Source organism: Mycolicibacterium sarraceniae (assembly GCF_010731875.1).
In the GTDB taxonomy this organism is placed as follows: Bacteria; Actinomycetota; Actinomycetes; order Mycobacteriales; family Mycobacteriaceae; genus Mycobacterium; species Mycobacterium sarraceniae.
This window is the reverse complement of the sequence record NZ_AP022595.1, coordinates 167,919-225,472: the sequence shown is the minus strand read 5'-3', so window position 1 is coordinate 225,472 and position 57,554 is coordinate 167,919. Positions and strand designations below refer to the sequence as shown.

Below are 57,554 nucleotides of genomic sequence, written 5' to 3'. Positions count from 1 at the left end.
GGCGCGACGCTCCTCGGCGGTGAAGGCGTGGTCGGTCACCGGGTCATCCTAGAGAGGGGCACAGGGCGGTAACGAGGGGCGCGGTCTGCCGGTTCAGCCGGGTTGTGCCAGCTACTGTAGATGACTCCGGTGGGGCAGTGTCGCCGCGCCGAGCAAGGGGAGATCATGTCGACGTCCCGTGCGGCCGTTCTGAGCGGTCCCGCATTGCCGGAAAGTAGAACCGTCGAGGTCAAGGCCGCCGACGGCACCCGCCTGCATACCGAAGTTTTCGGGCCCGAAGACGGCTACCCCATTGTGCTGGCGCATGGCATCACCTGTGCCATCCGGGTCTGGCACGAGCAGATCAACGACCTGTCCCGCGATTACCGGGTGATTGCCTACGACCACCGCGGACACGGTCGCAGCGGGCTGGCTGCGCGGTCGGGCTATAGCCTCGGCCACCTGGCCGGCGACCTTGATGCCGTCCTGTCGGCCACCCTGCGACCGGGGGAGCGGGCCGTCATCGCCGGGCATTCGATGGGCGGGATCGCGATCAGCGCCTGGTCAGACCGCTATCGGCACCGGGTAGCGCAGCGCGCCGATGCCGTCGCCCTGATCAATACCACCACCGGTGACCTGCTAGCAGAGATCAACCTGCTGCGGGTGCCGCAGCTGCTGGCCGGCGGCAGGTCCGTGGCGGCGCGCCAGATGATCAGGAGATTCGGCGCTGCTCCGCTGGTCCGCGGCGCTCAGCCCGGCAGTCGCTGGTTCGTCGCGATGATGGCGGTCGGCGCCGGTGCTGATCCCGCCGTCGCCCGTCTCATCCACGAGCTGTTCGCCGCCACCCCGCCCGCCGGGCGTGGCGCCTGGGCTCGGGTGCTCGTCGACGAGATGGGGCCGCGCCATATCGACCTTTCCGGGCTGACCGTGCCGACGCTGGTCATCGGGAGCAGCAACGACCGGCTACTGCCGATGTGTCAGGCGCGCAAGATCGCAGAGGCCGCCCCTAACCTCGTCGAACTCGTCGAGATTCCGGGCGGGCACTGCGCCATCCTGGAACACCCCGCGGCCGTCAATGCGCGGCTGCGAGCGCTGGTCGAATCGGTCACAGCGCAGCGCCGCATCAGTTCCTAAGCGTCGTGCCCACTTCGGCCGCCGCGCGCTGCCCGGACCGCACCGCACCGTCCAGGAATCCCGTCCACTTGTCGGCGGTTTCGGTGCCGGCCCAGTGCAATGGACCAACCGGCTTACGCAGCAGCGGCCCGAATTCCGTCCACGCCCCGGGCGGGACCGCTGCGGTCGGGCCACCGGGTGCGAAAGTCTCTGCGCCCCAACAATGGTCGAGGTATTCGATGGGGTTCTCGGCGTCGGGGCCGAACAAAGCCGCGAAGCCCGTGAGCGCGGCCTGGCGGCGCTGCTGGGGAGCCATCGCGTCGAAGCCTCGGGAGTCGACGAAGCCGAGCAGAACTCCCGGGCCGCCGTCACCGGGGCTGACGTCGAAGGTGATGAAGACCGGCCCCTGGTCCGACAGCGCCTGACCGGACAGATTCTTGTCCCGCCAGAACGGTCGGGGATAGGCGGCATAGGCCTTGCTCAACGCGCCCTGCGGCCAGCTTTGGGCGAGCTGCTGATAGCCGATCGGCGGTGCCGGGGCGATGTCGATGCCCTGGCGGTGCGCCGGGGGTATCGCCAGGATCGCGCGGCGTCCCTCCACGACACCACTCGAGGACATCACTGCCACCGCGTCGTCGGACCATTCGATCCGGGAGACGATGCTGTCCAGCCGAACCCGGTCACCTAGTTCGGCGGCGATCTTGTCCGCGATCTGCTGTGTGCCGCCGGGGAAGTGGTCCTGCTGGGCTCCGCCGACCACATCGAGCATGCGGTCCAGCCCGCCGGCGGCCTTCACGTAACGCACGGCATGCAACATCGAGACGTCGTTGGGCTCGGCCCCCCAGGTCACGCGAGCCATGATGGCCAGCAGGTCCCGGGACGAGGCGCTGGCACCCACCGAGTGCAGCCAGCCAGCCAGCGTGGTGCCGTCGAGCTTGGTGGCGCTGGGCGAGGCCCACGGCTTGGTGATATCGACATCCCGTCCGAGCCTCTCGACCTGCCATTGGATTCGGGCGATATCGAGGAGCTGCAGCAGCCCCAGCCGAGGGATCGTGCCGCGATAGGACCGCACCTTGCCGCGCCACCGGATCAGGTTGGCACCCTGGTTATAGGTCGGTTCGGTGGGGCAGTCCAGTTCCTTGGCCAGTGCCACGACCTGGTCTTGGGTGGGCCCGACGAAGGTGCCGCCGAGGTCGACGTGCACGCCGGCCAGCGTCGCGGTGCTCGAGCGTCCACCCACGCGGTCGCGGCCCTCAAGCACCACAACGTCGTACCCGTCTTTTACCAGTTCACGTGCCGCAACCAGGCCTGCGAAGCCCGCGCCGACGACCACAACGTCATAACCCACCCCACCCATGGTGCCCGTCCCCTGCGATTTCGGCGCGCAAACCGCCGCTGCCGAACGAGAGCGCGTCGACATCGCGCGTTCTCAGCGAGCCAGTTCGTCGACGATCTCGGCCAGCGTGTCGATCGCGATCGGACCGGGCTGGTAAAGGCAGACGGTGTCGCCGACACCGTCGACGCGGTCTCGGATGTGGGCGGCGATCTGCGCCGGCGTACCGCACGCCGCAATGGTGTGCAGCACTTCGTCGCTGATCAGCCCGGCCATCTCCAGCCATTTGCCTTGTTTGGACATCGAATTCAACTCGGGTTGTAGATCACCCCAGCCGTGGATGTCGAGCACCGGCCGGTAGGCAGGGGTGGAACCGTAGAACGACAGCAGCCGCCGGGTCGCCTCGTGATCCTCACCGGCTGACAGAATGATCTCGGGCACCACCGCGAATGACGAGGCGTCTCGCCCCGCGGCCGCCAGGCCATCGCGCACCGCCGGCATGGTTGACTCGTGCAGGAACTTCGCGGACCCGAACGGCATCACCAGCAGTCCGTCGGCCACTTCGGCGGTGGCGCGGGTCAGTCGCGGGCCGAGTGCGCCGACGTAGATCGGCGGTGGCCCGAAGGGATTCGGGCCGGGATTGAACATCGGCGTCATCAGCGTGTGCCGGTAGTACTCGCCGCGGAAGTCCAGCCGCTCGCCGGTTTCCCAGGTGTTGTAGATCGCTCGCAGTGCGCGGACGAGCTCGCTCATGCGCTCGACCGGCTTGTCGAACGTCGCACCGTAGTGCTTCTCGATCTGCGCGCGGATTTGGGTGCCCAGGCCGAGGATGAACCGGCCCTGCGCGAGCAGCTGGTGATCGTAGGCTTGGTGCGCCAGCTGGATCGGATTGCGCGGGAACGCGATTGCCACGTTCGTCATCAGATCCAACCCGCTGACGCCGGAGGCCAGCGTCAGCGGGGCGAACACATCGTGCGGCCCTTCGAACGTGAAAACGCCGCTGGTGCCGGCCTCGCGCAAGGCGTGCGCGCGCTCGACAGCATCGGTTGGGCCGTAAAGGGCGGTCATGATTTTCACGGGTCACCTAGCGATCGAGAGCGACGTATGGCGGAGAACGTCAGGGTGCGACTGTCAGCCAGTCGGCGAAGCCGGACGGGTCGTGACGGCCCAGCGCTCCGTGCTCGAACAGCCCCCAGCCTTCGACCGACGAGTTGCCGTCGTGGCAGACCGCGCGGCCGACGTGGTCGATCACCCCGAAGGCGGCACGCCCGACGACGGCAGGATCGTTCATGTCGTAGGTGAGCCGCTCGGTGAACTTATCGCCCTTCCAGGTGCCGTGAATCCAGTCCGAGTCGCCGCCATAGCCGCCGCCGACGTGAATCGGGACGGGAAGTTTGGACTCCACGTCAAAGCGGAGCGCCGACCCCGTACTGTCGGTGGCCTCGATGGTCGCACCCGTAGGAATCCTTGTCCCCGAACGGTAATGAATCTTCACCCGCGGCCAACCCAGCTGCTCGACCCGGCCGTCGCGCCAGATCCGGGTGCAGTCGTTGAGCGAGCGGAAGCCGTCCGGTGCTTCCTGGATGATCAGCACGATCGCGAAGTCGTCGAAGGCCATCGGCACGTACAGCCACCACATGCCCTCGAACGGCGGATCGGCCGGCCGTCCGGCGGGCTCTGCTTCGCCGAGCGGCCGGATGCCCCACGACCGGTCTCGGCTGCCGATCCACACCGACGGATCGACCTTGATCTCCTCGCCGTCGATGGCGATATGCCCTGCCCAGGAACCCAATTGGGCAAAACGCTGAGCGTCCAGTGTCACCCGGTTGCCCTGGCGCATGAGGTGCCGCTGCTCCTGGACCACCGGGAAAAGTCCTTCCCAGGTGAGGTCGAGCGCCATGCCCTCGGTCTCGTCCATCACGATCCGGATCTTCTGCAGCGGCTCGACGACCTCAAGGCGGTAGCTGTTGACGTGTTGGTTGAGCCGGTCCTGGTCGATCGCGTCAGACAGGTGCACCGCGGTCTGTGTGTCGCCCCGCCTTACGAGCACATAGGCGTCCTTCACCCCGAGGTTGGGGTAGTAGCCCATGCCCGTTATCAGGAAGATGTCCCCGGTGCGGTCATGTGCGTTGAAATAGTTGCGGTCGTAGAAGTTTCGATCCGAAGAATTCGGCCAGGCGATCGGCAGTGGCGCCTGGTGTACCGGGTATTCGTCCAGCGGGCCGAGCATGAGCGGCTATGCCTCCTCGATGAGCCGGCGCAGCAGGCCGGCGTGGTAGAACGTCGACTCGACGTCCTCGGGCTTCTCGATCTCGCCGAAGTGCACGCGCCGCGCGCTGGTGCGCATGAACACACAGCACCAGATCACTCCGGAGTAGACGTAGAACCAGCGCAGATCACCGAGTTCGACGCCGGTCAACTTCTCGTAGGTGGCGCGTACGTCCTCTTCGCGCATGACATGGGGCAGCCCGGGCATCCCGGCGAGACCGGAGAGTTCCTGGAACACCATATGCGCGAAGATGATCCACGCCACGTCCAACTCGCGCGGCCCGAGGGTCGCCATCTCCCAGTCCAGCACCGCGACGGGGCGGAAGTCCTCGTAGAGCACGTTGCCGACTCGCGAATCGCCCCAGGCCAGGACCGGCTCGGTGGCCGCGACATCGGCGGGGAAATGGTCCTCGAGCCAGCCCAACGCGGTCTCGACCAGCGGCGAGCGGCCGATGTCGGGAACGGCGAACTCATACCAGCCTTTGAGCCAGTTCAGCTGGCGGCGCAACGGGGTATCGCCTGCGGGCACGGCCTCGGCGAGGAAGCCAAATGTGTCGGCTGCGTTGGGGATCGCGTGCAGCTTGGCCAGCACCTCAACCGTCGAATCCTGCAGCGCGCGCTGCTGTTCGACGGGAGCGTCGGCGAACCAGTTGTCGCCGAAGGTGTAGGGCATCACGTCGGGCGGCACGATGCCCGAGACATGGTCCATCAGGAAGAAGGGCGCACCGAGGACCTTGCCGGTCGTGTCGATCCAGCGCACCCTCGGCACCGGCACGTCGGTCAGTTCCTCGACCAGCCGGATGACCTCGAACTGATGGTCCATCCGGTAGGTGATGAAGACGGGGACGTCCTCCTCGGTGGGGGCCACCCGGGCCACCCACTTCTGCTCGACCTCCGTGCCGTCCTCTTCCCAGCGGCCGGTCAGGATGATCGTCTCCGACGACATGCCGTTCGAGTCGATGCCGCTTTCGACGGTCACCTCCGGTTTCACGCGACCGGGCATGACGGTGGACAGCCATTCCGAGAGCAGCGCGGGAACGGTGCTGACGTCACGACCAGAACGCTGCAACCGATCGAGGTCGTTTTCCACAGACGGTTGGTTGGTCACCTTTGTCCTCTCCAACCCTATTACGATACGGTGGGTAGCGTTATGAAAGCAGACGCGTCTTCGCTTGACAAGACCGCGGTCCCCGGGCGGCCTCGAGATCCGCGTATCGACGCTGCCATATTGCGTGCTACCGGGGAGCTGCTTGTCGAAATCGGTTATCCGAATCTGACTTTGGCTGCTGTCGCCGAGCGTGCGGGCACCACCAAGACCGCGCTGTACCGCCGGTGGTCCAGTAAGGCGGAGCTGGTTCACGAAGCCGCCTTCCCTACCGCGCCCACCGCGCTCGCCACCCCCGCAGGCGATTTCCCCGCCGACGTGCGTGCCATGCTCGCCGCCACCCGGGACGTCTTCACCAGCCCGGTGGTGCGCGCCGCGCTGCCCGGTCTGATCGCCGACATGAGTGCGGACGCCGAACTGAACGCGCGGGTGATGGCCCGGTTCACCGACGTGTTCGCCGCGGTGCGCGATCGGCTCGTCGAGGCCGTGCATTGCCGCGAAGTTCACGCCGACGTCGACCCGGAACGCCTCATCGAACTGATCGGTGGTGCGACGATGATGCGGTTGTTACTGCGCCCCGAGGATGATGTCGACGCCAACTGGGTCGACCAGACGGCGGCGATCCTGGTGCACGGCGTGGCGCTGTAAGAAGAGAGGCATGCGATGACCGGACGACTTGCTGGCCGAACCGCCATCGTCACCGGAGCCAGCCGTGGCCTTGGCCGCGCGACCGCGCTGGCCCTGGCAGCTGACGGCGCCGCGGTGGCAGTGGCGGCCCGCACCGAACAACAGTGGGACGAGCGCCTGCCCGGCACCATCGGCGACACCGTCGCCGCCATAGAAGCTGCCGGCGGACAGGCCGTCGCGATCCAGGCCGACCTGCTCGAGCGCGATGACCTGCCCCGCCTGGTCGCCGAAGCTCGCGCGGCACTCGGTCCCGTCACGATTCTGGTCAACAACGCCGCGTTCACCGCGCCGGGCCGTCCGCCCAAACCTGACGCCGCGCCGAAACAGGCAAGGCCCAACGCTGCGGCAGGTGCGGCCAACGCTGACTGGCCCGGCTTCTTGGCCATCCCACCGAACGCGTATCGCAGGCATTTCGAGATCGGCGTGTTCGCCTCCTACGAGCTGATCCAGCTGGTCTGCCCGGACATGTTCTCCGCGGGTGTCGGCTCGATCATCAACGTCACGTCGGTGGCCTCCCGGGTGCCCGGCGATGGGCCGTATGAGAACTTCGCCGGTGGTGTGCTGCCCGGCTACGGCGGATCAAAGGCAGCGCTGGAACACCTGACCTGGTGTGCGGCTTACGACCTGCAACGGCACAACATCGCGGTCAACGCGCTGGCGCCGTCGCGGCCGATTCCCACGCCGGGCCTGTCGTACTACCGCAATGAGTTCACCAGCGTGTCCCCGGAGGACGAGTTCGCCCGCGCGGCAGTCGAGTTGGCGGTGGTCGACGCCAATGTTGTCACGGGCCGCACGATCGGGCACCTTGAAGTGCTCGACGGAAGCTTCGCCCCGTTCACGAACACCGCGTCCGCGCTAGGCTAGCGGTCGGCGTTAGGGAATCTGGCGCTTGTTGCGCTCGGCGACCTCGCGCTGGCGGGCGGCGAGCTGCCCGGTGTCCACCATCGATGCACCGGCCACCGCGCGTTCGGCCGTCAACGCCGGCTCAGTGACCGCCGCGGTTCCGGCGCGATAGATCTGCTTAAGACCTGCCATCGTCGGTGCGGGTACCTCTGCGATCTGGTTCGCGAGTTCGAGAACGCGCACCAGAAGCTGTTCGTGGGCAACCACTTCGGTGACCAGACCGATCCGCTCGGCGCGCTGCGCGTCGACCACCTCACCGGTCATCGACAGCCGCCGGGCCATCCCGGAGCCAACCAGCCGCGGCAGCCGCGCCGTCATTCCGCCGCCGGGCAGGATCCCGACCCGGGCGTGAGTGTCTGCGAAATACGCGCGCTCCGAAGCGATCAGGAAGTCGCATGCCAGCGCGATCTCCAGTCCGCCGGTGAACGTCGCGCCGTTGATCGCGCCGACGACTGGCTTGCTCAGCGCGACAATCGCGTTCATACAGTTCATCTTGTCGAAGCGGCCGAAGTAATCCATACCCATGCTCTGGGCCTGTTTGAGGTCGACACCCGCGCAGAACGCCGGATCAGTGCCCGTAAGCACCACCGCGCGGACCGATTCGTCGGCTTCGGCGGCGCCGAGCGCGGCGTAGAGCGCCTCGAACAGCTCGGTGCTCAACGCGTTGCGCGACTCGGGCCGGTTCATCGTCAAGACCCGGACAGCGCCGTGGTCATCACTGAGGAGGATCATCAGTTCAGGAACCTAGCCGCATGGTCAACGAGGTCGAGCAGCGGCTGGGGTAGCGCGCCGAGCGCGAACGTGATGGCCGCGGTCAGCGTGATCGTCGCGACGCTCAGCGAGCTGGGTGTGATGACCTCCGGGGCGTCTTCGGGCGGATCGGTGAAGAACATCAGCACGATCACCCGCACGTAGAAGTACGCCGCGATCGCAGATGCGATCACACCGACCACCACCAGCGGGATGGCCCCACCCTGCCCGGCAGCCTTGAAGACCGCGAACTTACTGACGAAGCCGCTGGTGAGTGGGATACCGGCAAAGGCCAGCAGGAACAGTGAGAACACCACGCCGACAAGGGGGTAGCGCCGGCCCAGGCCCGCCCAACCGGCCATCTCGGTCTCCTCGACACCGTTGGCGTCGCGGACCACGCTGACCACCGCGAAGGCACCCAGTGTGGAGAAGCCGTAGGCGAACAGATAGAACAGCGTGCCCGACAGTCCCGCCGGGTTGGCGGCGATCACCCCGGTCAGGATGAAACCGGTATGCGCGACAGCCGAATACGCCAGCATCCGTTTGACGTCGGTCTGGGTTACGGCAGTGACGGTGCCGACCGCCATGGTGAGGATCGCCACCGCCCACAGCACGGGCCGCCAGTCATGGCTGAGGCCGGGCAGCGCCACATAAAAGATCCGCAGCATCGCACCGAACGCGGCGACCTTGGTAGCCGCTGCCATGAAAGCGGTGATGGGCGTTGGTGCGCCCTGGTATACGTCGGGGATCCACGAGTGGAACGGCACCGCACCGACCTTGAACAGCAGACCGACCGCGACCAGGGAGGCGCCGATGAGCCCCAGCATGGTGTTATCGGTGCTGGTGTTTATGGCGTGGGCAATAACGGGCAGGCTCAGGGTCCCGGCGTACCCGTAGAGCAGCGCGATGCCGTACAGGAAGAATGCCGACGAGAACGCGCCGAGCAGAAAGTATTTCAAGGCTGATTCTTGCGATAGCAACCGCCGATGACGGGCCAGGCCACACATCAGATACAGCGGCAGCGAGAACACTTCCAGCGCAATGAACATCGTCAACAGATCGTCGGCGGCAGGGAAGATCATCATGCCGGCGATGGCGAACATCGTCAGCGGGAACACCTCGGTGTGCACCAGCGCGGTCTTGGTGGCGATCTTCTCCGCGACACTGCCCGGCACCGCCGAGGCGTCGGGGGTGAAAGCGTCCAAACTCGCTGCGCGTGAATCGGATTCAGCGGGCGCTCGACGTTCGGCGATCAGCAGAACACCGAGCACGCCGATCAGCAGGATGGTGCCCTGTAGGAACAAGGCCGGGGCATCGACCGCGACGGCACCGCCCACGACGGCCTGGCCGACCCCTTCTAGATCGCGCGCCAGCAGCACCACGGCGAAGAACGCCGCCACCAGACCGGCCAGGCTCAGGGCGACCTGCGTGGGATAGCGGCTCTTGCGGGGCAGCAACGCCTCGACGAGCACTCCGGCGACGGCCACCCCGAGGATGATCAACAGCGGTGAGAGCTGGCCGTATTCGACACTGGGCGCGATCACGGACGTGCCCCTTCCGCGACGGTGGGTGCCGGGTCGGTTTGATGGATCGACGTCAGGGTCGCGGCCACCGCGGGGTTGATGACGTCAAGGGCGATCTTGGGATACACCCCGAGCCCGATCAACAGCGCGATCAGCGGTGCCACTACCAGCAGCTCCCGCGGCCGCAAGTCACGGACCTTCTCATTGCCGTCGGTGATCGAACCGGTCATCATCCGTTGATAGAGCCAGAGTATGTAGACCGCGGACAGCACCAGCGCCACGGACGCGATGACGGCGAAGGCAGGGTACCGAGTGAATGTGCCGATCAGAACTAGGAACTCACTGATGAATGGGGCGAGCCCGGGTAGCGACAGCGTCGCCAGGCCCGCCACCAGGAAGGTGCCCGCCAGAACGGGGGCGACCTTCTGGATCCCGCCGTAATCGGCGATGAGCCGGCTGCCGCGGCGAGTGACCAGGAACCCGGCGATCAAGAACAATGCGGCCGTGGAGATGCCGTGGTTGACCATGTACAGGGTGGAGCCCGCCTGGCCCTGGCTGGTCATCACGAAGATGCCCAGGATGATGAAGCCGAAGTGGCTGATCGAGGTGTAGGCGATGAGCCGCATGACATCGGTCTGGCCGATCGCCAGGATGGCGCCGTAGACGATCCCGATCACCGCAAGCGCGATGATCAACGGGCGGAACAGCGTTGCCGAGTCGGGGAAGAGCGGCAGGCAGTAACGCAACATCCCGAAAGTGCCGACCTTGTCCATCACCGCCATCATCAGCACGGCAGACGCCGGCGTGGCCTGTACCGCGGCATCTGGCAGCCAGCGATGGAACGGCCACAGCGGGGCTTTCACCGCGAACGCGAACAGGAACCCGAGGAAGAACGCGTTGGCGACGCCGGGCGCCATCGTGAACTTCCCGGTCGCAACGGCGTCGACGATGAGGCGGAAGTCGAATGTGCCGGCGTCGAACGCCTTGCTGGCCGAAGTGACCACGTAGAGCCCGATGACCGCGGCCAGCATGATTAACCCGCCGAACAGGTTGTACAGCAGGAACTTCACCGCTGCGGCCGGCGCCGCGGAGCCGGCGGCATTGGACTGAGCTCGATTTCCTCCGCCGAACCCACCGATCAGGAAGTACATCGGGATCAGCATGGCTTCGAAGAAGACGTAGAACAGCAGGATGTCGAGCGCAACCAGCGACATCATGACCATGCCTTCGACGGCCAGCATCAGCGCGATGTAGCTGTGTGGTGCGCGGCCGGACAGCCCTGCCCGGGCGTCGGCGTCGTTCCAGCCGGCGATCAACAACAGCGGCATCAGGACGGCGGTGAGCACTACCAGTGCCAACGCGATCCCGTCGAGGCCAAGGATGTACCCGGTGCCGAAAGACGGTATCCACGGATGGTTTTCGACGAACTGGAACTGCGCGCCGGTCGGATCGAAGCGCACGGCGAGCAGTAGCGATAGCACCAACACCGCCAGCGAGACCACGACCCCGGCGTACTTCGCGAACTGCCGCAGCGAGGCGGGCAGCACGATGATCACGGCCGCGCCGACGACGGGGATCGCCCACAGCACGGTCAGCCAGGGAACGTTCGTCATTGTGTCACCTCCACGCCGTGAACAGGACTACGGCGATCACCAGTGCCGTACCGGCCAGCATGCACAGCGCATACGAGCGGGCGAACCCGGTCTGCACCTGACGCAGCCGTTCCGAGATCCGGCCGACCGCATAGGCGAGCCCCTGCGTCACCCCGTCGACGCCCTTCTCATCCACGACCACAAGACCTTTCGTCAGCTCCTGGCCGCTGCGCATGAAGACCGCCTCGTTGAACGCGTCCCCGTAGAGGTCGTTGCGTGCCGCGACGGTCAGCGGGGACACGTCCAGCGGCGCGGCCTCGGGCACCTTGCGCGTCGCGTATTGCCGGTAGGCCGCCGCGATACCGATGGCGACGACGCCCAGCGCGGTCACGGTGATGATCCAGGCGGGGATGAGGTGTTCGGCTTCGTGGCTGCCGACCACCGGCTCCAGCCAGTGTCGCAGGGTGTTGCCGATGGCGAGGAGGGCACCGGTGCCGACGGAGCCGACGGCCAGCGCGATCATCGGCGCGGTCATGGTGGCGGGGGATTCGTGGGGGTGGGTGTTGGGTTTCCAGCGCCGATGGCCGAAGAATGTCAAGAGCATGACGCGGGTCATGTAGAAGGCGGTGATCCCCGCGCCGAGTAACGCGGCCCCGCCCAGAAGGATGCCTTTGGCGCCGCCGCTGTTGAACGCCGCTTCGATGATGGCGTCTTTGGAGAAGTAGCCGGCGAACGGCGGGACGCCGATGATCGCGAGATAGCCGAGCCCAAAGGTGACGAAGGTGATGGGCACCACGGAGCGTAGGCCGCCGTAGCGGCGCATATCGGTCTCGTCGTCCATGGCGTGCATGATCGAGCCGGCCCCGAGGAACAGGCCGGCCTTGAAGAAGCCGTGGGTGAGCAGATGCATGATCGCGACCGCGTAGCCGGCCGGACCCAGTCCGGCGGCCAGCACCATGTAGCCGATCTGGGACATCGTGGAGGCGGCGAGTGCCTTCTTGACGTCGTCCTTGGCGCAGCCGATGATCGCGCCGAACAGCAGGGTGACGGCGCCGACGATGACGACGGCGGTCTGCGCACCCGGCGCGGCGTTGAAAATCGGGCCGGATCGGACGATGAGGTAGACACCGGCGGTGACCATGGTCGCGGCGTGGATCAGTGCGGACACCGGGGTGGGGCCTTCCATCGCGTCACCGAGCCAGGACTGCAGTGGCACCTGGGCGCTCTTGCCGCAGGCGCCCAGGAGCAGCAGCAGGCCGACCGCGGTCAGTGCGCTCTGGCTCATGCCCGGCACTGAAGCGAACACGGTGCTGAAGGTGACCGAGCCGAGGCTGGCGAACAGCACCATCAACGCGATCGCCAGGCCCATGTCTCCGACGCGGTTGACCACGAAGGCTTTCTTGGCTGCGGTGGCCGCCGACGGCTTGTGCGACCAGAACCCGATCAGCAGATACGACGCCAGACCCACGCCTTCCCAGCCCAGGTAGAGGCCCAGGTAGTTGTCGGCCAGCACCAGCAGCAGCATCGCGGCGACGAACAGGTTGAGGTAGGCGAAAAACCTCCGGCGAGCGGGGTCGGTCTTCATGTAGCCGATCGAGTAGATGTGGATGAGAGAGCCCACCCCGCTGATCAGCAGCACGAAGCACATCGACAGCGCATCGAGTTGCAGGCCGAAGTCCACCCGCAGGACACCGACCGGCACCCAGGAGAACAGCACCTCGTGGACGATGCGGTTCTCGCCCGGGAGCGCGAGCAGGTGGGTGAATAACACTGCGCCGCAAACGAACGCGCCGATCATGGCGGCGCAGGCCAGGAGATGTCCCCACGCGTTTGTGGCCTTGCCCCCCAGCAGCAGGATCACCGCCCCGGCCAGGGGCAGCGCGATGGTCAACCACACGTACATCAGTGCCGCAACAGGTGGGCGTCGTCGACGTTGGCGCTACGCCGGGTGCGGAAGATCGTCATGATGATCGCCAGACCGACCACCACCTCGCAGGCGGCCACCACCATGGTGAAGAACGCCACCACCTGACCGTCCAGGTGACCGTGCATGCGGGAGAACGTCACGAATGCCAGATTCGCGGCATTGAGCATCAGCTCCACACACATGAACATGACGATCGCGTTGCGCCGCAACAACACCCCTGAGGCGCCGATGGTGAACAACAGCGCCGACAGATATAGGTAGTTGTCCGGATTCATCGTTGACCGTTCCCGTTGTCGGACCGCGCCAGGATCGTGCTCACCGACGATTCCTCCTTCGTGCCGTCGGGTAGTCGAGCCAGGGTGTTGAGGGCGTTGTGCCGGGCGTAGACCCCGGGGTTGGGCAGCGGTGTGGCGCGGGCGCCGGTCTGGAAGCGGTCGATCACCAATTCGCGCTGGGTCTTTCGCCGTTCGAACCGCTCCCGGTGCGCCAGCACCATCGCACCAAGGGCCGCAGTGATCAACAGCGCACTGGTCAGCTCGAAGGCCCAGAGGTCGCGGGTGAAGATGAGCACCGCCAGGCCCTGCACATTGCCACCCGCATTCGCCTCGGCCAAGCCCACGAACCCGGTCGTGGTCACGGTGCCGATCCCGGCGATCAGCAAGATGCCGAACCCCAGGCCGGCCGCGATAGCCGCAATACGCTGGCCTCGAATGGTTTCCACCAGTGACTCCGAGGAGTCGACGCCGATCAGCATCAGCACGAACAGAAACAGCATCATCACCGCACCGGTGTAGACGACCACCTGCACCACTCCGAGGAACAGCGCGTCCTGTGCGACGTAGACCATCGCCAGCGCGATCATCGTGGTGGCGAGGAAGATCGCCCCGTAGACGGCCTTGGGTGCCGTGACGACGCCGACCGCTCCGGCCACCGCGATGACGGCGAGAATCCAGAACACCACGGCCTCGGTTGTGGATGTGCGGACGAGGGTTTCGGCCGCCAGGAAGGTTACAGTCACCCAGCCACCCCTTTGCCGACCGAGCCAATCCCCGTGTCGCTTCGCTCCTGCCCGCCGATCTCAATCCCCGTGTCGCTTCGCTCCTGCCCGCCGATCTCAATCCCCAAGGCTTGCCCGACCGCGATCCGCCCCAAGTAGTAGTCCTCGTCGGTGGCCCCCGGCGCCATCGCGTGCGGCGGGGCTGCCATTCCCGGTTGTAGTGGGGCCAGCAGTTTGTCCTTGCCGTAGATCAGGTCGGAGCGGTTGTCGTCGGCCATCTCGTAGATGTTGGTCATGGTCAGCGCCCGGGTGGGGCATGCCTCGATGCACAGTCCGCAGCCAATGCAACGCAGATAGTTGATCTGGTACACCCGCCCGTAGCGCTCACCGGGGGAAAACCGTTCGCCCGCAGTGTTATCGGCGCCCTCGACGTAGATGGCATCAGCGGGACACGCCCACGCACACAGTTCGCAGCCGATGCACTTCTCCAGCCCGTCGGGATACCGGTTGAGCTGATGGCGGCCGTGGTAGCGCGGCGCGACCGGGCCGGGTTTCTCCGGATACTCCTCGGTAATAGGCCGTTTGAACATCGTGCCGAACGTCACGCCGAAACCCTTGACCGCATCGAGGAACTTAGGCATCTGCTGTCTCCTTGGGTGGCGTCGCCGGACCGGGCATCGGGGGGATGGGGAACGCCCGGGCATCCGCCGGGGGCGGTGGTGGCAGGGTCTTGCGGTGGATGAGCTTGCGCCGCAGAGATTTCGCCGCCAGCAGGACGAGCAACAGCACCGCGGCGACGATCATGTTGGTGATGATGCCGGCGCGGCCGATGCTGTGCAGGACGGCCACGATCATGATCCAGACCAGCGAGATCGGGATGAGCAGTTTCCAGCCCAGCGCCATGAACTGGTCGTAGCGCAGCCGCGGCAGGGTGGCCCGTAGCCACATGAAGACGAACAGGAACGTCCACACTTTGGCCACGAACCAGATCAGCGGCCACCACTCGGTGTTGGCGCCGTCGATCAGGCTGATCGGCCAGGGGGCATGCCAGCCTCCGAGGAACAAGGTGGTGGCCAGTGCGGAGACGGTGGTCATGTTCACGTACTCGGCGAGCATGAACATCGCGAACTTCAGCGAGGAGTATTCGGTGTGAAAGCCGCCCACCAGTTCGCCTTCGGCCTCGGGCAAGTCGAACGGGGCCCGGTTGGTTTCACCGACCATGGAGGTGACGTACACCGCGAAGGACGGCAGCAGCAGGAAGACGTACCAGGTGTGTTCCTGGGCGGCCACGATGCCTGATGTGGACATGGTGCCGGCGTACAGGAACACCGCGGCAAAAGACAATGCCATGGCGATCTCGTAGGAGATCACCTGCGCGCTGGAGCGCAACCCACCCAGCAGGGGATAGGTGGAACCCGAGGACCAGCCGGCCAGCACGATCCCGTACACCCCGATCGAGGTGACGGCCAGGATGTAGAGCACCGCGACCGGGAGATCGGTGAGCTGCAACGGAGTCCGGTGTCCGAAGACCGAGACCACCGGACCCAAGGGGATGACCGCGAAGGCCAGGATCGCCGGGATCACCGAAATGATCGGCGCCATCAGGTAAATGGGCTTGTCCACCCCGGCCGGTATCAGCCCCTCTTTCAGGGCGAGTTTGATGCCGTCGGCCAGGGATTGCAGGATTCCCCACGGTCCGACTCGGTTGGGTCCGTACCGCATTTGCATGCGGCTCAGGATCTTGCGTTCCAGCAGGATCGCCACCAATACGGTGAGCAAGAGGAAGGCGAAGACCGCGACCGCCTTGATCACAATCAGCCACCACGGATCAAGACCGAACACCGTCATATCCGGGTAGTTCATGCGCCGGCCTCCCGCTCGATGCATACCACGGCACCGGTGGTGACGCCGAGTTGCTCGTGCACCGCGCTACCGGGTGAGTGCAGCGGCAGCCACACCACACCATCGGGCATGTCGGTGATCGCCAGCGGCAAGGTGATCGCTCCGCGCCCGGTCGACACGGTGACCACATCTCCGTCGGCGGTGTCGATCCCGGCTGCCGTCGCCGCCGACAGGTGCACCACAGCCGGCCGTGCGGTTCCCGCCAGATATGGTTCACTGTCCTGTAACCGCCCGGAATCCAACAGCACTCGCCATCCCGCCAGCACTGCCTCACCGGTCTCCAATGGCATCGGCTCCTTCGGCGCAACGGCCGGGGGAGCGGGCCGCTCGCCGTCCCAAGACCCCAACGCCGCGATCTCCGCGCGGGCTTCGGCGGGGGTGCGGAATCCGAGGTCCACCCCGAGTTCGTCGGCCATGATCTGCAGCACCCGCAGATCAGGGAAAGAGTTGCCGGGCATTGCGGGTTCGAAGGAGCGAATCCGGCCTTCCCAGTTCAGGAATGAGCCGGCCTTCTCGACAACGGGGGCGATCGGGAACACCACGTCGGCCAGCGCCGTCACAGCGGATTCCCGTAGTTCGAGGCTTACGACGAAGCCGGTCGATTCGATGGCGGCGAGAGTGGCGTGCGGCTCGGGCAGGTCGGTCGGATCGACCCCACCGATGAGCAGCGCGTCCAGTTCGCCGCCGGCGGCAGCGGCCAGGATCGCGGTGGTATCCCGGCCCGGCATGTCGGGAAGCTCGGCGACATGCCAGGCGGCAGAGAGCTGTTGGCGGGCGCCAGCAGCAGTGACGGGACGAGCGCCGGGCAGCAGATTGGGTAGACACCCGGTGTCCAGGGCGCCGCGCTCACCGGCGCGGCGGGGAATCCAGGCCAGCCGGGCGCCGGTCTCCTTGGCGACCCGCGCTACCGCCGACAGTGCGCCACGGCTGGTCGCGAGTCGTTCTCCGGCCAGGATGATCGCGGATGCCGGCAGGTCTGCGGCCAGCCCACCGAGGGCTGAGGCCTCCTGCCCGGGTTCGGTCGGCACCACCTGGGCGGCCAGCTTGGTGGATCCCGCCGAGGCGAACGGTGCGATCGTCACCACGCGCAGGCCGTGCTTGCGGACCGCCTTGCGCAGCCGCAGGAATACGATCGGCGACTCGTCCTCGGGCTCGAATCCGACCAGCACCACCACCGGGGCGGCCTGCAGATCGGTGTAGCTGACGTGGTGGCGGCCGGCCACCTCCGCGGCCAGGAACTCCTGTTCCTCCACCGAGTGCGGTCGAGAACGGAAGTCGATGTCATTGGTGCCCAGGGCGATTCGGGCGAATTTGGCGTAGGCATAGGCATCCTCGACCCCGACCCGGCCGCCGACCAGCACACCGGTCCGACCCGAGGCCAGCCCAGCGGCAGCCACCGCGATCGCCTCCGGCCAGGACGCCGAACGCAAGGCGCCGTTCTCGTCGCGCACCAACGGCGTGGTCAGGCGATCGCCGACGCGGGTGTAGGTGAACGCCCAGCGGCCCTTGTCGCAATTCCATTCCTCGTTGACTTCCGGGTCGTCACCGGCCAGCCGGCGCAGCACGACGCCGCGGCGATGATCGGTGCGCTGGGCGCACCCCGACGCGCAGTGCTCGCACACGCTGGGGCTGGACACCAGATCGAACGGGCGGGCCCGGAAACGATATGCCGCACTGGTCAACGCCCCGACCGGGCAGATCTGCACCGTGTTGCCACTGAAGTAGGAGTCGAAGGGTTCTCCGGGTGCGATGCCGACCTGCTGCTGCGCTCCGCGTTCCAATAGCGAGATCAATGGATCCCCGGCGATCTGGTCGGAAAACCTTGTGCAGCGGGCACACAACACGCAGCGCTCCCGGTCCAGCAGCACCTCGGTGGACAGGTTGATGGGCTTGGGGAAGGTGCGTTTGATATCGGTGAAACGAGTGTCGACCCGCCCGTTGGACATCGCTTGGTTCTGTAGCGGGCATTCCCCACCCTTGTCGCATACTGGGCAGTCCAGCGGATGATTGATCAGCAGCAGTTCCATCACGCCGTGCTGGGCTTTGTCGGCAGCCTCGGAGGTGTACTGGGTATGTACAACCATGCCGTCGGACACTGTGGTGGTGCAGCTGGCCATCGGCTTGCGCTGGCCTTCGACCTCGACCAGACATTGCCGGCAGGCCCCGACCGGATCAAGCAGCGGATGATCACAGAACCGCGGTATCTGCACCCCCATCAGTTCCGCGGCCCGAATCACCAATGTGCCCTTGGGTACTGCGACGTCGACGTCATCGATGACGAGGTTGACCATCGCTACGGCAGGAGACATCGGTGCATTTGTATCTGCGGTCTGGGTCATCAGGCTCCCACCCCCTCCGGCGCGGCCAGCATTGAGGCATACGGGTCGAACGGGCAGCTGCCGTCCAGGTGGGCCTCGTATTCAGCGCGGAAATACTTGATCGACGAGATGATCGGCGAGGCAGCACCATCACCCAACGCGCAGAACGACTTTCCGAAGATGGTGTCGGAGATGTCGAGCAGTTTGCCGATGTCTTCCTCGGTGCCGCGGCCGGTCTCGAGCCGTTCGTAGATCTGGCTGAGCCAGTATGTCCCTTCGCGACAGGGTGTGCACTTGCCACACGATTCGTGGGCGTAGAACTGCGTCCAGCGCCGCACGGCGCGCACCACACAGGTGGTCTCATCGAAGATCTGCAACGCCTTCGTGCCCAGCATTGACCCGACTGCGGCCATGCCCTCGTAATCCAATGGCGCGTCGAGATGTTCGGCTGTCAACAACGGTGTCGACGATCCGCCGGGAGTCCAGAACTTCAGCTCGTGACCGGCACGGACCCCACCGGCGTATTCGAGCAACTCGCGCAGGGTGATGCCCAGCGGTGCCTCGTACTGCCCAGGGGCGCTGACATGTCCGGACAGCGAATACAGCGTGAAGCCAGGCGATTTCTCCGAACCCATCGACTTGAACCAGTCCACCCCGCCCAGCAAGATCGGCGGCACGCTGGCGATGGACTCGACATTGTTGACGACGGTGGGGCAGGCGTACAGGCCGGCGACGGCGGGAAACGGTGGCCGTAGCCGGGGCTGGCCGCGGCGGCCTTCCAGTGAGTCCAGCAGCGCGGTTTCCTCACCGCAGATGTAGGCCCCGGCTCCGGCATGCACGATCAGGTCGAGATCGAATCCCGAGCCCTGGATATCGGTGCCCAGATAGCCCGCCGCATAGGCTTCGGCGACCGCGGCCTGCAGCCGCCGCAACACCGGAACGACCTCACCGCGCACATAGATGAAGGCGTGCCGGGCCCGGATCGCGTATGCCGCGATGATGGTGCCCTCGACGAGGAAATGCGGTGTGGTCAGAATCAGCGGAATGTCTTTACAAGTACCGGGTTCGGACTCGTCGGCATTGATCACCAGATACTTCGGCTTGGCGCCGGCCCCGGTCGCGTCCTGGGGAATGAAGGACCATTTGGTGCCGGTGGGGAAGCCCGCACCGCCGCGACCGCGCAGCCCGGACTCCTTGACCGTCGCGATGACGTCATCGGGTTTCATACTCAGCGCGGTTCGCAGCGCCTGATACCCGTCATGGCGAACATACGTTTCCAGCGCCCAGGGCTCGGGCTCATCCCAGAACCGGCTCAGCACCGGCGTCAGCGATGTTGCGGGCATCGCGCCTCGCTTTCGGGGACCGGGGGTGCCGACATGCCGAGCTCGCGGGCCACCCGCAGACCGGCTAATGTGGCCGCGCCCGGTGCGCCGCCGCCGGACTCGCCGTCACTCGACAGCCCGGCCAGCGTTCGTGCGGTGTCCCGGAATGAGCAGAGTTGGCTGCCGCGGGTGGGGTGTGGGGTGTGGCCGGCGCGAATATCGTCGATGAGTTGGCGTGCGGTGGCCGGGGTTTGATTGTCGAAGAACTCCCAATTGACCATGATGACCGGGGCGTAGTCGCAGGCGGCGTTGCATTCGATGTGCTCGAGGGTGATGCGCCCGTCGGCGGTGGTGCCCCCGGCGTGCACACCCAGTTCGGTTTCCAGGGTGTCCAGGATGGCGTCACCGCCCATGACGGCGCACAGGGTGTTGGTGCACACGCCGACCAGGTACTCGCCGGTGGGGGTGCGACGGTACATCGAGTAGAAGGTGGCGACGGCGGCCACCTCGGCATCGGTCAGGTCGAGTTGGCCCGCGCAGAAGGCGATTCCGGCCCCGGTAACGTAACCGTCTTCGGACTGGACCAGATGCAGCAGGGGCAGCAGCGCCGAACGGGCCTGCGGGTAGCGGGCGATGATCAGCGCCGCGTCAGCGGCGAGGCGCTGTTGCACCTGGGCCGGATAGCTGGTGGGCCGCCCGGGTTCCTCAGGCCGCGGGCCCAACACCAGGTCGATGCTCACCTGTCGACACCTCCCATGACCGGATCGATGGACGCGACGGCGGCGATGACGTCGGCGACCATGCCGCCCTCCGACATGGCGGCCACCGCCTGCAGATTCGTGAAACTCGGGTCGCGGTAATGCACCCGATACGGACGCGTGCCACCGTCGGAGACCATGTGCACCCCGAGCTCGCCGCGGGGAGATTCCACCGCGACGTAGACCTGACCGGCGGGCACCCGGAAGCCCTCGGTGACCAGTTTGAAGTGATGGATCAGGCCTTCCATCGAGGTGCCCATGATCTTGGCGATATGGGCGGGGGAGTTACCCAGCCCGTCGGGGCCGATTTGCAGATCCGCGGGCCAGGCCAGCTTCTTGTCACTGATCATCACCGGGCCGGGCTCCAACCGCTCCAGGCACTGGGCGACAATGCGCAGAGACTGGCGCATTTCACCGACCCGGATCAGGTACCGGCCATAGCAATCAGAGCCGGTGGCGGTGACGACATCGAAGTCATAGGTCTCGTAGCCGCAATAGGGTTGAGTCTTGCGTAGATCATGAGGCAGCCCGGTGGACCGCAGCACCGGACCGGTGATGCCCAGCGCCATACACCCGGTTAGATCCAGGTAACCGATCCCCTGAGTGCGGGCCTTCCAGATATAGCTCTCGGTCAAGAGGTCTTCGAGTTCACGCAGCCGTCCAGGCAGGATCGTGAGAAGGTCACGAACCCGCTCGGGTCCGTCGTCCGGCAGGTCGGTGGCCAGGCCGCCGGGGCGGATGTAGGCGTTGTTCATCCGCAAGCCGGTGATCGCCTCGAACACGTTCAAGATGAGCTCGCGTTCGCGGAAGCCGAAGAACATCGGGGTCATCGCCCCCAACTCCATGCCGCCGGTGGCCAACGCCACCAGATGGCTGGAGATGCGGTTGAGTTCCATCACCATCACCCGAACCACGCTCGCCCGCACCGGGATGTCGTCGGTGATGTCGAGAAGTCGTTCCACGCCAAGGCAGTAGGCGGTCTCATTGAAAAACGGCGACAGGTAGTCCATCCGGGTTACGAACGTCACGCCTTGAGTCCAGGTGCGGTACTCGAGGTTCTTTTCGATACCGGTGTGCAGATACCCGATGCCGCATCGGGCTTCGGTGACCGTCTCGCCCTCGATCTCCAGGATCAACCGCAACACCCCGTGTGTCGAGGGATGCTGGGGACCCATGTTCACCACGATCCGCTCGCCGGCTTCGCCCTTGCGGGCGGCGGCCACGATGTCCTGCCAGTCCTGGCCGCCCAGGACGATCACGTTTTCTTCGATACTCATCAGTGATACGACCTGCGCTCATCGGGCGGGGGGATCTGGGCACCGTGGTACTCGACCGCAATACCGCCGAGTGGATAGTCCTTGCGCTGCGGGTGGCCCACCCAGTCGTCGGGCATCTCGATGCGGGTCAATCCGGGGTGGCCGTCGAAGATGATGCCGAAGAAGTCGTAGGTCTCCCGCTCATGCCAGTCGACCGTTGGATACACTGAAAACAGCGATGGCACATGCGGATCGGCGTCCGGGCATGTCACTTCAACCTGGACTCGCCGGTTGTGGGTGATCGACATCAACGGGTAGAACGCATGCAATTCCCGGCCCGTGTCGTCCGGGTAATGAACACCCGACACACCACAACATAATTCGAACCGCAGGCGTTCGTCGTCGCGCAGCGCCTGGGCCACGGCAGGCAGATGGCCGCGGCGGACTTCCAGGTTCAGCTGTCCGCGGAAGACGACGACACGTTCGACGGCGGTACCGAAAGCGTCGGTGCCCAACACCTCGGCCAACCGGTCGACGAGCTCGTCGAAATAGGAGCCGTAGGGCCGCGGTGTGCTGCCGGGCAAAGCGACTCCACGGACCAGCCGGCCGTAGCCGGACGTGTCGCCGCTGCCGTTGATGCCGAACATTCCGTGGCGAACACCGATAACCTCATCCTCGCTCACCGCAGCAGCCCCTTGAGTTCCAGTGTGGTGGGGGAAGCCAGGGCGGCCTGTTCGGCCGCCGCGATGGCCTCGGCACGATGCACCCCCAACGGCATCTCGGCAATCTTGGCGTGCAGGGCCAGGATCGCATTCAGCAACATTTCCGGACGCGGGGGACACCCGGGGAGATAGATATCCACCGGCACCACATGATCCACACCCTGCACCACCGCGTAGTTGTTGAACATCCCTCCACTGGAGGCGCACACCCCCATGGCCAGCACCCATTTCGGCTCGGCCATCTGGTCATAGACCTGCCGCAGCACTGGGGCCATCTTCTGGCTCACCCGGCCGGCCACGATCATCAGATCCGCCTGCCGGGGGGTGGCCGAAAACCGTTCCATGCCAAAGCGGGCGATATCGAACCGGGGTGAGGCCGTCGCCATCATCTCGATCGCACAACACGCCAAACCGAACGTCGCCGGCCACAGCGACCCCTTACGCACAAACCCGGCGACCTTCTCCACCGTCGACAACAGGATGCCGCCCGGCAACTGCTCCTCTAATCCCATTCCAGGCCACCCCGGCGCCACACATACCCATACACCACGAACACGGTGCCCATGAAAATCAGCATCTCTACCAGCGCGAACGTCCCCAGCGAGTCAAACGAGACCGCCCAGGGATACAGAAACACGATCTCGATGTCGAACACGATGAACAACATCGCGGTCAGGTAGTACTTGATCGGGAACCGCTGGCCCGCTGGCTCCCCGGCTACCGGCTCGATCCCACACTCGTAGGCCTCCAACTTGGCCCGGTTGAACCGCCGGGGCCCGATGACCAACGCGATCACCACCGACACAATCGCGAACCCGGCCGCGATCACCCCCAACACCAAGATGGGCAGGTACAGATTCATAGGGCTGTGTCACTCCTCGCTTGGGCTGGAGATGTGAGCTACGACACAGCCTAGCGATCTTGAGTGCTGCTGTCGCGGTTTCGTTAGGATGGTTCGAAGAGCTGAACGCGGTCCATCTCGCCACGAGAGGGCAAGGGCGACAGCGTATTTGGCGTCTAAATCACTGAACTGGTGTGCGCAGCAAACCAACGACCGCGTCGCCCAGCCGGATCGGGTCGATCGGATGAGGCACTGCGGCCTCCGCCCGCGACCAGTTGGCCAGCCATGCATCGTCGGGCCGGCCGGTCAAGACCAGCACTGGCGGGCAGTCGTCGATCTCGTCCTTGAGTTGTTTGGCAATGCCCATGCCGCCGACCGGGGCTGCCTCACCGTCGAGGATCACCAGATCGAATCCGCCGGCGTCCATCAGCTGAATGACCATGGGGCCGGTGGCGACATCGGTATAGGCCAACTCCGGCAGTTCGGGATGGACCCGCGTCCCCAGCGCCAAGCGCACCTGCTCCCTGGTGCGGGCATTGCTGCTGTACACCAGAACGTTAAGAGGTTGTGCGCCGGGCCGAGACACCCCGCCGATGCTACTTCTACATCGCGGAATTCATCGTGGATGCGCTGAAATCGACACCAGCGCGGGAAAGTTCGAGTGTTGCACACGGCCGCCTACCCGCAGGATCACCTGTTCACCGCGCAGCGTCGCGGAATCCAGGATGTGCCGCTGGACGAAGCCGCCGTCGAACACCTGCCGGTCGAGCACCTCGACGTCACCGTCCGTGATGGCGGCGAACAGCCGGTCGGCAGCGTCGATGATCTGATCGGGGGTGGGCATCAGCTCCTCCCTCCCTGGGATTGGTCATATCCGGGGTGGGCGATGGCCAGCCGGTGGCGGACCAGGGCCCGCAGGCCGCCGACGATGTCGTCGTGATCGTCGAGGTCGCCGGCGCGGATCGCGGCGGCGAGGGTGTTCTCATCGGAGAAACCGAGCTGCTCCAGGGCAGCCAGCGGCTCGCCCGAGGTCTTCTCGAGCAACTCCCGCTCGACGGTGCGCAACACGTTCGCGGCGACGAGGGCGTGGAAGTTGACCGACCCGGTGGTGTTGGCCCGGACGTCACCCTCGAGGAATTCGGCAACGGCAGCGACCAGCTCGGCGGCGGTGGGCCGCCCGTTCAGCCCGGTCATGACGCTCCCTCCAGCAGGTCCAGGAGATCCCATTCGGTTTCGCAGACCCGCCGCCCGACCGCGGCGAGTTCTACCGAACGGCTTTGGCCGCTGAGATGTCGTTCGGCCTGGAACCGGCAGATCACCCCCCAACGCAGGGTGGCCACCACCAGCCACCAGCGCAGTGCCGCCCGGTCGACTCCTGTGCCCCCAGCATGCTCGTAGGCGGCGACGAAGTCGTCGATGCTGCCAAGCCCGCCTGCGGCCATGCTGGGTGGGGCACCGAACCGCCAGGCTCTGATGCAGAACCACGCGAGGTCTTCATAGATCTCACCGATGTGGACCAGTTCCCAATCCAGCACCGCCGCCAGGCCGGACCCGTCGACGATCAGGTTGCCCATCCGGAAGTCGCCATGCACCAGCCGCAGGGGTGACGGTGGCGGGCGATGTTTGGCCAGCCAGCGGAACGCCCACTCGAATGTCGCTGTGGTTTCGCCCATTTCGTCCAGGCGGTGGCGCCATTCCGCCACAGCGTCCTGTTCGGTGAGGCCTGGTGCGTCAGTAGCGGCGCGATGAATCGCGGCCAGCGCCCGCGCGCACTGGCGCAGTAGCCTCGCCCGACTGTCGTCGTCGAGTTGCCGCTGGATGCGCCGGACGATGGTTTCGCCGGCGATCTCGCCGCAGATCAAAAACGGATTACCCAGTAGCTCAACGGAATCCGACGCAATCAGCACATCAGGCACCGGGGCGCCGACTGCGCCGGCGGCCTTCTGCACGGCAGCCTCCAACTCCATGCCGGCGTGCACATCGTCGGGCGGACCGGTGCGCAGGATCAGCGCACGCCGATCTGAACCCGTAACCGCGTCGAACGCCCAGGTGGTGCGACTCGCGCCACCGGTCAGCGCGCGCAGGTTATCGATCTCGGTGGTCGGTCCGAGGATGGGGCGCAGCACCCCGGCCACATCCGCGGACAGCGTCTCGGCGGCCACGTCAGCGGGCCGGCTTGCCGAACTTGAACATCCGCTGGGCCACCCGACGCATCTGAATCTCCTCGGCGCCCTCGGTGATCCGGTAGCGGCGATGGTGGCGGTAGATGTGCTCGAAGGGCTCGTGGCGGCTGTAGCCGATACCGCCGTGCACCTGCATGGCTCGATCGGCCGCCTCGCATACCAGTCGATTGGCGCGGTAGTTCGCCATCGAGACCTTGTCGGACACTTCGAGGTGATGGTTGCGGTCGAGCTCCCATGCCGCGTAGCGGACCAGCAGCCGAACCATCTGCGCCTCGGTCTGCAACTCCACCAGCGGCCACTGCACCGCCTGATTGGCCGATAGTGGCTTGCCCCATGTCACCCGCTTGCCGGCGTACTCCACGGCCCGGTCGATACAGTGCTGGGCGGCGCCCAGGCTGCTGGCCGCCTGTCGAATCCTGTTCTCGTGCAGAAATGTTTGGGCAACTTCCAGCCCGTGATCGAGCTCACCGAGCACCGCGTCGGCGGGCACCCGAACATCGTGCAGTTCGACCTCGCCGTGGTCGGTGGGCATGTTGAACGTCCACCAGTAGAACGGAACCTCGAAACCGTTGGCATCGCAGGGAACCAGGAAGGCGGTGATGCCGGCGGCCTGGCCGGGCTCACCGGAGGTGCGGGCGAACACCAGATCGTGGGTGGCCCGGTGCACGCCGGTGTTCCAGCGCTTGGCGCCGTTGATCACCCAGTCGTCGCCGTCACGCTCAGCGCGGGTCTCCAGCCAGGTGGCATCCGAGCCGTGATCGGGTTCGGTGAGACCGAACGCCATCGACCGCCTGCCGGTCAGCATGGCCTCGATCCACTCGCTCTTCTGCGCCTCGGTGCCGAACCGGTCCATCATGATGACCTGCGGGAAGTTACCGACGATCGACGACTCGTCCTGAAGGTCGTTGTGCAGGCCAAGACCCTTGTGGGCCAGATGCTCTCGGATGACGGCCATGTCCACGTTGCTGCCGTCGCGGCCGCCGAACTTCGAGGGTAGCCCGTAGCGCAGCCAGCCGGCTTTATCGGCGCGACGGCGCATCTCATCGAGCAGGTCTTCCCATTCCCGCCGCGGGATACCGCCATTCTCGACGTCGGTCCGGGCGAACTCGCGACGCTGGTCGAAATACTGCATGTGCTCGCGCTCAAGCGGTTTGATCTCGGCCTCGATGAACGCGTCCATCTCGGCCAGCAGTGCCAGAAGGTGTTCGGGAAGAGTGAAATCCACGTTGATCTCCTTGTTTGACTAGAAGCCGTAGAGCGTTTTCTTCCAAATGGTGGACAGGGTCGTGATGGCCTCGGTATCCGACAAGCGCAGGCCCAGGCCGGCACTGTCGGGGCGTAGGCAGACGGTAGTGAATTGTTCGAACAGCAGCGCGATGGCCAGTGCGGTGTGTTCAGGTTGCAGCCCCACCGCGTATCCGTGTTCCTGGGCGCGCAGCACTGAGGCCGCGACGATATCAATACCGAACTGGCGGAACTGATTCTGCAGGCCGGCGAAGCGGGGCTCGGTGGCGGCCAGCTGATCCACCGCCACCATGACCCCGATGCTCTGTTTGAACATGTCCCAGTAGGCGGTGACGACGGTGACGAAAAATCGCGTGTCGTCGGGGGATTCGGCCAGGTGCAGCCGAAGCCCCGACGGCAGCACGACGTCGTGCAGAAATGAGTCGGCCAGCGCGGCCAGCAAGTCTTCTTTGTCGTTGTAGTAGCGGTAGAACACCGCAGGCGACCTCCCGGCCGCCGAAGTGATGTCGACCAGGGTGGTGCCGTGAAAGCCGCGCTCGGCGAACAGCTTCCTCGCCGCATCTTCGATGGCCTGCCGAGTCTGGAGACCCTTGGAACTCAGTGCGCGCGAGCCGTCGCCGGCTCCGTCCGCTTTGTGCGGACGGCTGGACGGTTCCATGATTGCCCCCGTGCTCGCCGGTGAGAAAACTAAACCTGACGTTACTTTTTGTTCGGAGCGTTGGCAAGAGCATCACTGCCTCAGGATGCTGCCGTTGACCTGCTTCAACGTGGGTCGTGGGCTTTCCTGGCAACGACTCTCAACGTTGTGCGGTAGGCGTAATGACACTGTTCGAAGTAAGGCTCACCGCTGGCTCGCCCGCCACTTGTCCAAGGCGCGACGGTCCCTTTTGGTCGGCCGTCCCGCGCCGCGATCGCGAGCCGCTACCGGTACCGCCGATGTCGGCGGCGGCGCGGGTGTCCGGTCCAGGTAGCATGTGACGGCATCGGCTGCCCCAACCCGTTTCTGGATGACTCGGACGACCTCAACGATCCGCGTTGTGTCGCCGACCAGGGCGCGCACTTCGTCACCGGGTGACACGGTCGTTGCGGGCTTGGCCACTCGATCGTTGATTCGCACGTGCCCACCCCGGCATGCCGCGGCGGCGTCCGGTCGGGTCTTGGTCAGCCGGACCGCCCACAGCCACCGATCAACGCGGGTCGAGTCCATGAAACCCCTCGGCACAGTTCAGGATCCGGTCGCCGGCCCGCAGCAGCGCGCTGGGTAGATCATGGCCGACCAGCGATCGCGCGACAGCCGCCGCGCGGATCGCGGCCTCCAGGTCGATGTCGACCCCAATCTCACTGTCCCGCAACAGGTACACCAGATCTTCGGTAGCGATATTGCCGCTGGCGCCCGGCGCGAACGGGCAACCCCCCAGTCCGCCCACCGACGAGTCGAGCCGTGTGACCCCGGCCGCCACCGCCGCATACGCGCTCGCCAGCCCCGAGCCGCGGGTGTTGTGGAAGTGCGCGCCCAGTGCAAGATCGCCGATGCGGGGTTTCACCTGGTTCATCAGCGAGGTGACCCGGCCGGGCGTGGTGGTGCCGATGGTGTCGGCGATCGCCAGCCGATCGGCACCGGATTCACATGCGGCGTCGACGATGTCGAGCACTCGCTGCGCCGGGGTGGGGCCGTCGAACGGGCAGTCCCAGGCGGTGGCGATGATCACCTCGACGCTGACGCCGGAGTCGTGGGCGATCGTCACGATGTCGGCGATCTGCGCGCTGGCGTCGGCGCTACTGCGCCCGACATTGGCATGGCTGTGCGCGTCGGCCGCCGACACCACGTATTCGACCGAACGCAGACCGGCCGCGATGGCCCGCTTGGTGCCGTTCGGGCTGGCCACCAGAGCGGAGAATTCGATATCGGGGTAGTCGGCCACATGGGCGGCGAATTCCGGCGCGTCGGCCAGCGCGGGAACCTTGGACGGGGAGACGAACGCCGTCGCCTCCACTTCGCGGACTCCGGTGGCGGCGATGGCGGCCAGCAGCTGCAGCTTGGCTGACAACGGAATTGGATCTTCGATCTGCAGACCGTCGCGCAGGGCAACCTCGCGGATCGTGACATGTCCGGGTAGCTTGCTCACAGCACCCCCTGAGATTCGAGGTCGGCGATCTCGTCGGCAGCCAGGCCCAGCAGATCGGCGTAGATCTCGGTGTTGTGCTGCCCGGGGCGCGACGATCCCGCAGATCGGATGGTTCCCGGCGACTCGGACAGCACCGGGACCACGCCTGGGCCCTTGACGTTGCGGCCGATGCGCTCATCCCAGTGATCGGCGATCATGCCCCGCGACACCAATTGTGGATCGGTGACGACCTCGGCCACGGTGTTGATCGGGCCGCTGATGACACCGGCCTCGCTCAGCGTGCCGATGATGTCGGCGGGTGTACGGACGGCGGCCCAGTCGCCGATGATCTTGTCGATCTCGTCCTGATTGCGGCCGCGGGCAACGTGATTGACGAATCGGTCGTCCTCGGCGAGTTCGGGCCGGCCCATGGCCGCGCACAACCGGCGGAACACCGTGTCCTGGTTGGCGGCGATGACGACCCAACTGCCGTCGGCACTGCGATAGATGTTGGACGGGGCGATACCTTCCAGCCGGGTGCCCGACGGTCCGCGGACCACACCACCGATGTCGTAATCGGGGATCGTCGACTCCTGCACTGCCAGACATGATTCGGTGAGTGCCGCGTCGACGATCTGACCTTCACCGGTGACCGTGCGACGGTACAGTGCCGCCAGTGCGCCCTGTGCGGCGAACATACCGGCCAGGCTGTCACCGAGGGAGAGGGCCAGTCGCGGCGGGGGACCGCCGGGGAAACCGTTCATGTGGCGCAGCCCGCTGGCGGCCTCGGCGACCGAGGCGTATCCGGCTTTCTTGGCTTCCGGTCCGGTCTGCCCGTAGCCGGACACTCGCACCAGGATGATGCCCCGATTACGTTCGCGTAGAGCGTCGTAACCCAAACCCCACTTCTCCAGGGTTCCGGGCCGGAAGTTCTCCACGATGACGTCGGAGTGCTCAACGAGGTCGAGGAACAGATCGCGTCCCCGAGGCTTGCGCAGATTGAGGGTGACGGCTTTCTTGTTGCGCGCGTGCACCGTCCAGAAGAAATGGTGGCCGTCCAGTTCTGCCTGTCCCCAGGTGCGTAGCGGGTCCGGGGCGCCCGGCGGCTCGATCTTGATCACCTCGGCCCCCATATCGCCCAGCAGCCGGCCCGCGAAGGGTCCCGAAATGAGCGTGCCGACCTCGATTACCCGAATGCCGTCCAGCGGTCCTGTAGGACTCAATTCAGTCCGCCTTTGCGAAATCGTGCCGCACCAGCCAGTCGGTGACGATCCCGACTGCCTGACGCAGCGTCTCTCGTTGGTCCGGCCCGGAGTAGTAGTGGTTGGCACCGGGGATCTCGTACGTCTCCTTGTCGGGGTGCCCGATCGCCTCGAAGAGCCGACGAGTGTGGCTGGGCGTGCAGGCGTCATCGGCCAGGTTGCCGATCACCAGCGCCGGCACCGCGATGTCTGGACCCGCCTTCACGGCGTCACCGTTCGCATCGTCATAGCTCCACTGTGACAGCCAGCTGCGCAGCGTGCAGAAACGTGCCAACCCCACCGGGCTCATATTGACCACGTGCGGGTCGCCCAGGTAGCAGGTGCCAGGCACCCGCTCATTGGGATCGACGGTCGGGTCCAGCCAGCGCGGGTCGGCCATGGTGCCGTGCACGACGAAACAGAATTCGTCATCGGGTCGGCCCTGTTCGGACAATTCCGCTAATTTTTCCTTGACCCACTTGGTGATCCGCCGGTTGCGGGCGACCTGCGCGTGGTGGTAGCGCTCGAGAAACTCGGGCGTGTAGGGCGGCTGGTTGGGGTTGTCCGGGTTGTAGAGGTCGAGTTCGGGATCCCGCTTGGTCGGGTCACTCTCGTCGAGGATCGACGCGTCCATCCACTCGGTCATGGTGCCGTGCCTGCTGATGTGTGCGGCCAGTAGCATGATGCCATCGGCGGGCAACAGACCGAGCTTCGTCAGATCGGGGCCGTCACCCGATGGGCTGGCGGTGACCGTCGGGTTCTGTGCCTGCTGCTGGTAGAACACCGACAGCGAGCCGCCGCCGCTCCACCCTGCCAAGACCACCTTGGCGTAGCCCAGCCGGTTCTTCGCGTCCTTGACGCATTCGCCGAGATCCTCGACCACCTTTTCCATCAGCAGTCCAGAGTCGGTGCCGCGGAACCGGCTGTTGCAGTAGATGACGTGATGACCGGCCCGGGCCAGGGCATTGATCATCGGCAGGTAGGCGCCGCCGCCGATCGGGTGCATGAACACCAGCACGGTGTCCGCTCGCGTGGTGGGCTTGAGCAGGTAGCTTTCCAGCACCACCAGCTCGGCAACGCCACCGTAGACATCGCGGACAGCGGAATTGTTCTGGTAGGCAATCAGATACGGGATGCGCTCGTAGGCACGCTTGGCTGGATCGACCATCAGTGTTGCCCCAGATCGTTGGCGAGCACTTCCGGTGAGGGAACCAGCCGCTGGCGGGTGTCGATGGCGATGACCTTCCAATCCACCCGGGTGAAATCGTCGAATTTTCGGCGGGCGCGTTCGCGGGCCTTCTCCGGCGCGCCGTGGTGCACGCCCTGGGGGGCATGGCTGATCAGGCCTGGCGGCATCGGGATGCCGTAGAGGGAGCCGCCGTGGAAGAACGCGATCTCGTCGAAGTCGACGTTGCGGTGATACCAGGGCGTGCGTTCGGTGCCGGGCACGGATTCGGCCGGCTTGGGCAGGAAGTTGCAGACGTAAACGCCCGTCGCCTCCATGAACAGATGGACCATGGGCGGCAGGTGCACGCTGTCGGAGGTGATGACGTTGTAGTCGTCGACGTTGAACGTGAACGCGTAGTTGTCTCCGCGCCACCCTTCGACGTCGATCGGATGGTGCGGATAGATCAGCGTTGTCGTCTCGACTCCGTCGATCGGCCGGTGATACAGCCGGACCTCGTACTCACCGTCGTTGTGCGGGCCGTCGCCGTCGTCGATGGCCACCGGGTCGGGGATGACGGCCTGCGACGGGTCGAACGGCCAGTGCCGCCCAAGAGGGCCGGCCGGTGGCACCCGGAACTCGTCGGTGGCCTCGATGATCAGCCACGTGCTTTCTGAGTCCGTGGTCTGCCGCCACGTGCACGCTTTCGGGATGTAGATCCAGTCACCGGCGCGGTAGGAGAGCGGGCCGAACTCGGTCTCGAGGCTTCCGCTGCCCTGGTGCACGAAGCACAGCAGGTCACCGTCGACGTAGCGCGCATAGAAGGGCATCGCCGCCTCTCGACGGCTCAACGAGATGCGGCAATCGGGGTTGGTGAACAGCACCAGCGGAGCGCCGGCTGGGTCGGACAAATCGGTCGGTTTGAGCTCACTGGTCAAGACGTCCAGCGGCCGTAACGGGCCGTTGGCCCGAAATGTGGTCGGATCGTTGCGGCGGTAGATGTTGGCGGTCCGGCCGGTGAATCCACCTCGGCCCAACTCGTCGTCCTTCAGGCCGTCGAGGTCGGCGTGCACGCGCCGTGGCGTTGTGCCTTTGCGCAGGTGAGTGAAGGATTCCATAGAATCTCCCGAGATCAGCGTCGAGGTACGGGTGTGGGGGAAACTAAAAGTGACATTAGTTTTTGTTTAGCCCGCTGACAAGGGCGGCAGCGCCGATGTGTAGTGTGGCGGACTTTCACAGGTTCGAGACGGCATGTTTTACTCGACCTTGCAATCCGAGTTGTATCGGGGTCATAGAAAGCTGGGTGGATTTGTGAAGTCCTTGTTTGACAAGGTGCGCCGGTGGCCGCGCCGATTCGCGGTTGCCGCAATCGTGACTGCGGCCCTTCCGGGCCTGATCGGCCTGGTCGGGGGATCCGCAACGGCGGGCGCATTCTCGCGCCCCGGCCTGCCCGTGGAATACCTCCAGGTGCCGTCGCCCTCGATGGGCCACGACATCAAGATCCAGTTCCAGAGCGGTGGCCCTAACTCGCCGGCGGTCTACCTGCTCGACGGCCTGCGGGCCCAGGACGACTTCAATGGCTGGGATATCAACACCCAGGCGTTCGAGTGGTACTACCAGTCTGGTCTGTCGATCGTCATGCCGGTCGGTGGCCAGTCCAGCTTCTACGCGGACTGGTACTCGCCCGCGTGCGGCAAGGCCGGTTGCCAGACCTATAAGTGGGAGACCTTCCTGACCCAGGAGCTCCCGCAGTGGCTGGCCGCCAACCGGGACGTGAAAGCGACCGGTAGCGCCGCCGTCGGCCTCTCGATGGCCGGCTCGGCCTCGCTGATCCTGTCGGTGTACCACCCCCAGCAGTTCGTCTACGCGGCGTCGCTGTCGGGCTTCCTGAACCCCTCCGAGGGCTCATGGCCGTTCCTGATCAATATCTCCATGGGTGACGCCGGTGGATTCAAGGCCAACGACATGTGGGGCCCGACGCAGGACCCGAACAGTGGCTGGAAGCGCAACGACCCGATGGTGCAGATCCCCAAGATCGTCGCCAACGGAACCCGCATCTGGATCTACTGCGGCAACGGCACACCCGACGAGCTGGGCGGTGGCGATGTGCCGGCCACGTTCCTGGAGAGCCTGACCATTCGCACCAACATCACCTTCCGCGACAACTACCTCGCTGCGGGCGGTAAGAACGGTGTGTTCAACTTCCCGGACAACGGCACCCACAGCTGGGCCTACTGGGGTCGTGAGCTCCAGGCGATGAAGCCCGATCTACAGAAGACCCTGGGCGCAGCCTAGGAAATCAACGAAAAGCGGGTCGCCGGTCTCTGTGCCGGCGGCCCGCTTTCGTTATTGGCGGGCTGCTCGGCATCCGCGGTGTGCGACTCACGACCGCGCGTGTCGAGGCCACGTTCACGTATGACGACGCCAATCCCGCCGAGCATCGGCAACCCGGTCGCGCACAACTCGGCTGGTGTTCGTCCGGAACACCGCCCTCGGAGCTGTCGATCGCCTCGGCGTTCCACAAGGTGAATCCGATGCTGACGCATCACCTCATCGCCGCTGCCGCCAACCGACTGGGCTACACCCCGGCGCAGGTCGCGCTGGCGTGGACCCTGGGGGTCACCGACATCGAACTCGATGAGGAAACCCAGCGTGAGCTGACCGCCGTCGCAGCGGCTACTTCAGCTCGGTTGACGACAGCCCGAGGAGCCGGCGGGCCACCACCAGCTGCTGGATCTGCTGCGTGCCTTCGAAGATGTCGAGGATTTTCGAATCGCGGGCCCACTTCTCCAGCAGGGTCTGCTCGGAATAGCCTGCGGTCCCCGCTAATTCGACCGCCTTGAGGGTGATGTCGCTGGCCACTCTGGCGGCCTTGGCCTTGCCCATCGACGCTTCTTTGGAGTTCGGGATCGCGTTGTCCGCCTGCCACGCCGACCGCACGGTCAGCAGGTAGCCGGCCTCCCAATCAGCCTCCATGCGAAGGAACTCCGCGGCGGGGGCGCTCTGTGCATGAGCGGGTTTGTCGTAGGAGATCTCCATACCCGCCTCGGTCAGGATCGTGCGGAGCTCCTCGAGGGCGGCCCGGGCCACTCCGACGGCCATGGCCGCCACGATCGGCCGGGTACTGTCGAAGGTCTCCATGACCCCGGCAAAACCCTTCTCCACGTGGATCTCCGGGTCGCCGAGCAAGTTCTCCTTGGGGATGCGGGCATTGTCGAACCGGATGACCGCGGTATCGGAGGCTTTGATGCCGAGCTTGTGTTCGAGACGCTCGACGGTGACGCCGGGGTGCTCGCGCGGGACGATGAAGGACTTGATGGCCGCACGCCCCTTGGACTTGTCCAGTGTTGCCCACACCACGATGTGGGTGGCGCGGGAGCCGGCGGTGACGAAGATCTTCTCGCCGTTGATCACGTATTCGTCGCCATCGAGCACCGCGGTCGTCGACACCGCCGCCGAGTCGGAGCCGAACGACGGCTCGGTGATCGCCATTGCGGCCCAGACGTTTTTGCCCAGCCGCGCCAGCTGCTCATCGGTGGCCACACCCGAGATCGCGGCATTGCCCAAGCCCTGGCGGGGGACCGATAACAGTAGGGCGATATCACCCCAGGATATCTCCAGCGCATTGAGCAATGCGGACATGTTGCCGCCGTTGATATTTCCCTTCGGGCCGTCGTCGCTGTCGCGGAAGGCTTCGGTGCCGGCGAACGATATCGTGTTCGCCTCCGAGATGCCCTCGAACAGGGTCGCCAGGGTGTCCAGCTCGACAGGGTAGGCGTGTTCGGCGATGTCGTACTTGCGGGAGATCGGACGCAACATCTCCGCGGCAGCCTGGTGCGCCTTCTCGATCACGGCTTCCAGCTTGGGCGGCAGTTCAAGATTGATTGCCATGGCAGTCTTTTCCGTTCGTTAGCCGGTGACGTTCACAGGACGACAACACCCTCGGCGACGCCGACGGCCCGCAGATCGCGGTACCAGCGCTCGACCGGGTGTTCCTTGGTGAAGCCGTGACCGCCGAGCAACTGCACACCGTCCAAGCCGATCTGCATGCCCTTGTCGGCGCCGAGCTTCTTGGCCAGTGCGGCCTCACGTGCGAACGGCAGTCCGCGCTCTGCACGAGCGGCACCGCGCCAGGTGATCAGTCGCAGACCGTCGAGCTCGATGGCGATATTGGCGCACATGAATGCGACGGCCTGTCGGCGAGCGATGGGCTCACCGAACGCCTCGCGCTCCTTGATATAGGGGATCACGTAATCCAGTACCGCGTGCGAGGTGCCGACTGCCAGGGCGGCCCAGCCCAAGCGCGACAGGGCAATTGCTTCGGAATAGTCGGCGTCGGTGGCACCGTCTTCGCCAAGGCGCGCCGACACCGGCACCGACACCTTGTCCAATTCCACTTGGCCGAGCGCGGCAGCGCGGATGCCCATGCTGGGATCCGCCTTCACCGACACGCCCGGGGTAGACGCCTCGACGATAAATAGCGCCGGCTTGCCGTTGAGTTGTGCTGCGACGATAAGCAATTCGGCGTCTGCTGCAGCCGGGACCAGCGATTTGACCCCGTCGAGGCGGTAACCGCTCGGGGTGCGCACCGCAGTGGTCTTCAGCGCGGTCGGGTCGAACAAGGCGTGCGGCTCGGCGATGACCACGCAGGCTTGCGGCACGTTATCGCCGGTGAAGTCATGGAGATAGGTGGCCTGCTGGTCGGCGCTGCCCCAGTGGGTCAATGCCGATGCGACACCGCCGGGGGCCAGGATCGGCAGAGCCAGACCCATATCGCCGTAGGCGAGTGCCTCGGCCACCAGGGCGTTGGTCACGGTGCTGCGGTGGTCGGCGATACCGTCGAAGTCCTCCGGGACATTGATCGCGGTGATCCCGAGTTCGGCTGCCTTAGCGATGAGGTCCGGGGGATAGGTAGCGGCGTCGTCGGCGTCGTGGGCGGCCGAGCGCAGAATCTCCTCGGCGAACTCGTCCACCGTCGCGACGATCATCTTCTGATCGTCATCGGGGGTGAGATCGAAATACTCGGTGCCACTGGGCCGCAGCCGGGTGGGTGCCTTACCCACGCCCTGGACCTTCTTGAACTGCCGGGTGGCTGCGCCCGCAGTCGAGAACGCTTGCTTGACACCGTATTTCAGGCCGCGATTGAACGGATCGCGCAAGTGGTAGCGGTCCAGGAAGTCCTGACCGACCAGCGGCGTGACGAGTGCCAGGCCGATATCGGTGATGGATCGCTTGTGCTTGAACTGCCCGACCGCGCTGTCGCGGGCTCGGGCGCTTGTTGCTTTGGGTGGAAGTGTGTTAGTCATTTTCGTCAGCCTCGTCGACGGTGGGCGGTGCTGGGCAGGTTGCGCTGACCCTATCTTACTCCAAAGTAAGGTCGATCTCGGGCCCTGTTGAGACTTCGGGTTTTGTTGGGTAGGTCGCATGCCCAGAAATGCGATAGCGGTCTACTCGCATCCCCGTCCTATTCGCGTTCGACACGCAGCGCGGCGTTGTTCGAGCGGCTCTGGGGGCCGCCGCCGGATGCTAGCGGCGCGCCAAGCGGCCCAGCGTCTCGTCGTGCAACAGGCCGTTGGTCGCGACGACATGCCCACCGTGCGGGCCGGGCCGGCCATCAAGATTGGTGAAGGTGCCGCCCGCCTCGCGCACCAGGATGTCCAGCGGGGCCAGGTCCCACAGCTTCACCTCCGGTTCAGCGGCGATATCGACGGCCCCCTCGGCGACCAGGCAGTAGTTGAAGAAATCGCCGTAGCCGCGCACTCGCCACACGTCGTCGGTGAGCTCGATGAACTGCTCCCGCAGCCCGAGGTCGGCCCACCCCGAGAGGCTGGAAAACGCCAGGCTCGCCGAGCCCAGATCGGCGACGCCCGACACCCTCAATGTCCGTGCCGGCCCGCCGCCGATGCTGGCGAACGCGCCCGATCCGTGCCCGGCCCACCAGCGCCGATTCAATGCCGGGGCGCTGACCACACCGACGATCGGCACGCCATCATCGAGCAGCGCGATCAGGCTCGCCCACACCGGCACGCCGCGCACGAAGTTCTTGGTTCCGTCGATCGGGTCGATCACCCACTGCCTGCCCTCGAAGGCGGCGGTTCCGCCGTACTCCTCGCCGAGGACGGCGTCGCTGGGTCGTTCGCGGGACAGGATCGCCCGCAGCTCGGCCTCGACGGCCTCGTCGGCGTCGGTGACCGGGGTCAGGTCGGGTTTGGTGTCGATGCGCAGATCCAGCGCCCCGAACCGGTCGAGGGTGATCGCGTCGGCCCGGTCGGCGAGCTCCACCGCCACCGAGAGGTCCGCCTGTACATCGTGGCCGCTCATGCCGTGCCCCCGCAGGCTCGGGTCCGGCATGTCCGCTGTCGATTCGCTCCGCAAGCGTCGCTCATGGCAGCAGTCCTACCATGGAAGCATGTGGGAATTCGCGGTGATACTGCTGATCGTCGGTGCGTTGGTCCTCGTTCTGGCACCACGCATCATGGGGCGCCGCGGTCCACGCGGTGAGATGGCACAGGGCACGCTGCTGGTGACCGGGGTGAGCCCACGTCCCGACGCCACTGGTCAGCAGTACGTCACGATCAGTGGCGTCATCAACGGCCCCACCGTCGACGAGCACGTGGTCTATCAGCGGATGGCGGTCGACGTGGACAGCTGGCCGACCATGGGCCAGCTCATCCCCGTGGCGTACTCGCCGAAGAATCCGGACAGCTGGTTCTTTGCGCCCCCGGAGCGGCCAGCACCGAACGCGTTCTAGCCACCCGGTGTCGCCCGCACGCGCCACCGAGCGCTTGAGAAGCCCCGCCCCAAAACGCCCTTATTCAGCAGACACCTATCCGTCCAGCGCGCGCAGCGAACGCGACGACGCTCGCTGATCGTCAAACACCGGTGCGGGGCATTGTCGTCGATTGACAGCGGCGATCTGGCGACACGACCGTCAGTGCCCCGCTGTGTCCACGTGTTGGTCGATGATGCGGTCGATCACCGCCAGCAATCCCTCGTCGAGGTCGGTGCGCGACTGGCCGCCGAGTGCGCTGAACAATGCGTGGTGGTAGAGCCCGTCACCGATCAGCTTGATCGTGCGGGCGACGTCACGGTCGCCGAGTGCCTCGGTCAGCACGCTCAACCATTGATCGGAAATCGTCTCGATCGCCGCACGGGCCTGGGGATCGCCGGCCTGCTGTAGCCGGGCAACCGCGACCAGGGTGCGGTCCAACGGTGTATTCGCATAGTGCGATGTTCGGATGTAATGCCGTGCGGGTCCGTCGGGCGCATTGCGCATCTTCGCGACATCATCGGTCGCCAAGGCGATCAATCGATCGCAGAGCGCCTCGGCGAGCTGATCTTTGGCGGGGAAGTGGTAGAGCAGGCCACCCTTAGACACCCCGGCGCGTGCTGCCACCGCATCCAGCGTGGCGTGGCGCTCTCCATCGACGGCGAGCGCGTCCGCATACGCATCGATGATGCGCTCACGCGAGGTCGTCATCGGCCGAGTTTATCGGTTTCCAACTGTACCGTCCGGACGGTACAGTCGACAGCCTATAACCAGTTGAGGAAGTGATAACCGTGCGTGCGTATATTGAGCTCGTTCGGGTTCCGGGCGTGGTCAATGTGACCGCCTCGCAGCTGTTCGCGAGGCTGCCTCTCGGCATGCTGTCGCTGGCGATCCTGTTGCACGTGCAGGCCCAGACCGGGTCCTACGCGGTGGCGGGGGCCGTTGTCGCGTGCACCAGCGTCGGTGAAGCGGTCGCGATGCCGATGACGGCGCGCCTGCTCGGCCGGATCGGCATGATGCCGACCCTGGTATCAGCCGCCGTGATCAACGGCGTCAGCATGCTGGCGCTGGCCTTTCTGCATGTCCCCACGTCGTACCTCATGCTGTTGGGGTTCCTGATCGGCGCCTCGGTGCCACCGCTGTTGCCCGCGGTGCGTGCGCTGTACCCGCAGATGGTGCCCGGCCAAGGGTTGCGTGCACTGTTCGCGCTCGATACCACTGCGCAGGAACTCATTTGGGTGATCGGCCCGGTGGCCGCCACGTTCCTGGCCTCCGCGATCTCGACCGCAATCCCGCTGCTGTTCTCCGCGGCGGTCACGGTGGTGGGGACCGTGTGGTTCCTGGTGAGCGCCCGCCAGTTCCGGCCGACGATCGTCAACAGCAGAGTTGCCTTCGGCAAAGTCCTGGCCAACCGTGCGGTGATTCTGGCCATGGTCGCCAGCCTCGCGCTGGTCGCGTCGTTCACGGCACTGGAAGTCGGTGTGCTTGCCCTCTTCGGCGACCACAACCTCTCGGCCGGCATCGCGCTCGCGGCGACCGGCCTCGGCTCGCTGCTCGGCGGGGTGTTGTTCGGCCATCGTCACCTCGGCGTGCGCGGACTGGCCCTCTCGATGGCGGTCGTCTCCGCCGGCACGGCGCTGTTCGGGGTGGTTGACGGCTACGCGCTGCAGCTGGTCGCCCTGTTCGCGTCCGGGCTGGGCTTCGCGCCCGCGCTGGCCGCGCTGTACGTGATGGTGTCGCATCAGATCGCCGACCACTCGACCGCCGAGGCGTTCGGGTGGCTGAACAGTGGTGCGCTCGTCGGCGGCGCCTTGGGTACTGCACTCGGCGGCGTGGTCGTCGACAGCTACAGCGCATTCGCGGTGGTCATGGTCTCGGCCGCGCTGGCACTGGCCGCGGCGTGCACGCCGCTCATCGCACGCACCGCCGGTCCGGTCGGTGGGTTGTCCCGCGATCCGCAGCCGCCGGTCGCCTGCGAGGTGTGACCGCTGCCTCGCTTGATCGTCGTCAGCCGTGGCCGATCCGCAATAGCTCGGCGACGTTGGCGACCTTCACCCGCGGGCGGCCATGCGGCTCGCCGGCGCCGCGTTCGTAGGCGTCGATGATCTGCCAATGGTCATCGGTCACCAGCTTCGGCTGCCGGTCCACCAGCCACCGAACCAGCTCTTCGGCGTGACCGGGCCCGACCTCGGCCAACTGCGCGCCTGCGAGATCGGCCAGCAGGGTGTCGACGGTGTCCTGCGAGTCCTTCTTGTTGGTGCCGATGATTCCCGACGGGCCACGCTTGATCCAGCCCACGACGTACTCGTTGGCCCTGCCGGCGATGCGGCCGCCCTCGTGCGGGATGGTGCCGGCGCCGTCGTCGAACGGCAGTCCCGGAACCGGGACGCCCTTGTAGCCGACGGCGCGCACCACGAGTTGGACGGGCAGGGTCTCGCGCTCACCGGTGTCCTTGGCAACGACACGTCCGTTGTCGTCGGTCACCAGCTCATTGCGACCCAGGACGATTTCTTCGACCCGCTTGGTGCCGCGGATCTCGATCGGGGACGTCTGGAACCGGAACACGATGCGACGATGCCCGGGAGTGTGCGCCCGCCCGGCGTAGTCGCGCATCACCTTGATGTTGGCCTTGGCGATCTTGCCCGCTGCTTCGGCTTCCTCGTCGGTGATACCGGCCAGGTCCGCCGGGTCGATCACCACATCGACGCCGTCGAGCTCACCGAGCTCGCGCATCTCCAACGTGGTGATCGCGGACTGTAGCGGGCCGCGCCGGCCCAGAATGATCACCTCGTCGATACCGCGGTCGTGCAGGGACTCCAGCGCGTGGTCGGCGATATCGGTGTTCGCGAGTGCGTTGGGATCGGTCACCAGGATGCGCGCGACGTCGATGGCGACATTGCCGTTGCCGACCACGACCGCGCGGCCACTGCTGATGTCGGGCAGCATTTCCTCGAAGTGCGGGTGCGCGTTGTACCAGCCGACGAAGTCGACGGCGGCCACACTGCCGGCCAACTCCTCGCCGGGGATACGCAGCGCCCGGTCGGACTGGGCGCCGACGGCATAGATCACCGCGTCGTAGTGCTCGGTCAGCTCGGCGGCGTCGACGTCGGTGCCGACGGTGATATTGCCGAAGAACCGGAACCGTGGGTCATTCGCGGTCTTCTCGAACGTCTTGCTGATCGATTTGATCTTCGGATGGTCCGGCGCCACCCCGGAACGGACCAAACCCCACGGGGTGGGCAGCATCTCGAGCATGTCGACGTGCACATCCGGCCCGCCGGCGGCGACCGAGCCGTCGGCGAATTTCAGCAGCGACGCGGCCGCGAAGTATCCCGAGGGGCCTGCACCGACGATCGCGACATAATAAGGACGCATTCTCGCGCTTTCTGTCCGGACCCGGCCGCGCGCAAGGGGCTGTCGCATCGCCGCCGAGAAGCACCGCTGGGGGCTGCGCGGCGCCACATCCTGGTTACGAAGGTGATGGTAGACGCGCAAGCGAATCAACAACCCCCTAAGTCTCAGCAGCCGCCGTGGATCACAACGGGTCGCGACGCCGGTACCCTGAGAACCCGTGGACCTCGATCGTCAGTCAGATATCGCCGCTCTCGACACCACTTTGACGACGGTGGAGCGAGTGCTCGACATCGACGGGCTGCGCGCGAAGATCGAGAAGCTCGAACACGAGGCCGCCGACCCCAACCTCTGGAACGACCAGAGCCACGCTCAGCGCGTCACCAGCGAGCTGTCTCATGCCCAAGGTGAGCTGCGCCGGGTCGAAGGGCTACGGGGGCGTCTGGACGACCTACCGGTGCTGTATGAAATGGCTGCCGAGGAGGAAGGTGCAGGTGCAGAGGACGCCCTCGCCGAAGCCGACGCCGAGCTGAAGTCATTGCAGGCCGACGTCGAGGCCCTCGAGGTCCGGACCCTGCTCTCGGGTGAGTACGACGAGCGCGAGGCCCTGGTGACGATCCGCTCCGGCGCCGGGGGCGTGGACGCCGCCGACTGGGCCGAGATGCTGATGCGGATGTACATCCGCTGGGCCGAGCAGCACAAGTACCCCGTCGAGGTGTTCGACACCTCCTACGCCGAAGAGGCCGGTATCAAGAGCACGACGTTCGCGGTGCACGCGCCGTACGCCTACGGCACGCTGTCGGTGGAGCAGGGCACCCACCGGCTGGTGCGGATCAGCCCGTTCGACAACCAGAACCGCCGTCAGACGTCGTTCGCTGACGTCGAGGTGCTGCCCGTCGTGGAGACCACCGACCACATCGACATTCCCGAGCAGGATGTCCGGGTCGACGTCTACCGCTCCAGCGGCCCTGGCGGTCAGTCGGTCAACACCACCGACTCAGCCGTTCGGCTCACGCACATCCCGACCGGCATCGTCGTCACCTGCCAGAACGAGAAGTCCCAACTGCAGAACAAGGTGTCTGCGATGCGCGTCCTGCAGGCCAAGCTCATGGAGCGCAAACGCCACGAAGAGCGTGCCGAGATGGATGCCCTCAAAGGCGACGGCGGCAGTTCGTGGGGTAATCAGATGCGCTCCTACGTGCTTCACCCCTACCAAATGGTCAAGGACCTGCGCACCGAATATGAGGTGGGCAGTCCTTCGGCGGTCCTGGATGGGGACATCGACGGATTCCTGGAAGCAGGGATCCGGTGGCGCAACCGGCGAGATGACGACGAGTAGCGTGCTGGCGCTTCCCTTCGCCGCCCACTGGCATGACTTCTGGCATGGCAGCATCGGCGAGTGGATCCTGACCAAAGGCCTGAGGATCACCCTGCTGATCCTTGGCGGCCTGCTGGCTGCCCGGTTCATCAACTGGTCGGCGCAGAAGATCACCCGGCGCATCGACGCCGACTTCCGGGAGAGCGACGCCCTCGTCCGCTCCGAAAGCGCCAAGCACCGCCAGGCCGTCGCGTCGGTCATCTCCTACGTGGCTATCGCCCTGCTGGGTGTCGTGGTGGTGGTCGAGGCCACCGACATCCTCGCGGTTCCGGTCAGCTCGCTGGTCGCGCCCGCGGCGGTTCTGGGTGCCGCTCTGGGCTTCGGCGCCCAGCGCATCGTGCAGGATCTGCTGTCCGGATTCTTCATCATCACTGAAAAGCAGTACGGCTTCGGTGATCTGGTGTCGCTGACGGTGGCCGGTATCGCCAAGGAAGCGACGGGCACCGTCGAAGATGTCACGCTGCGGGTCACCAAGCTGCGGTCGTCGGAGGGCGAAGTGCTCACGATCCCCAATGGGCAGATCGTCAAGACGCAGAACTTGTCCAAGGACTGGGCGCGCGCGGTCATCGACATTCCGGTTCCGACCTCCGCGGACCTCAGCCGGGTTAACGACGTGCTGCACGGGGTCTCGGAAAAAGCGATCGCCGACCCAGGCCTCAAGGATCTGCTTCTGGATGCCCCGCAGCTGATGGGAGTGGAGAGCATTGAACTCGATACCGTCAACCTGCGCATGGTGGCGCGCACCCTGCCCGGTAAGCAGTTCGAGGTCGGCCGCAAACTGCGTGTGCTCGTGATCGCCGCCCTGATGCGGGCCGGCATCGCCAGCCCGTCCGACGGCTCGCCGATGGTCGAGGCGATCGTGCATCCGGCCACCGCGGGCGGTGCCGAGGAGACTCAGGGCCCGGTGACGAAGTGAAGCTGACGCCGACACGCAGAGAGGGCCGCGGCTGGCCGCACTACATCCTGTGGGGACGGGTGCGCACCTCCACCGCAGCCCTGCTGGCCGCGTTCATCGCGGTGTGGTGGCTCTACGCGACGTATCAGCCCGCGCCGCCCCCGGAGGCACCGGCCCCTCAGATCGTGCCGCCGGGCTTCGTGCCTGACCCGTCCTACACCTGGGTGCCGCGCACTGAAGTGCGGCGCACCACCACCACAACGCCGCCGCCGACGACGACGACCACAACGACGACGGAGACGACCGAGCCGACGACATCGGAGACGTCCCCGACGTCGCCCACGTCCCCGACGTCTCCCACGTCCCCGACCTCGCCGACCTCGCCGACGACGACCACGTCGGTGGCGCCTCCGCCGGTGGCGCCTCCGCCGGTGGCGCCTCCGCCGTTCCAGGTTCCTGGGCTGCCCACTCCGACACCCACGCCCATTCCCTCGCCGGCTCCGGGGCAGGGGCAGGGGCCGCTGGTCACGCCCGCGGCTCCCACGCGGTAATCGGCCCTCCGGCTACACTGGCGTGCCGTGATGATCACCCTTGACCATGTCAGTAAGCAGTACAAGTCGTCGACACGGCCAGCCCTCGACAATGTCAGCGTCAAGATCGACAAGGGTGAGTTCGTCTTCCTCATCGGCCCGTCAGGTTCGGGCAAGTCGACATTCATGCGACTGCTGCTGGCCGAGGAGACCCCGACCTCCGGTGAGCTCCAGGTATCGAAGTTCCACGTCAACAAGCTGTCTGGTCGACACGTCCCCAAATTGCGCCAGGTGATCGGCTGCGTGTTCCAGGACTTCCGGCTGCTACAGCAGAAGACCGTGTTCGAGAACGTGGCCTTTGCGCTCGAGGTGATTGGCAAGAAACCAGACACCATCAACCGGGTGGTTCCCGAAGTGCTCGAGATGGTGGGTCTGTCGGGCAAGGCCAACCGGCTGCCCGCTGAGCTGTCCGGCGGCGAGCAGCAGCGGGTGGCGATCGCGCGGGCCTTCGTCAACCGCCCGCTGGTGCTGCTGGCTGACGAGCCCACCGGCAACTTGGACCCGGAAACCAGCAAGGACATCATGGATCTGCTCGAACGGATCAACCGGACGGGCACCACCGTCGTGATGGCCACCCACGACCACCACATCGTCGACTCCATGCGGCAGCGTGTGGTGGAGCTGTCCCTGGGCAGGCTCGTCCGCGATGAGAAGCGTGGTATCTACGGAATGGATCGTTAAGTGCGCTTCGGCTTCCTGATCAACGAGGTCTTCACCGGACTTCGCCGCAACGTCACCATGACCGTGGCGATGATCCTCACCACGGCGATATCGCTCGGCTTGTTCGGCGGCGGTCTGCTGGTTCTACGGATGGCCGAGCAGTCCCGCCACATCTATCTCGACCGCGTCGAGAGCCAGGTGTTTTTGACCGACGACATCTCGTCCAACGATCAGACCTGCGACGGCGACCTCTGTAAGGCGTTGCGCGCCAAGATCGAGGCCCGCAACGACGTCAAGTCGGTGCGGTTCCTCAATCAAACGGACGCCTACAACTTCGCACTGGTGAAGCTCCCGCAACTCGCAAAAGACGCCACGAAGGACAAGTTCCCGGCATCGTTCATCGTCAAGCTCGACGATCCGGACAAGCATGAGGATTTCGACAAGGCGATGCAGGGCCAGCCCGGCGTGCGCGGCATCCTCAATCAGAAGGACCTGATCGATCGCCTGTTCGCTGTGCTCGACGCGATGTCGAAGGTCACGTTCGCGATCGCGGTGGTGCAGGCAGTCGGCGCGGTTCTGTTGATCGCCAACATGGTTCAAGTGGCGGCCTACACCAGGCGTACCGAGATCGGCATCATGCGGATGGTGGGTGCGACGCGCTGGTACACCCAGCTGCCGTTCCTGTTGGAGGCCATGCTGGCCGCGTTCATCGGTGTCGTCATCGCGGTGGTCGGGCTGGTCGTGGTGCAGGCGTTTTTCTTGGATGACGCCCTCAGGCAGTTCTATACGGCGAATCTGGTCGCCCGCGTCGATTGGCGAGATATCGCCGTGTATGTGGCGCCGTGGATGACCGGTGTCGGTCTGGCGATGTCGGGTCTCACTGCCTACGTCACGCTGCGCCTATATGTGCGGAAATAGCCGTGGCCAAGAAAGCTGACCGCAAACCGGATCGGACGATCGTCGCCACCAATCGCAAGGCACGGCACAACTATTCGATCCTCGACACCTACGAGGCCGGCGTGGTGTTGCAGGGCACCGAGGTCAAGAGCCTGCGTGAAGGTCATGCGTCACTGGCCGACGCGTTCGCGACCGTCGACGACGGCGAGATCTGGCTGCGCAACCTGCACATCCCGGAGTATCACCACGGCACGTGGACCAACCACGCGCCGCGGCGCAATCGCAAGCTGCTCCTGCACCGCAGCCAGATCGACACGTTGGTGGGCAAGATCCGGGACGGCAACCTGACGTTGGTGCCGCTGTCGCTGTACTTCACCGACGGCAAGGTCAAGGTCGAGTTGGCGTTGGCACGCGGTAAGCAGGCACACGACAAGCGGCAAGACCTGGCCCGCCGCGACGCGGAGCGTGAGGTGATCCGGGAGCTCGGCCGCCGGGCCAAGGGCAAGTTCTGATCGGGGTCCTGCTCGCGCTGGCATCCGCAATCGGCTACGGCGTCAGCGATTTCGTCGGGGGCATCGCGTCGCGGCGGGTGGCCGCCCTGCGCGTCGTACTGGTCTCTTACCCGCTGGCGATGGTCCTGCTCGGCATCCTGGCTGTCATCGTCGGTGGCACGATCTCCACCCCGGCGGTGGTGTGGGGCGCGCTGTGCGGAGTGAGCCAGGCGTTCGGCGTGTGGTGGTTCTACGCCGCGCTCGGTTCCGGCCCGATCTCGGTGGTCTCGCCGTTGACGGCGGTGCTCGTGGCCGGCGTGCCGGTGAGCGTAGGACTGGCGTTGGGGGAGCGGCCCGGCCTGATCGCCGGAATCGGCACCATGCTGGCGCTACTCGCGGTCGTCTTGGTCAGCCGCGAGGCCACCGACGAGGACGTGCGCCCGCACCGGTTCACTGCCACGGTCGCGTGGCTGACCGTCGGCTCGGGCCTGGCGTTCGGGCTCAACTTCGTCTTGATCCACCAAGCTCCGGTCGATGCGCACCTCTGGCCGTTGTTCTTCGCGCGGGTGTCGGCGACCGCGGTGGTGCTCCTGGTGGCTGCCTTCACCGGGAACCTCCATGCGCCACGCGGCTTTCCACTGACGATGGCGGTGGCCGCGGCGCTGTTGGACACCGGTGCCAACGTGGCGATGCTGCTGGCGTTGCAGGCCTCGATGCTGTCACTGGCCAGTGTGCTGATGTCGCTCTATCCGGCGGCGACGGTGCTGCTGGCGGTCGTGGTGCTGCGTGAGCGCGTCACTCGCTGGCAGGTGCTCGGCATGGTGCTTGCGTTGATTGCCGTCGGCATGATTTCGGTCCGCTAAAGATAGGGTCGGCAGGTGGTGTGGAAACCCCAACGGCTGCTTGCCCTGTCGATGGTCGCCGTCGTGGTCGCCGGGTGCGGTGATCGGGAATCGTCGTCAGCCTCGGAGTCGCCCTCTTCGGCATCGGCGGTGGTCGCCTCCCCGGGACGGCCCAACCTGGACCAGTACCTCGATCAGGACGTCGATTGGAGCACCTGTCCCCAACGCGCGGACGCCCAATGCGGATCGATCACCGTTCCGATCGACTACGCCCGTCCCGACGACGCCTCGATCGAGATACCGGTGATCCGAGTACCGGCGACCGATCCCGACCGCCGCCTCGGGGTGCTGACCTTCCCCCCGGGCGGACCGGGATCCTCCGGCTTCGACTACGTCTTGAATTCCGGTGATGATCCGGCGATCACGCGTCTCGGTCAGCGTTACGACCTGATCGGATGGGACCCACGCGGGTTCGGTCGCTCCGCGGCAATCCAATGTCTGTCCGATGACGAGATGGATGACTATCTCGCTACCGATTTCGCGCCGACTGACGACGCGGGCGTCGAGCGGGTGATCGCGGCTCAGCATGAATTCGCCGACGGCTGCGCGCGCAACGCCGGTCTGCTGCTCGGATTCGTCGGTCCGGAAACTGTCGTCAAAGACATGGACATCCTTCGATCAGCACTCGACGAGGAGCGCCTGAACATCCTGGGCATCTCGTACGGCACCTCCCTGGCCCAGCATTACGCCCAACAGTTCGGCGACCGGCTGGGCAGAATGGTGCTGGATTCGGTCGACGACCCGGCAACCGACGCCGGCGTCGAATCCTATGACGACGGCAGCAATCCGGCTGCCCCCGAGGATGATTCCGACCCGGGCTTCTCTAGCGAGGTCGACGATCCCGACAAGATCGTCGACATGATTCTCACCAGATGCATCCAGCAGCCAGACTGCCCGCTCGGCGGCGATCACGATGCCGCTCGAGCCGCTCTCAGTGCACTCATCGACAAGGTGATCGCGTCGCCGATTCCGCTGCCGGATGGCCGGAAATTGGGGATCAGCATGCTGCTGACCGCGGCCTTCCAGGCGACCTATGCCGAGGAAGAATGGCCTGCTCTCACCAATGGCATCGCCGACGCCCTCAACGGCGATGACGGCACCAAACTGGCGTCACTTGCCGACTACTTCGACGGTCGAGATTCTTCGGGCCATTACAACCATAAGCGCGACTATTTCTGGTCGGTGCTCTGCCTGGCGGGCGATCCCGGCGTCTACCGGAAGAGGTCGGACCAGGAGATCACGGCGCATCTGAACCGGGAGGCAAGCCAGAGCGCTTCGCATTCACCACTATTCGGTGTATTCGACGCTTACAGCAGGTCCGTATGCAGCTTCTGGCCGCTGCCTCCCACGGTCGCTCCGGCGCCCATCGTCCTCGACAACGTTCCGCCGATTCTGCTGGTGAACAACACCGGCGATCCGGCCACGCCGGCCGCGGATGCGCAGCGGGTCGCCGACGCGCTGAAGGGGTCGGTTCTGGTTCTCAGCCAGCGCGACGACCACGACGCCTTCGGGCACGGCTCGCAGTGCATCGACGACATTGTGGTGAACTACTTCTTCGACGGAACGCTGCCGGCCGCTGGCACCCGCTGCGGGTGATTCAGTGCAGCTGCTCGCTCGGCACGTCGTAGCGCTCCTGATAGGCACGGACCTTCTCACGCAGCTCGGCGGCGTCCAGCCCGGTATCGGTCCACGTGTATCGTTTCCCGCGGCCGTCACCGGCGTTGTTCGAAAGATGCTCCCGCATAAGCTGTTCGGCGACTGGCGTCAGTTCCTGGCCCAACCGCTCATAGATCGTCCCGATCGTGGCGAACGGATCGCGCGTGAAATCAGCGAACCGCACGTTGATAATCCGGTCCTGGGCGATCTGGCCATCGTCGGCCCACGTCATCAGGCGGTCGAGTCCGAGGAGGTTCTCGGCCGCGCATTGCCCCGCCGTGCGTCGGACGGTCGCGGTATCGCTGGCGAGCTTCTGCAAGTGCGCGATCCGGGCGCTGATCGACGAGATGACGACCAACGGATCGCGGTGTGTCTGGACCAAAATCGCGTCCGGGTACTCGGCCAACAGCTTGTCCAGGGTCCACAGGTGCGCGGGGCTCTTCAGCAGCCATTGGCCGGGCACGCCGGACTGCAGGTGCTGCAGATACTGCCGGTGATGACGGTAGGGGACCGCGTGATCGGCCTCGTACATCAGCCAATGCTGGTCACTCGGCAGGCGGTACTGGGTGGGAAAGATCATGCTGCAGAAGGTGCCGCCGGTGATCCGCACGCATTCCTGCCTGCCGCGCGCGCTCATCGGGCGGAACTTCATGAAGCCGGGCATCAGCTGCTCGGTCATCTCCAGCTGTGCCTGGGTTTCGGCGATGCGCGGGTCGGTCTCGTAGGTCTCGGGCTGCGGCACCGGGAACGGCTGATCGACCTCCCAGCAGGTCGGGCCGAACCGTGCGGTGCAGCGTGGTGAGCTTGACGATGGTCCAGCCCGTCGCGGTGAGCTGGGCGGCCAGCACCTCGTCAGTCAGCGGCCCCGGCGGCGGGGCCTCTCCGATGAGTGAAATATCTAGCTGCGCTGGGATTTCGGTAGTCGGATCGCCGACATAGTCACGTACCACGATCGAGGTGGCGTCGTCGGGGATCTCGATCCACTGAGCGCCGGCGAGGTAGTTGCTCATCCGTCGCGGGTTCATTCTGGTGCCGGCCAGCACCTGCAGGCCCAGATAGGCCGATGTGCCCCTGGTACCGGTGACGCGGTAGGCCCGATCGCCGCTGATCATGGCCAACGGATAGGAGCCGTGCGGATTGGGTCCGCCGACGAGGCGTATCGGGGTGCTCATATCGACGAAATGCGGATAGTCGGGGTCGACGTCCACCGACAGTTCGGTGCACAGTGCGGTTACCCGATTGAGCACGCGAAGCCCCTCGAGCAGTTCGCGTTCGTCGCGGGCGTCCGCGGTGATCTGAGCCGTCAGGTCATTGAGGACCTTGCGGACGAAACCCCATGCTTCCAGTGACTTTTCGCCACTCATGTGCTCCTCATTCCGTGATTGGACACGCGGTCATGGAGTTGACCGCGCGGGAGATCCGATCAGACAGCGAACCGCCGTCCCGTAACCAGTCATCGATGGAGATCCGGACCGATGCCATCGCCACCGCGCCGATCAGCCGGGGCGCGATCGCCTCGGCGATGGCCGTCTCGAAGTTCAGGTAACACAGCAGCGTCCAGGCGCGCAGGCTCAGCGAGTCGCGGGTCTGGCGCTCGATTTCGGCGATGTTCTGCTAGCCGGGTGCGAGTTCGGCGAACGCCGCGGTCAGTGCCTCGTTGACGCCGAGCTCGCGGGGCGTCGGTGATCGCGGCCCGTAGCTGAGACTGAATGTCCACGACGAGTACTGGCCCCTGCCGGCTGGGTCTGCAGTGCCGTTCGGCTGTGATGGCGAGTAGTTACTGCTGCTCAAAAACCATGCGGTGGCCCAGTTGGAGGGCGCGTCTGTAGGGCGGCACCCGGATTGTGAGCGCACTATGAGTTTTTCCTGTGGCGCGTTCAAATCTTTTTGAGGAATTTGGCGGGTATGCGGAGAGCTCTGAGTTAGGCTGCTTCCTGACTACTAGGGGGTCCCGCATGGCCGGCCGTCGTTCTGAACGTCTGCGCCGTGAGGTCTCATGTTCGCTGTAGGTACACAGTCGTGCATCACTGGTTGTTCATCACTGAGAGATAGGTAGCGGAATTCATGGGTCAACATCGGGCAGTGCGCAAGACGGACGTTGGTTCGTCTGTGTATGTGGGGCGGGTCGGTGCGTTGGCGGTGGCACTCGGTATTGGTGCCGCGGTCGCGTGGATGCCTGCGACGGCGTACGCGGACACGACGGGTTCGGCGGGCTCGGCGGGTTCGGGTGGGGGGGCAAGTTCGTCAAGCGATGGATCCTCGTCGTCTTCTCACAGCAGGTCGTCAAAGAAGCCCGCGACCAGCAGCCCCTCGGCGGCGTCAGATCAAGGTACGTCGGGTACGGCCAAGTCGGGTTCGGCGAGCAAGGGGTCGGCAGCCGCTGGTCGTGGGACTTCGTCGCCAAAATCCGGCGCGGCGTCGGATGTTTCGGACTCCGGCAGTGCCGTTGACTCTCAGAAGAGTGGATCGCCATCAGCCAGCGCGGCTGCGACAGTCACCGGTGATGAGACTGTCAGCACTACCGCAGCAGTCGTGACGATCCCGCAGGCTCCCGCGCTGGGTGCGAACTTTGTGATCGGTATCGGTTCGCTGTGGCTGATCGGCAATGGCACGGCGACCCACGCGAATGCCGGCATTTTGGCTGGTAATGGCTACAGCTGGACCGCGGCGACCTGCGCTACCACCTGCAACGGTGGTAGCGCCGGTCTGATTGGTAGCGGTGGTGCCGGTTGGGGCGGCGGCAACGGCGGTCGTGGCGGTGCGCTCCTCGGTAATGGTGGTGCCGGTGGCGCGGGCATTGCCGCGACCACGGCGGGTACGGCGGGCGGCAAGGGTGGCAACGGTGGTAGCGCCGGCGTCTTCTCGCTGGGTGGCCACGGTGGCGCTGGTGGCGCTGGTGGTGCGGGCGCGAACGGCCTTGCTGGCACGAGCGCGACTCCCAACGGTGGCACCGGTGGGGTTGGTGGTGCCGGCGGTAACGGTGGTAACGGCAGCCGGCTGGTGGGCACCGCAGGTGCCGGTGGCCAGGGTGGCCTTGGTGGACAGGGCGGCTCGGGCGCTGACGGCGCTAATGGCGCTAACGGCGCTAACGCTACCCCGACGGCCATCGCCCAGAACGGCGGCGACGGCCTCGATGGCGGGATCGGCGGCACGGGCGGCGCTGGTGGCGTTGGTGGTAATGGCGGTACGGCGGCGTGCCTGCTGTTTTTGGTGACTTCGACCGGTGTTGCCGGTGCTGGCGGTAACGGCGGCAAGGGCGGTAACGCAGGCAAGGCCGGTAACGGTGGTGCCGGTGGTAACGGCGTTGAGGGCAACCCGAACGGCGGCACCGGTGGTAACGGCGGTGAACGCGGCACGGCGGGCAACGGTGGTGCCGGTGGCGCGGCCGGCTCCGGCAGCGGCACCCCGACCCCCGGCACGGGCGGCGCAGCCGGTGATGCTGCGACCGGTACCGGTAACGGTGGCGTTGGTGGCGCTGGCTGGAGCAGTGATGATCCCTCGGTGGCCGGCGGGAATGGTGGCAACGGCGGTAACGCCGGCTCCTACGGTGATGGCGGTGCCGGTGGTAAGGGCGGCCGCGGCGCTGACGGTGCCACGGGTGGTATTGGCCAGACCGGCGGTACCGGTGGCAACGGTGGACGTGGCGGTAACGGTGGTGCAGGCGGAGCCGTGTCCGGCAACGACGGCGTCGGTGGCGTCGGCGGCGACGGTGGTACCGGTGGTACCGGTGGAAATGGTCTGAATACGATTCTGCCCGGTGGTACTGGTGGCAACGCTGGTGACGGTGGCCAGGGCGGTAACGGTGGTCTGGGCGGTACCGGCCTGGGCGGGTCTGCTGCTTCCGGCAACGGCGGTGATGGCGGTGACGGCGGTGTCGGTGGCACCGGCGCGAAGGGTGCCGATGGTGTCGCAGGCGTGCTCAATGGCATAGGCGCTGCCGGCGGTGGCGGCGGTAACGGCGGTAACGGTGGTCTGGGTGGCTCGGGTGCCACCGCTGGTATCCGCGGTAACGGTGGTGCCGGCGGTGTCGGCGGCAGCGGCGGTACCGGCGTGGCTGGTGACGCCTCGCCGACCGGCTACGATCCCGGCACCGGTGGTGCCGGTGGTGGCGGCGGCAACGGCGGCGACGGCACTGTCCGTGGTGACGGTGGCGCTGGTGGCGCTGGTGGCCAGGGCGGTGCCGGCGACGGTGTGTCGGGCAACGTCCAGGAGGGTGGCACTGGTGGTATCGGTGGCTTCGGCGGTAACGGTGCCCACGGTGGCGCTGGTGGTGCTGGTGGCCAGGGCGGCACCGGCGGTGTGTTCGATAACAGCGTCGGCGGTGTCGCTATCGGTGGTGCCGGCGGTGCGGGTGGCGCTGGCTATACGCCGACCGGCACGACCGGCGGCTTCGGCGGCGGCGGTGGCGGTGGTGGCGGTGCTGCCGTTGTCAGTGAATCCAATGGCGGCGTGATCCTGACCAGCACCGCAACTGGCGGCCAGGGTGGCCAGGGTGGTGCTGGTACGGCCACGGGCAACGGCAGCTCCGGCGGTACCGGTGGAGACGGCGTGCTTAATGTCGACGGCGCTAACTCCGCGATCGTCGGTGGCACTGCGACCGGTGGTGCCGGAGGTGCGGGCGCTGCCGGCGTCGGCACCGGCACGGGCGGTGACGGTGGGGACGGCGTTCTTCAGGCGCTGGCGGCTTCGACCATCAAAAACAGCACGGCCACTGGTGGTGCCGGTGGCGCGCAGAGCGGTGTCGTCGATGCCAGCAACGGTGGTGACGGCTTTATTAACATCAGCGGCGGTGTCACCGTCTCCACGAGCACGGTGACCGGCGGTAAGGGCAGTGCGGGTGCTGATGGCGGCGTTGCCACGATCAGCGGGACTGACTCGAGCTCGAGTGTGACCAATACCGATGTGACCGGCGGCGATGCCGGTATCCGGGGTGACGGCGGCTTCGGCTTAGTCTCCGTCGCCAATGGCGGCACGGTCACTTTCAGCGATGCCAATGGCGGTGACGGCGGCGATTACGGCAAGGGCGGCTCCGGCGTCATCAACGCGAATGGTGTCGACAGCAGCGTCTTTACCAGCGTCTCGAACGGTGGTGCCGGTGGTGCCGGTAGTGGTGCCGCGGTGGGCGGCGACTCGGCGATCGTCTCGGAGGGCGGCGGCAAGGTCTCCTTCAGCGATTCCACTGGTGGCGATGGCAGTGCCACCGGCGACGGTGCGGGCGGCAAGTCGGACATCACGGTCATGGATGTCGGTAGCACCGTGACGCGCGGTCATGCCTTCGGTGGTGACGCCGGTGTCGATGGCAATGGTGGTGCGGCGCACATCCTGGCCGAGTTCTACCAAACGAATGAACCGCCCGCCGGTGGCAGCATCACCGACAGCAAAGCGACTGGTGGTGCCGGTGGCCTGACCAGCAGCGCCTACGGTGGTGACGCCAAGATCGAGGCCTACGACGTGTCGAGCATCTCCGGCAGCACCTCCACCGGTGGTGCCGGCGCGACCAGCGGAACGGGCGGTCACGGTGGCAACGCCGACATCTCCTCCTCGGGCGGAGCGACCCCGACTGCCAGTACAGGCTCGAGCGTGACTGCCAGTACAGCTGTTGGCGGTAATGGCGGCTCGGGCGGGGGTGCCAATGGTGGCTTTGCCATGGTCACGGCCTCGGCCAGCTCCACCATGACCGGTGGCACCGCGACCGCGGGTAATGGCGGCTCGGGTGACCTATCCTACGGTGGCGATGCCACCGTATCGGCCTCCATCTTCGGCAGCATCTCCACCAGCTCGGCGACCGGCGGTAATGGCGGTTCGGGCGAGAATGCCAATGGTGGCAAGGGCTACCTGTGGACCCAGTACGGCGTCGACGACGCCAACCTGACCACCGTTTCCGGTAGCAGCGCGACCGGTGGTAACGGCGGTTCGGGTCTCGGAGCCTACGGCGGCGAGGGCGAGCTCTACGCCACGGGCGACAACCTGGCCAGCACGGCTAGCGTCTCCGGCAGCCAAGCACTCGGCGGTAACGGCGGCGCGGGTGGCGGAACCTTCGGCGGTCTAGGCACTGTCGGGGCCACCGGCACCTCCACCACCACTGGCGGCGTCACCACCCCTGGCAACAGCGCCATCACTGGCAGCAGCGCAACCGGCGGTAACGGCGGTGGCATCGGTGGCGGTAACGGCGGTAACGCCACCACCTCCGCTAAGGAGGGCTCCACCGTTGTGACCGGCAAGGCGTACGGCGGTAACGGTGGTACCGGCGATGTCAACGGCGGCGTCGGTGGTGTCGGCGGCGACGCCGACGTGCTGGCTTACTACCGTGGCAGCGTCAAGAACGGCACTGCTAACGGCGGTGTCGGCGGCAACGGCACCAACGGCGGCAACGGCGGCAACGGTGGTTTCGCGGAGGTCAGCGCCGGAAACACCCAAGTAACAGTCGACAACACCTACAACGGTGGATCGGCGACGGGTACTGCGACCGGTGGTGCCGGCGGTACCGGCACCGGCGGTGAGACCTCGGTTGCCGGTAACGGCGGCAATGCTCTGATTCAGTCGGGTTACTACACTGTCAGTGGCGGCAGTGTCGTCGGTGGCCCGGGCGGAGCCATTGGTGTCGGCAGCACAGCGATCGGTGGTCGCGGTGGCGACAGCGTCGACGCGGCAGCCGGCGGTGACGGTGGCGAGGCTAACATTCGTGCCGCTACCAACGGCACCGCAGGTGGCGCCGCCACCGGCGGTGCCGGTGGCGCTGGTGGTACGGATGTCACGAACACCAACGGTGTCGCACTGGGCGGGGTCGGTGGTGACGGTGGCGTCGCCTCGATCAACGCGTCCGCTGTTACCTCGACCGGTCTCATTGCGACCGGCGGCGCGGGTGGTGCCGGTGGTGCCGGTGGCTACTATGTCAGCGCCGTTTTGCCAGGGACCGGCGGTGCCGGCGGTGATGGTGGATCGGCAACGGCCACCAACGCAGCCGCGAATGTCGTCCTGCACGCTGGCGATGCCGGTGCCGGTTCCCCGGGCGGTCTCAACGGGACCATCGGTGTCCCCGGTGTCGACGGCACGCCTGCTACGGCACCGTAGTCCGGTCGCCTAACAATTCAGCACGCGAAGCTCCCCCGTCCTCTGGGCGGGGGAGCTTCCTGCTGGTGATGCGTCGTTAAGCTGCCAGGTGGATGGGGACGAGGTCCTCGATCTATGGAGGTAAGAATGAGCGGCAACGCTGGACCCGAGGGCACGGCAGCGGGCCCGTACCCGGCCGGTCATCAGCCGGTGCCGGCGCGCGACATCGGGCGGCTGCTGCCCGTTGTGACGACCGGCCGGGGCTCGTCGCCGCGGTGACTACATTTCTGGCGGCTGCTGGTGCCAACGTGATCTCGCTGGATCAGCACTCCACACGGCAAAGCGGTGGAACGTTCATGCAGCGCACCATCTTTCACCTCCCTGGACTGAGCGCCGCCATCGACGCCTTACAGTGCGACTTTGCCGACAACGTTGCATCGCCGTTCGGTATGGACTTCCATCTCTCGGAGGCTGCCAAGCCTAAGCGAGTCGCCATCCTGGCCTCCAAAGAAGACCACTGCCTGCTGGATCTGTTGTGGCGCAACCGCCGTGGAGAACTCGACCTGTCGGTGGTGATGGTGATCGCCAATCATCCCGATCTCGCCGACCAGGTGCGCCCGTTCGGGGTGCCGTTCATCCACGTCCCGGCGCGCAAGGAGATTCGGGGAGAAGCCGAGCAACGCATGCTCGACTTACTGCGCGGCAACGTCGACCTGGTGGTGCTGGCCCGCTATATGCAAATCGTGACGCCGGATTTCATTGATGAGGTGGGTTGTCCGCTGATCAACATTCACCATTCGTTTCTCCCGGCGTTCATCGGTGCTGCGCCCTATCGCCGGGCCAAAGAACGCGGGGTGAAGCTGGTTGGTGCCACCGCGCATTATGTGACCGAGGACCTCGATGAGGGGCCCATCATCGAGCAGGATGTGGTGCGCGTCGATCACCGCCACCGTGTGGACGACCTGGTGCGCCTCGGTGCCGACGTGGAGCGCGCGGTGCTCTCCCGGGCAGTGCAGTGGCATTGCGAAGACCGCGTTATTCGGTACGGGAATCAGACGGTCTGCTTCTGAACGGTCCGGACACCTAGACTTGACCCCGCGCTGATCGGTTCTGTCCACGGCGACGATCCGCTGGCAGCCGCCGCGGCAGACGGTGCCGAGGTGTCGCAGTTCTTCCTCGGCAACCCGCGGCCATCCGGCCCGACGCGGCGACCCAGCTCAACGCCTTCTGGCGCACCGCCGACCCATGTCCGGAGCGGGTGACAACGGTGGACGGACATGTGACCACGATCCGGGTAGCGGTGAAGCCCTCGGCGACCGCGAGTTCCTTGGATTCGAAATACCGGAAGAACGTCGCGCGGGCCACATCGGCTGCTTCGGCGATCTGGTCGGCGGTGGTCGCGCTCAGCCCGTTCTGCGAGACCAACTGGGCCGCGGCGGTGGCGATTCGCTCGCGGGTTCGCTGTCGCTTCCGGACTCGCAGACTTTCAAACGCCCATCTCACTGTAGACAGAGTCTCATTTTGTTGAGGTGCTTTGTGCGCAAGTTTTGCCTCCAGCGTCACGCCAGGGTCACGTTCGGCGGGCAATCTCGACGCGGGGATTAACACACTTCTGTCTGCGGTTGCATCTCGCGTACCATGGGATGTCCGGCCGTACCTCGGCCGGGGTGCGAGGGGCTG

Annotated in this window: 53 protein-coding genes, 1 other RNA gene and 4 pseudogenes (3 of these 58 running past the window's edge); 19 read left to right on the top strand and 39 right to left on the bottom strand. The window is 65.9% G+C overall.

Annotated features, from left to right (window positions below; all coding sequences use genetic code 11):
- Positions 1-39 carry the 5' end (the start) of a 5,6-dimethylbenzimidazole synthase gene (bluB, locus tag G6N13_RS01250; protein ID WP_163694479.1) on the bottom strand. The gene continues 606 nt to the left of window position 1, outside the view, so the window shows 39 of its 645 coding nt (coding positions 1-39); its start codon is at positions 37-39; its stop codon lies off the left edge, out of view.
- A 126-nt stretch (positions 40-165) separates the two neighbouring features.
- Here bluB and G6N13_RS01245 point away from each other — a divergent pair, with 126 nt between their 5' ends.
- Positions 166-1,113, top strand: a complete 948-nt coding sequence (locus G6N13_RS01245) for an alpha/beta fold hydrolase (RefSeq protein ID WP_163694478.1) — start codon at positions 166-168, stop codon at positions 1,111-1,113.
- On the opposite strand, the gene G6N13_RS01240 is transcribed toward G6N13_RS01245, so the two are convergent.
- The 4 genes from G6N13_RS01240 to G6N13_RS01225 all read right to left on the bottom strand — a co-directional run bounded on the left by G6N13_RS01240 (position 1,103) and on the right by G6N13_RS01225 (position 5,801).
- The gene (locus G6N13_RS01240; protein ID WP_163701503.1) at positions 1,103-2,449 is read right to left on the bottom strand and encodes a flavin monoamine oxidase family protein; all 1,347 of its coding nucleotides are present in this window, start codon (positions 2,447-2,449) and stop codon (positions 1,103-1,105) included. The genes G6N13_RS01245 and G6N13_RS01240 overlap by 11 nt on opposite strands.
- 72 nt (positions 2,450-2,521) lie before the next feature.
- Positions 2,522-3,502 carry a TIGR03617 family F420-dependent LLM class oxidoreductase gene (locus G6N13_RS01235; RefSeq protein ID WP_163694477.1) on the bottom strand — a complete coding sequence of 327 codons (981 nt, stop codon included), beginning with the start codon at positions 3,500-3,502 and terminating at the stop codon, positions 2,522-2,524.
- Positions 3,503-3,542: 40 nt separating this feature from the next.
- Positions 3,543-4,655 carry an Rv3169 family protein gene (locus G6N13_RS01230; RefSeq protein WP_163694476.1) on the bottom strand — a complete coding sequence of 371 codons (1,113 nt, stop codon included), beginning with the start codon at positions 4,653-4,655 and terminating at the stop codon, positions 3,543-3,545.
- Positions 4,656-4,661: 6 nt separating this feature from the next.
- Positions 4,662-5,801 (bottom strand): phosphotransferase family protein, encoded by a 1,140-nt coding sequence (locus G6N13_RS01225; RefSeq protein ID WP_163694475.1) that lies wholly within the window; start codon positions 5,799-5,801, stop codon positions 4,662-4,664.
- Positions 5,802-5,843: 42 nt separating this feature from the next.
- Here G6N13_RS01225 and G6N13_RS01220 point away from each other — a divergent pair, with 42 nt between their 5' ends.
- Both G6N13_RS01220 and G6N13_RS01215 read left to right on the top strand, forming a co-directional pair.
- A complete protein-coding gene (locus G6N13_RS01220; RefSeq protein ID WP_163694474.1) occupies positions 5,844-6,446 on the top strand; it encodes a TetR/AcrR family transcriptional regulator C-terminal ligand-binding domain-containing protein in 603 nt (200 codons plus the stop codon).
- A 15-nt stretch (positions 6,447-6,461) separates the two neighbouring features.
- Positions 6,462-7,349, top strand: coding sequence for an SDR family NAD(P)-dependent oxidoreductase (locus tag G6N13_RS01215; RefSeq protein WP_163694473.1), 888 nt, complete (start codon positions 6,462-6,464; stop codon positions 7,347-7,349).
- A gap of 9 nt (positions 7,350-7,358) precedes the next feature.
- Here the strand turns inward: G6N13_RS01215 and G6N13_RS01210 are convergent, their stop codons facing one another.
- The 26 genes from G6N13_RS01210 to G6N13_RS01085 all read right to left on the bottom strand — a co-directional run bounded on the left by G6N13_RS01210 (position 7,359) and on the right by G6N13_RS01085 (position 32,353).
- A complete protein-coding gene (locus G6N13_RS01210; protein ID WP_163694472.1) occupies positions 7,359-8,120 on the bottom strand; it encodes an enoyl-CoA hydratase in 762 nt (253 codons plus the stop codon).
- A complete protein-coding gene (nuoN, locus tag G6N13_RS01205; RefSeq protein WP_163694471.1) occupies positions 8,120-9,682 on the bottom strand; it encodes an NADH-quinone oxidoreductase subunit NuoN in 1,563 nt (520 codons plus the stop codon). Before nuoN ends, G6N13_RS01210 begins: the two co-directional genes overlap by 1 nt.
- Positions 9,679-11,274 (bottom strand): NADH-quinone oxidoreductase subunit M, encoded by a 1,596-nt coding sequence (locus tag G6N13_RS01200; RefSeq protein WP_163694470.1) that lies wholly within the window; start codon positions 11,272-11,274, stop codon positions 9,679-9,681. The genes nuoN and G6N13_RS01200 overlap by 4 nt, the downstream gene beginning before the upstream one ends.
- Before the next feature lie 4 nt (positions 11,275-11,278).
- Positions 11,279-13,156, bottom strand: a complete 1,878-nt coding sequence (nuoL, locus tag G6N13_RS01195; protein WP_163694469.1) for an NADH-quinone oxidoreductase subunit L — start codon at positions 13,154-13,156, stop codon at positions 11,279-11,281.
- Entirely contained in the window at positions 13,156-13,455 is a 300-nt protein-coding gene (gene nuoK / locus G6N13_RS01190; RefSeq protein WP_132166064.1) for an NADH-quinone oxidoreductase subunit NuoK, read from the bottom strand. The genes nuoL and nuoK overlap by 1 nt, the downstream gene beginning before the upstream one ends.
- Positions 13,452-14,198, bottom strand: a complete 747-nt coding sequence (locus G6N13_RS01185) for an NADH-quinone oxidoreductase subunit J (RefSeq protein WP_163694468.1) — start codon at positions 14,196-14,198, stop codon at positions 13,452-13,454. The genes nuoK and G6N13_RS01185 overlap by 4 nt, the downstream gene beginning before the upstream one ends.
- Positions 14,195-14,818, bottom strand: coding sequence for an NADH-quinone oxidoreductase subunit NuoI (gene nuoI, locus G6N13_RS01180; protein WP_407663858.1), 624 nt, complete (start codon positions 14,816-14,818; stop codon positions 14,195-14,197). The genes G6N13_RS01185 and nuoI overlap by 4 nt, the downstream gene beginning before the upstream one ends.
- A complete protein-coding gene (gene nuoH, locus G6N13_RS01175) occupies positions 14,811-16,040 on the bottom strand; it encodes an NADH-quinone oxidoreductase subunit NuoH (RefSeq protein ID WP_163694467.1) in 1,230 nt (409 codons plus the stop codon). The genes nuoI and nuoH overlap by 8 nt, the downstream gene beginning before the upstream one ends.
- Positions 16,037-18,418: an NADH-quinone oxidoreductase subunit G gene (locus G6N13_RS01170; RefSeq protein ID WP_163694466.1), complete on the bottom strand. Its 2,382-nt coding sequence runs from the start codon at positions 18,416-18,418 to the stop codon at positions 16,037-16,039. The genes nuoH and G6N13_RS01170 overlap by 4 nt, the downstream gene beginning before the upstream one ends.
- Positions 18,418-19,740 (bottom strand): NADH-quinone oxidoreductase subunit NuoF, encoded by a 1,323-nt coding sequence (gene nuoF / locus G6N13_RS01165; protein WP_163694465.1) that lies wholly within the window; start codon positions 19,738-19,740, stop codon positions 18,418-18,420. Before nuoF ends, G6N13_RS01170 begins: the two co-directional genes overlap by 1 nt.
- Positions 19,722-20,459, bottom strand: a complete 738-nt coding sequence (gene nuoE / locus G6N13_RS01160) for an NADH-quinone oxidoreductase subunit NuoE (RefSeq protein WP_163694464.1) — start codon at positions 20,457-20,459, stop codon at positions 19,722-19,724. The genes nuoF and nuoE overlap by 19 nt, the downstream gene beginning before the upstream one ends.
- A complete protein-coding gene (locus G6N13_RS01155) occupies positions 20,456-21,754 on the bottom strand; it encodes an NADH-quinone oxidoreductase subunit D (protein ID WP_163694463.1) in 1,299 nt (432 codons plus the stop codon). Before G6N13_RS01155 ends, nuoE begins: the two co-directional genes overlap by 4 nt.
- Positions 21,754-22,380 (bottom strand): NADH-quinone oxidoreductase subunit C, encoded by a 627-nt coding sequence (locus tag G6N13_RS01150; protein WP_235678012.1) that lies wholly within the window; start codon positions 22,378-22,380, stop codon positions 21,754-21,756. Before G6N13_RS01150 ends, G6N13_RS01155 begins: the two co-directional genes overlap by 1 nt.
- A 32-nt stretch (positions 22,381-22,412) precedes the next feature.
- Positions 22,413-22,967, bottom strand: a complete 555-nt coding sequence (locus G6N13_RS01145) for a NuoB/complex I 20 kDa subunit family protein (RefSeq protein ID WP_163694461.1) — start codon at positions 22,965-22,967, stop codon at positions 22,413-22,415.
- The gene (locus tag G6N13_RS01140) at positions 22,958-23,317 is read right to left on the bottom strand and encodes an NADH-quinone oxidoreductase subunit A (protein ID WP_163694460.1); all 360 of its coding nucleotides are present in this window, start codon (positions 23,315-23,317) and stop codon (positions 22,958-22,960) included. The genes G6N13_RS01145 and G6N13_RS01140 overlap by 10 nt, the downstream gene beginning before the upstream one ends.
- 160 nt (positions 23,318-23,477) lie before the next feature.
- Positions 23,478-23,882, bottom strand: coding sequence for an Rv3143 family two-component system response regulator (locus G6N13_RS01135; RefSeq protein ID WP_163694459.1), 405 nt, complete (start codon positions 23,880-23,882; stop codon positions 23,478-23,480).
- Positions 23,883-23,912: 30 nt separating this feature from the next.
- Positions 23,913-24,140 carry a hypothetical protein gene (locus G6N13_RS24715; RefSeq protein ID WP_235677898.1) on the bottom strand — a complete coding sequence of 76 codons (228 nt, stop codon included), beginning with the start codon at positions 24,138-24,140 and terminating at the stop codon, positions 23,913-23,915.
- Positions 24,140-24,490: a DUF6285 domain-containing protein gene (locus G6N13_RS01125; protein ID WP_163694458.1), complete on the bottom strand. Its 351-nt coding sequence runs from the start codon at positions 24,488-24,490 to the stop codon at positions 24,140-24,142. The genes G6N13_RS24715 and G6N13_RS01125 overlap by 1 nt, the downstream gene beginning before the upstream one ends.
- Complete coding sequence (locus G6N13_RS01120; RefSeq protein ID WP_235677897.1) at positions 24,487-25,458, bottom strand: phosphotransferase family protein; 972 nt, start codon at positions 25,456-25,458, stop codon at positions 24,487-24,489. The genes G6N13_RS01125 and G6N13_RS01120 overlap by 4 nt, the downstream gene beginning before the upstream one ends.
- Position 25,459: 1 nt before the next feature.
- Positions 25,460-26,704, bottom strand: coding sequence for an acyl-CoA dehydrogenase family protein (locus G6N13_RS01115; protein ID WP_163694457.1), 1,245 nt, complete (start codon positions 26,702-26,704; stop codon positions 25,460-25,462).
- 18 nt (positions 26,705-26,722) lie between these two features.
- Complete coding sequence (locus G6N13_RS01110) at positions 26,723-27,382, bottom strand: TetR/AcrR family transcriptional regulator (protein ID WP_163694456.1); 660 nt, start codon at positions 27,380-27,382, stop codon at positions 26,723-26,725.
- A gap of 183 nt (positions 27,383-27,565) precedes the next feature.
- The gene (locus tag G6N13_RS01105) at positions 27,566-27,931 is read right to left on the bottom strand and encodes an Hsp15 family ribosome-associated heat shock protein (protein ID WP_163694455.1); all 366 of its coding nucleotides are present in this window, start codon (positions 27,929-27,931) and stop codon (positions 27,566-27,568) included.
- Positions 27,912-28,850 carry a hydroxymethylglutaryl-CoA lyase gene (locus G6N13_RS01100; protein ID WP_163694454.1) on the bottom strand — a complete coding sequence of 313 codons (939 nt, stop codon included), beginning with the start codon at positions 28,848-28,850 and terminating at the stop codon, positions 27,912-27,914. The genes G6N13_RS01105 and G6N13_RS01100 overlap by 20 nt, the downstream gene beginning before the upstream one ends.
- Positions 28,847-30,052 (bottom strand): CaiB/BaiF CoA transferase family protein, encoded by a 1,206-nt coding sequence (locus tag G6N13_RS01095; RefSeq protein ID WP_163694453.1) that lies wholly within the window; start codon positions 30,050-30,052, stop codon positions 28,847-28,849. The genes G6N13_RS01100 and G6N13_RS01095 overlap by 4 nt, the downstream gene beginning before the upstream one ends.
- 1 nt (position 30,053) lies before the next feature.
- Complete coding sequence (locus G6N13_RS01090) at positions 30,054-31,238, bottom strand: alpha/beta hydrolase family protein (protein ID WP_163694452.1); 1,185 nt, start codon at positions 31,236-31,238, stop codon at positions 30,054-30,056.
- The gene (locus G6N13_RS01085) at positions 31,238-32,353 is read right to left on the bottom strand and encodes a homogentisate 1,2-dioxygenase (protein WP_163694451.1); all 1,116 of its coding nucleotides are present in this window, start codon (positions 32,351-32,353) and stop codon (positions 31,238-31,240) included. Before G6N13_RS01085 ends, G6N13_RS01090 begins: the two co-directional genes overlap by 1 nt.
- Positions 32,354-32,546: 193 nt before the next feature.
- On the opposite strand from G6N13_RS01085, the gene G6N13_RS01080 reads away from it, so the two are divergent.
- A complete protein-coding gene (locus tag G6N13_RS01080) occupies positions 32,547-33,530 on the top strand; it encodes an esterase family protein (RefSeq protein WP_179965051.1) in 984 nt (327 codons plus the stop codon).
- 381 nt (positions 33,531-33,911) lie between these two features.
- Here G6N13_RS01080 and G6N13_RS01075 read toward each other — a convergent pair whose 3' ends face one another.
- The 3 genes from G6N13_RS01075 to hisN form a co-directional block, all read right to left on the bottom strand.
- Positions 33,912-35,126: an acyl-CoA dehydrogenase family protein gene (locus G6N13_RS01075; protein WP_163694450.1), complete on the bottom strand. Its 1,215-nt coding sequence runs from the start codon at positions 35,124-35,126 to the stop codon at positions 33,912-33,914.
- Between the two features lie 32 nt (positions 35,127-35,158).
- Positions 35,159-36,541: an acyl-CoA dehydrogenase family protein gene (locus tag G6N13_RS01070; RefSeq protein ID WP_163694449.1), complete on the bottom strand. Its 1,383-nt coding sequence runs from the start codon at positions 36,539-36,541 to the stop codon at positions 35,159-35,161.
- Positions 36,542-36,761: 220 nt separating this feature from the next.
- Positions 36,762-37,556 (bottom strand): histidinol-phosphatase, encoded by a 795-nt coding sequence (hisN, locus tag G6N13_RS01065; RefSeq protein WP_163694448.1) that lies wholly within the window; start codon positions 37,554-37,556, stop codon positions 36,762-36,764.
- Between the two features lie 88 nt (positions 37,557-37,644).
- On the opposite strand from hisN, the gene G6N13_RS01060 reads away from it, so the two are divergent.
- Positions 37,645-37,986: a hypothetical protein gene (locus G6N13_RS01060; protein WP_163694447.1), complete on the top strand. Its 342-nt coding sequence runs from the start codon at positions 37,645-37,647 to the stop codon at positions 37,984-37,986.
- Positions 37,987-38,166: 180 nt separating this feature from the next.
- Here the strand turns inward: G6N13_RS01060 and G6N13_RS01055 are convergent, their stop codons facing one another.
- Positions 38,167-38,715, bottom strand: a complete 549-nt coding sequence (locus tag G6N13_RS01055; protein ID WP_163694446.1) for a TetR/AcrR family transcriptional regulator — start codon at positions 38,713-38,715, stop codon at positions 38,167-38,169.
- Between the two features lie 80 nt (positions 38,716-38,795).
- Here G6N13_RS01055 and G6N13_RS01050 point away from each other — a divergent pair, with 80 nt between their 5' ends.
- A complete protein-coding gene (locus G6N13_RS01050; RefSeq protein ID WP_163694445.1) occupies positions 38,796-39,989 on the top strand; it encodes an MFS transporter in 1,194 nt (397 codons plus the stop codon).
- 22 nt (positions 39,990-40,011) lie between these two features.
- On the opposite strand, the gene G6N13_RS01045 is transcribed toward G6N13_RS01050, so the two are convergent.
- Positions 40,012-41,379, bottom strand: a complete 1,368-nt coding sequence (locus G6N13_RS01045; RefSeq protein WP_163694444.1) for an FAD-dependent oxidoreductase — start codon at positions 41,377-41,379, stop codon at positions 40,012-40,014.
- A 196-nt stretch (positions 41,380-41,575) separates the two neighbouring features.
- Here G6N13_RS01045 and prfB point away from each other — a divergent pair, with 196 nt between their 5' ends.
- Complete coding sequence (gene prfB, locus G6N13_RS01040; RefSeq protein ID WP_163694443.1) at positions 41,576-42,694, top strand: peptide chain release factor 2; 1,119 nt, start codon at positions 41,576-41,578, stop codon at positions 42,692-42,694.
- Positions 42,681-43,649, top strand: coding sequence for a mechanosensitive ion channel family protein (locus G6N13_RS01035; RefSeq protein WP_163694442.1), 969 nt, complete (start codon positions 42,681-42,683; stop codon positions 43,647-43,649). The genes prfB and G6N13_RS01035 overlap by 14 nt, the downstream gene beginning before the upstream one ends.
- A gap of 193 nt (positions 43,650-43,842) precedes the next feature.
- Here the strand turns inward: G6N13_RS01035 and G6N13_RS25800 are convergent, their stop codons facing one another.
- Entirely contained in the window at positions 43,843-44,109 is a 267-nt protein-coding gene (locus tag G6N13_RS25800) for a hypothetical protein (protein WP_163694441.1), read from the bottom strand.
- Positions 44,110-44,209: 100 nt separating this feature from the next.
- Between G6N13_RS25800 and ftsE the strand changes: the two genes are divergently transcribed.
- Genes ftsE through G6N13_RS01005 form a run of 5 tightly spaced genes read left to right on the top strand, consistent with a single transcriptional unit; the run spans position 44,210 to position 48,764 of the window.
- Positions 44,210-44,899, top strand: coding sequence for a cell division ATP-binding protein FtsE (gene ftsE / locus G6N13_RS01025; protein ID WP_163701494.1), 690 nt, complete (start codon positions 44,210-44,212; stop codon positions 44,897-44,899).
- On the top strand, positions 44,900-45,796 hold the full coding sequence (gene ftsX / locus G6N13_RS01020) for a permease-like cell division protein FtsX (RefSeq protein ID WP_163694440.1): 897 nt from the start codon (positions 44,900-44,902) through the stop codon (positions 45,794-45,796).
- A gap of 2 nt (positions 45,797-45,798) precedes the next feature.
- Complete coding sequence (gene smpB / locus G6N13_RS01015) at positions 45,799-46,287, top strand: SsrA-binding protein SmpB (protein ID WP_163694439.1); 489 nt, start codon at positions 45,799-45,801, stop codon at positions 46,285-46,287.
- Positions 46,284-47,129, top strand: coding sequence for an EamA family transporter (locus tag G6N13_RS01010; protein ID WP_407663896.1), 846 nt, complete (start codon positions 46,284-46,286; stop codon positions 47,127-47,129). The genes smpB and G6N13_RS01010 overlap by 4 nt, the downstream gene beginning before the upstream one ends.
- 15 nt (positions 47,130-47,144) lie before the next feature.
- Positions 47,145-48,764, top strand: a complete 1,620-nt coding sequence (locus tag G6N13_RS01005; RefSeq protein ID WP_163694438.1) for an alpha/beta hydrolase — start codon at positions 47,145-47,147, stop codon at positions 48,762-48,764.
- A gap of 1 nt (position 48,765) precedes the next feature.
- On the opposite strand, the pseudogene G6N13_RS01000 reads toward G6N13_RS01005, so the two are convergent.
- Positions 48,766-49,599 (bottom strand): annotated as a pseudogene (locus G6N13_RS01000) (sulfotransferase family protein); the annotation flags it as partial.
- Between the two features lie 603 nt (positions 49,600-50,202).
- Here G6N13_RS01000 and G6N13_RS25795 point away from each other — a divergent pair.
- The 5 genes and pseudogenes from G6N13_RS25795 to G6N13_RS24690 form a co-directional block, all read left to right on the top strand.
- Positions 50,203-50,370 (top strand): hypothetical protein, encoded by a 168-nt coding sequence (locus tag G6N13_RS25795; RefSeq protein WP_163694437.1) that lies wholly within the window; start codon positions 50,203-50,205, stop codon positions 50,368-50,370.
- 622 nt (positions 50,371-50,992) lie between these two features.
- The gene (locus G6N13_RS00985) at positions 50,993-51,274 is read left to right on the top strand and encodes a hypothetical protein (protein ID WP_163694436.1); all 282 of its coding nucleotides are present in this window, start codon (positions 50,993-50,995) and stop codon (positions 51,272-51,274) included.
- An 82-nt stretch (positions 51,275-51,356) separates the two neighbouring features.
- Positions 51,357-55,895 carry a beta strand repeat-containing protein gene (locus G6N13_RS25620; protein ID WP_163694435.1) on the top strand — a complete coding sequence of 1,513 codons (4,539 nt, stop codon included), beginning with the start codon at positions 51,357-51,359 and terminating at the stop codon, positions 55,893-55,895.
- A gap of 204 nt (positions 55,896-56,099) precedes the next feature.
- Positions 56,100-56,944 (top strand): annotated as a pseudogene (purU, locus tag G6N13_RS00975) (formyltetrahydrofolate deformylase).
- 30 nt (positions 56,945-56,974) lie between these two features.
- A pseudogene (locus tag G6N13_RS24690) lies at positions 56,975-57,064 on the top strand (deoxyribonuclease IV); the annotation flags it as partial.
- 187 nt (positions 57,065-57,251) lie between these two features.
- Here the strand turns inward: G6N13_RS24690 and G6N13_RS26020 are convergent.
- Positions 57,252-57,554 (bottom strand): annotated as a pseudogene (locus G6N13_RS26020) (hypothetical protein); its annotated part runs 21 nt beyond the window's last position; the annotation flags it as partial.
- Positions 57,548-57,554: a transfer-messenger RNA gene (ssrA, locus tag G6N13_RS00960) on the top strand; it runs 361 nt beyond the window's last position. The pseudogene G6N13_RS26020 and the gene ssrA sit on opposite strands and share 28 nt — an antisense overlap.

Bases quoted from the DNA above. Each gene is read 5' to 3' on its own strand.
- G6N13_RS01210 (WP_163694472.1), bottom strand. From the start codon at position 8,120: ATGATCCTCCTCAGTGATGACCACGGCGCTGTCCGGGTCTTGACGATG.
- G6N13_RS01170 (WP_163694466.1), bottom strand. From the start codon at position 18,418: ATGACCCAGACCGCAGATACAAATGCACCGATGTCTCCTGCCGTAGCG.
- hisN (WP_163694448.1), bottom strand. From the start codon at position 37,556: ATGAGCGGCCACGATGTACAGGCGGACCTCTCGGTGGCGGTGGAGCTC.
- G6N13_RS01110 (WP_163694456.1), bottom strand. From the start codon at position 27,382: ATGGAACCGTCCAGCCGTCCGCACAAAGCGGACGGAGCCGGCGACGGC.
- G6N13_RS01060 (WP_163694447.1), top strand. From the start codon at position 37,645: ATGTGGGAATTCGCGGTGATACTGCTGATCGTCGGTGCGTTGGTCCTC.
- G6N13_RS01150 (WP_235678012.1), bottom strand. From the start codon at position 22,380: ATGTTCGGCATCAACGGCAGCGGCGACACGTCCGGCTACGGCCGGCTG.
- G6N13_RS01220 (WP_163694474.1), top strand. From the start codon at position 5,844: ATGAAAGCAGACGCGTCTTCGCTTGACAAGACCGCGGTCCCCGGGCGG.
- nuoI (WP_407663858.1), bottom strand. From the start codon at position 14,818: ATGCCTAAGTTCCTCGATGCGGTCAAGGGTTTCGGCGTGACGTTCGGC.
- nuoK (WP_132166064.1), bottom strand. From the start codon at position 13,455: ATGAATCCGGACAACTACCTATATCTGTCGGCGCTGTTGTTCACCATC.
- G6N13_RS01245 (WP_163694478.1), top strand. From the start codon at position 166: ATGTCGACGTCCCGTGCGGCCGTTCTGAGCGGTCCCGCATTGCCGGAA.
- G6N13_RS01155 (WP_163694463.1), bottom strand. From the start codon at position 21,754: ATGAGTATCGAAGAAAACGTGATCGTCCTGGGCGGCCAGGACTGGCAG.
- nuoH (WP_163694467.1), bottom strand. From the start codon at position 16,040: ATGAACTACCCGGATATGACGGTGTTCGGTCTTGATCCGTGGTGGCTG.
- nuoF (WP_163694465.1), bottom strand. From the start codon at position 19,740: ATGCCCGCAACATCGCTGACGCCGGTGCTGAGCCGGTTCTGGGATGAG.
- G6N13_RS01240 (WP_163701503.1), bottom strand. From the start codon at position 2,449: ATGGGTGGGGTGGGTTATGACGTTGTGGTCGTCGGCGCGGGCTTCGCA.
- G6N13_RS01200 (WP_163694470.1), bottom strand. From the start codon at position 11,274: ATGACGAACGTTCCCTGGCTGACCGTGCTGTGGGCGATCCCCGTCGTC.
- G6N13_RS01125 (WP_163694458.1), bottom strand. From the start codon at position 24,490: ATGACCGGGCTGAACGGGCGGCCCACCGCCGCCGAGCTGGTCGCTGCC.
- G6N13_RS01070 (WP_163694449.1), bottom strand. From the start codon at position 36,541: ATGACTAACACACTTCCACCCAAAGCAACAAGCGCCCGAGCCCGCGAC.
- G6N13_RS01140 (WP_163694460.1), bottom strand. From the start codon at position 23,317: ATGAATCTGTACCTGCCCATCTTGGTGTTGGGGGTGATCGCGGCCGGG.
- G6N13_RS24715 (WP_235677898.1), bottom strand. From the start codon at position 24,140: ATGCCCACCCCCGATCAGATCATCGACGCTGCCGACCGGCTGTTCGCC.
- G6N13_RS01035 (WP_163694442.1), top strand. From the start codon at position 42,681: ATGACGACGAGTAGCGTGCTGGCGCTTCCCTTCGCCGCCCACTGGCAT.
- G6N13_RS01145 (WP_163694461.1), bottom strand. From the start codon at position 22,967: ATGGGATTAGAGGAGCAGTTGCCGGGCGGCATCCTGTTGTCGACGGTG.
- G6N13_RS01075 (WP_163694450.1), bottom strand. From the start codon at position 35,126: ATGGCAATCAATCTTGAACTGCCGCCCAAGCTGGAAGCCGTGATCGAG.
- G6N13_RS01105 (WP_163694455.1), bottom strand. From the start codon at position 27,931: ATGGACTCGACCCGCGTTGATCGGTGGCTGTGGGCGGTCCGGCTGACC.
- G6N13_RS01085 (WP_163694451.1), bottom strand. From the start codon at position 32,353: ATGGAATCCTTCACTCACCTGCGCAAAGGCACAACGCCACGGCGCGTG.
- G6N13_RS01090 (WP_163694452.1), bottom strand. From the start codon at position 31,238: ATGGTCGATCCAGCCAAGCGTGCCTACGAGCGCATCCCGTATCTGATT.
- G6N13_RS01045 (WP_163694444.1), bottom strand. From the start codon at position 41,379: ATGCGTCCTTATTATGTCGCGATCGTCGGTGCAGGCCCCTCGGGATAC.
- G6N13_RS01230 (WP_163694476.1), bottom strand. From the start codon at position 4,655: ATGCTCGGCCCGCTGGACGAATACCCGGTACACCAGGCGCCACTGCCG.
- G6N13_RS01055 (WP_163694446.1), bottom strand. From the start codon at position 38,715: ATGACGACCTCGCGTGAGCGCATCATCGATGCGTATGCGGACGCGCTC.
- G6N13_RS01215 (WP_163694473.1), top strand. From the start codon at position 6,462: ATGACCGGACGACTTGCTGGCCGAACCGCCATCGTCACCGGAGCCAGC.
- nuoL (WP_163694469.1), bottom strand. From the start codon at position 13,156: ATGTACGTGTGGTTGACCATCGCGCTGCCCCTGGCCGGGGCGGTGATC.
- ftsE (WP_163701494.1), top strand. From the start codon at position 44,210: ATGATCACCCTTGACCATGTCAGTAAGCAGTACAAGTCGTCGACACGG.